Genomic DNA, 57,671 nt, shown 5'->3' on the forward strand with positions numbered 1-57,671 from the left:
TCCTTTATAAGGATTTAGCGTTTCCCTAATCCTGATTATTAGGGAAACGATCTCTTATATTTTACAGATGCATTCTTGCCATCGGAGCCACATCCTGACCAACAAAATCTCCTTTTAGATATTTATGGTAGCCAGCAATGGCAATCATGGCTGCATTATCTGTACAATATTCGAATTTAGGAATAAATACATTCCAACTGTATTTCTCTCCCATTTCAATCAATTCTTTCCTTAGACCTGAATTAGCTGAAACACCACCCGCAATTGCAATATCTTTCACACCGGTTTGCTTTGCAGCTTTCTTCAATTTATTCAATAAGATAGAGACAATACGAGATTGCACACTCGCACATAAATCCGCCATATTTTCAGTTAAGAACTCAGGATTTAGTTTTAGCTGATCCTGTACTAAATAAAGTATTGCTGTCTTTAACCCCGAAAAGCTAAAATTAAGTCCAGGAATTTGAGGTTCAGGTAATTTGTAAGCATTGGAATTCCCCTGACTTGCAAATTTATCGATAAGCGGTCCACCGGGATAAGGAAGATTCAAAATCTTAGCGGTTTTATCAAAGGCCTCCCCAGCAGCATCGTCCAAGGTCTCACCCAATAATTCCATTTCGAAATAATCTTTTACCAGCACAATCTGCGTATGCCCACCCGAAACGGTTAAACATAAAAAAGGGAAACTGGGCTTCGGATCTTCTATGAAATGTGCTAAAATATGCGCCTGCATATGATTTACATCGATTAACGGAATATTCTGAGCAAGTGCGAATGATTTTGCAAAAGAGGTACCTACCAAAAGTGCTCCTAATAATCCTGGTCCGCGCGTAAAACTCACTGCATCTATTTGATTTTTGCTTATTTTTGCTTGACGAATGGCTTCGTCCACCGTAGGAATAATATTTTGTTGGTGGGCACGTGAAGCTAACTCAGGGACAACTCCACCATATTTTGCGTGGATTGCCTGAGTAGCAATAACATTTGAATGAATTTCACCGTTAATACAAATAGAAGCGGAAGTTTCATCGCAAGAGGATTCAATCCCTAAAATAATAGCCATAGCTAGAGGTAATAAATTAGAATACAAAAGTATCAAAAAAATAATAAAAATAGTGTCAATTGTCCTAGGTAGTATATTCATTATACTGCTTGCATTGGCGTTATCTTTACAGCTAAAGCCTGTGCAAAATTTTGTTGCACAGAAAGCCATCACGTATCTATCCAATGAGCTGGGCACTAAAATCAACTTAAAAAGTATTTATTTTAAACCCTTTAAATCCATTGTTATGGAGGGATTTGAGGTTTATACACCTCAGGGTAAAGAAATCCTAAAGTCCGAAAAATTAGAAGCAAGTGTCAATCTGTCCCAATTAATAGAATTGAATAAGGTAGTCATTAACAAATTGACAATTGAAAATACAGAAAGTAATTTCGAACAATTTAAAGATAGCAGCAATATCACGTTTTTAATCCGATATTTCAATCCTCCAAAGAAAGAGAAGAAGAAAAGTTCAAAAAATATAATCTTTGACATTAAAGAACTTGTTGTCAGGAATAACTCCTTCAACTATATTAATCACAGACAAAAACACTATAGCAAAGTTGTTGATTTTGGCGATTTAGGTATATCGAAGCTAAATGCACATTTTAAAAATATAAAAATCGACTCCAACCGTATTTCAGCAGACATCAAAAGTTTCAATCTAAATGAGAAAAAAGGATTGGTTATTAAGGGGCTCCTTGCACATGCTTCAGTAAGTAACAAAAGCATTGAACTGAAAGATCTCATGCTTACAACCAACCGGTCCACAGTCAAAGATTATATAAAGTTAAGCTATAACAACTTCTCAGATTTTTCAGACTTTATCCATAAAGTCAATGTCGAAATACATGCACGTGACTCGCGCATACACTCCGAAGATATTGCCCTCTTTTCATCACCGATGCATCAGGTCAAGTTTGATGTAAAGATTAAGAAATCAAAGCTTAAAGGTACGGTCGCTGACATCAATGCCTCACAAGTAGATTTAATCATCGGAAAAAACACCAAATTAACCGGGGATCTGAAAATTATCGGTCTACCCGATATTAACAAAACTAATTTTATCGTTCCGAACGTTTTTATTTCCTCTGAACATAACGACCTCAAAAATATTATTGCTGAACTCAGCAATTTAAAAAAATTTAAACTTCCTGAGATTGTGACGCTCTTCAATAAATTTACGTTCAAAGGAAATCTAGTTGGGCAATACAATAAGTTTAAAACAAATGGCACCTTCACCACAGCCATTGGCGATGTCGCTGCTGATGGATCGTTGGATATACGCAAAGAAATAAAATATGCCGGTAAATTTCAATCTCCAAAATTTGATCTTGGTAAGGCTACTAAATTAAAGGATCTAGGCAGTTCTGGCTTCGATCTACAGGTCGATGGAACAGGCACTGATCCCAAGCGCCTAAAGCTCAATATTGCAGGCAACCTCACAAATTTTAATTTTAAACAATACACCTATCAGCAGATCCAAGTTAATGGAAATATAGACAAACAATTATTTCTTGGTTCGGGAGCAATACATGATCCAAATCTCAGATTAGAGTTCACAACAGATGTAGATTGGTCTGCTCGGCCCAACTATCACCTGGACGCTGATATACAACAGGCTAACTTAAAAAAGCTCAATTTCTTTCAGGGTGACTCGATCAATATTATTGACACCAAATTTCATACGAGCTTAATTGGCGATAATATCAATAACATTACAGGAGAATTTAAATCCGATAGTGTTAGTTTTACCTCCTCCAAAGGGAAATTTGCAATCAAAAACATCAATTTCCTAGCAGAAGGAGATCAGGAAGCGCGATCCTTAACACTGCAGTCTGCTATTGGTCATATAGACCTGAAAGGGAGAATAGATCTAAACACGATTGTCCCCTATTTTAAAGCACTTGCTATGCGCTATGCTCCTGCTATCGGATTTGAAAAGAACGATTTTAACCGGCAGGATTTTGACCTAAATATCAACATAAAATCGTTCCGCCCTATTGCGACATTCTTTAGAAAGGACATCTCCCTAGATAGTGGAGCAACATTGAACGCGAAATTTGCGAGCGAAAAGCAGACAGCAAATTTTAATTTTTATGCACCTGAATTTAAGTACAACGGCATACGTCTTACCCATTTGATTATTGACCAAAATGCCAATCTAAAAAATATGGAGCTGCAGACTTCGATCGATCAGATCAATTTTACAGATAGCACCTATATCAAAAATGTCAACATTTCAAATACCTTGGTCAACGACAGCTTACAGTTCAACATTAAAATGTCAGAATTGGAAGCTAGCAATAGTTTAGATCTCAATGGTGTTATCCGATTCGCCCATGCAAAGCCTGCTTTCATCAACTTTTATCCATCCAATATACTGATCAACAAAGAGCAATGGCTTGTCAACAATGATGCACAACTAAAAATTTCAAAGGGTAAATGGTACTTCGAGAGACTCACATTAAGTCATGCAGAACAGAAGGTCCATATTGATGGCATATTGTCAAATGACGTTTCAGATCAAATCAACTTAAGATTCCAGGATTTTAATCTTAGCTCACTAAATGGTATTACAAAACCACATGGCATCAATTTGTCTGGAAATTTAAATGGAAAAATCGAGGTTAACTCTGTCTTCAAATCTCCATTCATTGTTGCCAACATCAAGACATCGCCCATTCTTTACAACAATATCCCAATAGGAGCATTAGCGCTCAGCGCCAATTATGATCCTGAAAACCAATTGGTAAAACTCGACAGCAGAATAGAAGAGGGCGACAAATTGATGCAACTAACCGGCTCTTACAACCACCTAAGTGAAAGTAATAAACTCAACCTAAGGGCGACTTTGGTGAATACAGATGTATTTGTTTTCCAACCGTTTTTGCGAAGTTTAGTTTCAAATATAAAAGGTAAGGTCAATGCTGAGCTAGATATTGAAGGTGATATCCTACATCCTAAAATTAGTGGATCGGGAAAACTTGACAACGCCTCAATGGTAATCAATTACCTAAAAACACCCTATCGTCTTTCCGAAGAGATCAATGTGACCAACAACAGAATTTTCCTTACTGGTGTCAAAATATACGATCAAAAAAATAATGTCGCAACCATCGATGGTATTGTCGATCTCAATAAGTTAAGTGATCCAGATATTGATGTGACAGCCGAGGCAAAGAATTTTATGGTATTGAATACAACAACAAAAGACAATAGTACCTATTATGGCACTGCTTACGCTTCCGGGACTTTCCAGTTCAAGGGGCTGACATCAGCAATGAATATAAACATACGTGCTAAATCCGAGGAAAACACGGTCATCAATATACCTTTTAATAGTGCCAGCACGATTTCAGATAGTGATTTTATCTACTTTATTGAAAAAGATTCCACCAAAATCAAGAAAAACCAAAAGAAACGGGATTTCGATGGTCTGACAATGAATATGGATCTGCTGATCACACCTAATGCCGAAATTAACCTTTTTTCCAGCATGGGCGAACTCTCGGGCAAAGGAAATAGCAACCTGAATATGCGGATATCCTCACTTGGAGACTTTGAAATGTTCGGAGATTTCATTGTCAACAGTGGTAAGTTTAATTTCACCGCACAGGACTACATCAACAAAATATTTGACTTAAAGGAGGGCGGAACTATCCGATGGGCAGGAAATCCAGCGGAAGCCAATATCAATATTAATGCGATTTATCAACAAAGAACAAGTTTAGCTCCGCTATATAATGCCGCGGGAAGAGAAGAAAACCCTGAGCGTGTATTAGCGCAAGCAGACATGATTTTAAAAGGCCAATTGAGCCAGCCCGATATTACTTTTGACATCAATTTCCCACAAAACCCTGGCGTTAAGGATGAATTGCAAGGCTATTTTTCCGATGCCAATAATGTTAACCAACAGGCACTCAGTTTAATTGTCAGACGTAGCTTTACACCTGGCACACAAAGTGATTTTGGTAAAGAAGTAAATAACACATTACTATCTGCGGGTACTGAAATTGCATTCAATCAGATCAATAATATAATCGCGCAATCTCTCAACATCAATTTCTTTGATATCAATATCAAGTCATTGAATGATGCCTCTGCTTCCCTTCGTTTATTTAATGACAGACTGGTCCTCACTGGTGGAATTTCAGATCGTCGGAATCAGGCCTTAACAGATCTGAATGTATTCTCAGATCGTGTTTCAACTGATGCAGAAGCCTTATTCTACTTGCGTAAAGACGGGCGTCTTGTCCTCAGGGCGTCTAACCGTTTAAACACAAGAAATTTCCTTCTTAGCCCAAATGACGGGGAATATATCAGTGCCTTTGGTCTACTATATCGGCAGGAATTTAACACCTTTTCTGAGTTCCTGAAAAGACTATTTCCATTGGGAAAGAAGAACAACTTTTTTATTCCAACACAAACAGAGACAAAAAAAGCACAACCCAATTAACCATAGCCTATTGAAATAGGAATAAACTTCAAAGATACCCGGCCATTAACAAACAGTAGAATAAACCACTGGTTATAAAATGGTAAAGCTATAGCAGCGTACTTGCTATTATGATGGAATCTTTATAAAACAAATACAATAATTATATTGCTATCCTTTCGTCGAAGACATAAAAAAAGCCTTCCAAGAACTTGGAAGGCTTTTTTTATAGTCAAAATTGCTTACGCCAATTTTTCGAATTCTTTGTATTCGATATCGTTACTGTTCAATTTAACCAAACCTTTTAAATGATCAAATACTTTCAAAGCTTTAGCTTCTTCGAACAAACGGTTACCTTGCTCTCTGTCTTGTAACAACTGAATTGCAAATTGGTTCAATTGCTCGTCAGAAGGCTCCTCGTTGATATTGTACATTTTGATCTGTGCGTAGATACGTTCTTTCGCTAAATTGATTACTTCATCATATTTAACTTCAAGGCCGTTTTCAGTAACAACACGGTTTTCAATGATTGTCCATTTCAGGTTGTTTAAGAAATCAGCAAAACCTTCATTAAGTTCTTCGTCAGAAATGCTAGGATTAGTTGCTTTCAACCATCTTTTCAAAAACTCCTCAGGGAAAGTTACGTCAACCTTCTCCATACCAAAAGTATACATATCGTTACGTAATTTTTGATCCGAGTTTTGTTTGAATAAGTTTTCCACTTCTTCTTTTACTTTCTCAGTAAATTGAGCTTCTTCAGTTACTTCACCTTCAGCGAACAATTTATCGAAAAACTCTTGGTTAAGATCAGCTTCCTCTAAACGGTTGATGTTTTTAACAGTCAGCTCAAATTTAGTTACATCCAAAGCTGTTGCTTCTTCTTCCGTAATACCCAAGATACGTGCTAAATCTTCTGTTTTGAAAGCTTTCTTAACATCAATTTTTACTGTATCATCTTTTTTAAGACCTACTAAAGACTTTTTGATTTTAGCGTCTTCAACGATATCCGTACGGATTGACGTTGTTTTCTCCAGACCTTCCTCTTTATCTTGTTTTAAGGTAGCATATAATACATCACCTTCTTCAGATACCTCCGGGTTGGTCATCTTTCCATAGCTACGACGTAAGTTTTTGATACGATCCGCTAAAGTCTCTTCATCAGCTTTGATTTCGTAAGCAGTAAATTCAGTCTCAGCTGTAAAAGGCAAATCAAAAGCAGGAGCTAGACCGATCTCATATTTAAAATTGAAATTGTCTTTAAAGTCCCAGCTATATTGCGCATCATCTTCCAAAGGAAGTGGTTGACCTAAAACCTCTAATTTATTTTCTGAAATATAATTTGTGATTTTATCGTTCACCAATTTATTGATCTCATCAAATAAAATGGATTTACCATAGGTACGTCTGATATGTCCCACCGGAACTTGACCTGGACGGAAACCTGGTAATTTTGCCTTTTTAGCTTGCGCTTTAATCTCTTTGTCGACTTGAGGATTATAATCTTCAGGTGCTAATGCGACGTTGATTACCGCATTGATTGCATCTACATTCTCGTGTGAAATATTCATACTCTTTTTAGCTATATCGCATTCATAAAAAAATCCTCCCGAGGTTTTAAGTTCGGGAGGACATCAAGTGCGGAAGAAGGGACTCGAACCCCCACGCCTTGCGGCGCCAGATCCTAAGTCTGGTGCGGCTACCAATTACGCCACTTCCGCATTAGGATTTCTTTTGATGCCACAAAGATAGAAACCAAACCTATATCTTGCAAGTATTTTTCACTCTTTTTTTTATTTTTTTTCAATATTCATTCTACCTCTTGCATAATTCATTATTATTCATTTACTTTGAATATCAAAGTACTTTTATGGAACAGAAAGATTTATTTAAAGAGCTTGGAGAGATCAGATTATTGATGGAAAAATCCTCCAAATTTGTTTCAATAAGCGGCTTATCAGGTGTACTTATCGGATGCTATGCATTATTAGGAACTTCGCTGGGCTACTATATGACGACTAGCCCCGACACCGCTATCGAGTCACTCCATCTGGCTGTTCCCTCCCTATTTCTAATCGTTGCTATACTGATACTCACGCTCTCACTGCTGACAGGATGGATCATGGCTCGCAAGAAAGCAAAGAAAAATAAGCAGTCTATTTGGAACATTACCAGCAAATCTCTTTTATTTGCAGTTTCAATTCCTTTAATAGCTGGAGGTTTTTTGGCATTAGTCCTATTTTTTCAGGGTTACTATCCTTTGATCGCTGGGATGCTGCTGATTTTCTATGGGCTGGCTCTAGCTGCCGGTAGTATCTATACCTTCTCGGAGGTAAAATGGTTAGGCATACTGGAAATATGCTTAGGCTTAATGGCATTGTGTCTTCCAGACCACGGACTGATGTTATGGGGATTAGGATTTGGTGTGTTACATATCATCTATGGTTTTATCGTTTACAAAAAGTACGAATCGTGAAATTAGATCTTTCCTTATATGACAAAGTATTCGAGAATAGAGTCCGCTTACAAATTATGAGCGTGCTTGCAGTGAATGAAGAATATGATTTCAATTCCCTCAAAGAAGTATTGGAAGTAACAGATGGAAATCTAGCGTCCAATCTCAAAACTTTGGAAAAGGAAGAGTATATCGTCGTAGAAAAAAGTTTCGTCGACCGAAAACCCAACACCAAATACAAAAGAACATCTAAAGGACTAAAAGCATTTGAAAACCACCTAGTTGCACTAGAAAATTTAATAAAACAACAATATAAATAATTTTTTTATCCATTTACTTTGAAAACCAAAGTACTTTTAAAACAAGAAAAAAATGAAAGGAATTCGATTAAAACTCATGCTCCATCTCTACAACTGGTCTTCCAAATTGTATGCAGATATTTTCAAATGGAACAAGAAAGCATGGGGAATCACTAAGGAGGAATTTTTGACCTACCCCATCGGGAGTGTTGGCCATAGTTTAGGCCTGTTTTATGCGAATAAGGGGTTTGATGTCATGCCAAAATTGGAAAATCACGATGTGTTCCATATTATAACGGAAACAGGAACTGAAATCCAGGATGAAATAGCCATGCAGTACCTTTTGTTGGGCAACGGTAAAATCAGCCTCTATTTATTGGGCATGATTGCTATTGGCGGTATCCTTTTTCCAGAACATTTTAAATATTATAAGAAAACGTTCCAAAAAGGTCGATCCCTGCAAAAGTTTTATCATATAGAATTCAAAGAGATACTTCATTATCAGCTAACCGAACTCCAAATTGCATTATATAGTAAAAATATTCAACTAGACTTAAACAAATAAAATCATGGAAAACCATAATCTAACTAAAAGCGCATTTGCCACAGAGCAGCATTCGCTTTTTGACAAAATTAGCAACTCAACTGTCCTAAAATTATTTGTCATCCTATTTCTTTCACTGCTCCTGCTCATACCACTTGCAATGATTAGTGATTTGATCCAAGAGCGTAAAACTCGTGAACAAAGTGTATCTGATGGTATCGCACTCAATTGGGGGCAGGAACAAGTTATTTCCGGCCCAGTCATCGCAATTCCATACAACGAAATTGTTCAGAAGCAAGCTGAAAAAAGTAAAAGTCCAGCAACATTGGAATATAAACAGACAAAATGGATATTTATCCTGCCCCAAAGTTCCAATATCAGGACGGATATCAGTCCGCAGCATCTTTCCAGAGGAATATACAACACAGTCGTATATAATAGCCACATTTTGATAGAGGGCAGCTTTAATAAAATCGATCTAACAAAGTTGGAAATTCCAATCGAAAAGATTGACTGGAAAGGAAGTAGATTGGTGTTTGGTATACAAGATTTTAAGGGATTAGGCAAACGCCCTTCGCTCAAATGGAATGACCTGGAGTCAACATTCGATCCAGATTTTAACAATCTCAAACTATTTAATCAGAATTTGGTCTGCCCTATCGCCATCAATCCCCAAAGTGAGAGCCATTTCAAAATCACACTTGATTTAAAAGGCTCAAAATCCCTCAATTTTGTCCCATTGGGTGACCAAACAAATATTGCTGCAAAAGGAAATTGGGCTAACCCGAGTTTCACTGGAGCGTTCTTACCAAGCAAACGCTCCGTCAGTAACAGCAATTTTTCGGCATCCTGGGAGATCCCGTCGTTTAGTCGCAAATTGCCCCAGCAATGGTCAGGAGATATCTACCCGATCTATATTTTTGAAAAAAATAAGAGCATTGTGACCGATGAAGTTGAGGTCCCTCAGCCCACAGCAGCTACCGCCGCCGACACAAAAGTACCCAGTGACATGTTGCTCAATTCAGATATGATTACTATAAATTTTCTGCCAGACGTCAATAACTACCAAAAAACGACTCGGGTAGCCAAATATGGCATTTTGATCATCCTCTTGACCTTCACATCACTCCTATTCACCGAAATCATCAAGAAAAAAAGAATCCATATCATCCAGTATGTATTGATCGGAGCGGCCATGGTACTCTTTTATACCCTTCTATTAGCACTATCAGAACATATCGGTTTTAACCCCGCTTATCTAATTGCTTCAGTTGCCACAGTTGTTCTCATTGGAAGTTTTATTAAGGCGATTACAAAAGATTTTAAATCTGCGCTTTTGCTTGGATCTATTTTAGGCACATTCTATGTATTTATCTACGTGCTCATGCAACTTAGAGATTATTCACTTATCGCCGGAACGATCGGTATCTTTATTATTTTGGCAATCCTGATGCGCGTTTCCACAAAAATAAATTGGTATCAATTTGATAATAATCATGCTGATCAATAAACAACATCTCAAAATCTATTGGGTAATTATCAACATATTGCTCAAGAAATAAACTTATTCAAATAAATAGCCGTCTTTTTACCAAATAAGACGGCTATTTTTATCCTTTGCTTAGCTTTTAGTGGCAAAATATGTAACTTGCGAGGACATTTTTCAGCAATATATATGAAAAAACTTACAATAATTACATTAGCGATTATGGCATGCAACCTCAGCAATGCGCAAGAAAGCAAAGGTGGAAAATCCGGTTTAAAGACGGTTACTGAAACACCACAACCTATTAGCCCCAGCGCACTTTGGGATCTCGGACGTGTATCAGCTGAAGGACTTTCTTCAGATGGTAAGACATTGCTGTACGGTGTTTCCAATTACAACTTAGAAAGCAATACGAGTGAGAAGAATCTTTATACCATTTCATTGGCCAATGGTGCCGGTGGTCAATTTACGGATCAAAAAGGAGGCGAAGCTGTAATCCAGATCGAACAAAATGGCGATGTTATATATCTATCGAAAGGCCATTTGTGGAAAAAAAATCTGACAAAGGGGGAGGCAACTCAGCTGACATCTGGTGAAATGTCCCTTGAAAATGTTATATTTTCGCCAGATGGAAAGTATATTCTTTTTAGCCAAGCTGTATTAATCAAAAAATACCACAGTACTGATAAATATCCGGAACTGTCGAAATCAGATGCTTATATTTATGACAACTTGGATTACAGACATTGGGACACATTCAACGATGGAAAATTTAATCATCCCTTTGTTGCCAGCTATAGCAATGGAAAAATAGGAGAGCCTATTGATTTACTGAAGGATCAACCCTATTATAGTCCACAGGCTCCTTTCGGTGGCGCAGAAGATTTCATTTGGTCACCCGACAGCAAAGCCGTGTTATATGTTTGCAAGAAAAAATTCGGGACAGATTATGCCGTGAGTACCAACACAGATATTTATCGTTATGAATTGTCTTCTGGTACAACCACTAATCTAACGGAAGGCATGAACGGCTATGACATTGCACCAGCTTATTCTCCAGATGGTAAAAGTTTAACTTGGCTCAGTATGAAAACCGATGGTTATGAGTCTGACAAAAACGACATCATCCTATTTGATAAAACCAGTTCAATCCGATTAAATTTAACAGCACACTGGGATGGTACCGTCAACAGTTTTATCTGGAGCAATGATAATCGCAAAATATACTTTACCGCTGCCACTAAAGGTACTGTGCAGTTATTTGAATTAGAAGTCCCTTCGAATATAAAGTCGAAAAGCCTTCCAAAGATCCAACAAATTTCAACAGGAGACTTTGATATTACGGGGATTGTTGGTCAAACCGGAGATAAGCTGATTGTTACTTTGACCAAATTCACACGTGCGACCGAAGTCTTTAGCTTTGATCTCAAAAACAAATCTTTGACCGCAGTCACCAAGGTCAATGACGACAAGTATGCTGCAATTGCGGAAAACAAAATTGAAAGACGTATTACAAAAGCCTCCGACGGAGCTGATTTATTTTCATGGGTAATTTACCCCCCAAATTTTGATCCCGCAAAAAAATACCCCACTATACTCTACTGTGAAGGCGGTCCTCAATCTGCGCTCACGCAATTTTATTCTTTCCGTTGGAACCTGCAATTAATTGCCTCACAAGGATACATTGTTATCGCGCCAAATCGTAGAGGTATGCCAGGTTGGGGAGTAAAATGGAATGAAGCGATTTCCCAGGATTGGGGCGGACAGCCGATCAGAGACTATTTATCTGCTATAGATGACATATCAAAAGAAACATATGTAGATACAGCGCGTAGAGCAGCAATTGGCGCAAGTTATGGTGGTTATTCCGTTTACCAGTTAGCCGGAGTACATCAAAATCGCTTCAAAACATTCATTGCACATAACGGCTTATTCGATATGAGAAGTTGGTATGGCACGACGGAAGAACTGTTCTTTGCCAATCATGAATTGGGCGGTGCCTATTGGGATAGCAAAAACGAAAAATCCTATACGCAGTTTAATCCGATTGAAAAAGCAAACAACTGGCATACGCCTATTCTGATTTTTCAAGGCGGAAAAGATTACCGTGTTCCAATAGGACAGGGTTTAGCAGCCTTTCAACTTGCTCAGTTGAAAAAAATAAAGAGCAGACTTGTTTATCTCCCTGATGAAAACCATTGGGTACTATCAGGACACAATGCTCAGGTCTGGCAAAGAGAATTCTTTACATGGCTTAAGGAAACCTTATAAAAAAACACCGGCTATAAACATAGCCGGTGTTTTTTTTATAAAGCTGGATATCTGTCAAAAAATCTAGTTTTCACTTTTTTTTCCGAAAATAGAAAGCTTGATATATTTCCCCGGTTTCTCCTTAACATCCTTCATCAGATTATCCATTTCTTTAGACGCACTGTTCAGATTATGGTATAATTCTTCATCATTAAGCAATAAACCAATTGAACCTTTGCCACTATTGATCTTGTTTGTAATATGCTGGAAATCGGACATCGCGGTATTTACCTTGTTCATGGTTTGTTCAAAATCCAGTCTCGCCGCTTTATCCGTTATATTGTTCAGGTTAGCCATTATTGCATTGATTTTCTCACCATTTTGTGAAAAATTGGACGTGATCGATTCCAGATTGGCCATAATTCTATTTAGTCTTCCCTTTTCGGTTCCAACAAGTCCCTCTACATCTTTTGTAATTCCCTCCACATTTTTCAGAGACGTAGAAATACTATGAATACTATTCTTAAAATCGTCTTGGAATTGCTTATCTAACACGGCGTTAACTACTGACAATGTAGAATCCAATTTGATTGTAATTGTTTCAATGCGTTTCTGAATGGGCTCAACTTTATCCATGATATTCGGTTGAATGCCTGAATTTAGAAAATCACCATCTTTGGCCATTTCTGTACTATTTCCCATATCAAAAACAATTGCCTTGCCCCCCAGCAAATCTGTACTGGAAATACGGGCAATAGTGTTTTTAGGAATATTATAATGGGAATGGATCTTAAATTCTGTTTTTATTTTACCATCTGGCTGTAAGATCATCTTTGACACTCGTCCAATCTGATAACCATTAACTAAAACAGGCTTCGAAGGAGTCAATCCGTCCACTGTGGGATAAGTGGTATAAAATGTATTATCGCTACTGAAAACGTCGTTTCCCTTTAGAAAACTATACCCTATAAATAATAGCGCGATCGCAACTGTTGCTAATATGCCGACTTTGGTTTCATTTGATATTTTCACAAATCTTTCTTTTTGTAATGTGCATCATTAATATAACTTTAAAACAGCATAAAAGCAAATCTGTTTAGCGTTCAACAGAATTTTTATAGATTTTTAAAGCTGAAACCAGATTATTGACAATTTCTTGTTGCCCCTCATCTGATAGTAGGTAGCTTTCCTCTTCCCGATTACTGATAAATCCGATTTCTGTCAGAACAGCGGGCATCCCTGCCTCTGCTAATACTGCTAAACCTTTTTCCCAAAACCCGCGGCTATGTCTTCCAGCTTTCACATACTCCCCTTCGATCATCTGTGCCAAACGGATGCTTTTTTCACGGAATCTGTTTTTCATCAACGAAAAAATTATTGCACTTTCAGGGTCTTTAGGATCAAAACCCTGGTAATTTTCTTTGTAATTTGATTCGAGTAATAACGATGCATTCTCGCGCACAGCAGCATCCTGTTGCCCTAAACGATGTGAACCAGACACCAAGCTTTCTGTACCATGCGCACTAGAACCACCTGAATTACAGTGAATGGAAATAAATAAATCCGCTTTATTCGCATTCGCTAAACGAATACGTTTATACAATTCCACGAATTCGTCGGTAGTTCGTGTATAAATGATCTTGATTCCCGGAATATCTTTTTGAATTTGTCGCCCGAGCTTTAGCGCAACATCCAAAGCGACATTCTTCTCTAGGGATCGACGTCCCTGCGCACCGGTATCTCTCCCACCATGCCCTGCGTCTATAACAATAGTTTTAATCTGATAGTCGGGTGGTTGGGGTTGACCGTTGTTTAATTTGAAAGAATTCAATAAAAAAAATCCCAAAGTAGCAAACACGATGCTACACCATTTTCTAATTCTTAAATCTGATTTCATTGAATAATTATTTGCTCTACTATAAACGAAACAAAATGAGTCAATATTATTTCTTTAATAGATAACGATATTTAACATATTTTCTATTTGTTTTTTGACTAATTTTGTCCTTCGAAGTTTAACATTATTTCACAAAAATAACATTTGTCTTTAATTTTGAAGTCGTTAATCAACATTTTAACACTATTTATCATTCTTGCAATGGGCAATTCAGCATTCGCTCAGAGCAATATTCCATTAAAACAGAACGGACTTCAAAGTAAGGACCCGGTCTCGACGACCAGTAAACTGCAGGACACAACTAAAATTAAACCTGTCGATTCCACGAAATCCGGGCAGGATACCACCAAGAAAAAGGGCGGCGGATTGCAGGCTGAGGTCAGCATTATTGCAGTAGATTCGCAAAAATCAGAAGTGGCAAAGAATATTAGCCACTTGTACCGTGGCGCCAAAGTGAAGTATCAGAATTTTGAACTTTCAGCAGATTATATTCGCCTCGATCGCAATCAAAAAAAGATTTTCGCATCGGGGATCTATGATAAAAACGGCAAATATGTAGGTCGTCCTATCGTCATTATGGGAGATGGCGAATCTCCCAAAACGGTAGATTCCCTCTATTATGATTACGAAAAACAGGAAGGGAATACCTATGGCATTATGACGGAGGTCGATGGTGGATTTATCCAGGCCAATATCGTCCGAAAGAATATTTATGATGAGATGTCCATCTACAAAGGACTCTACAGTACCTGTAATTTACCTGAACCACATACCCATTTCGGTATACATATATCGAAAGGAATTGTGACCAAAAATCAAATTATCTCCGGTCCCGCATATCTAGTTGTAATGGGTGTGCCCATGCCCGTAGCCTTCCCATTTGCCTTCTTCCCAAAACCTGATAAAAGAGCCTCAGGCTTCCTCTTCCCTTCATTTGGGGAGGATTATACACGGGGCTTCTCCATGCGTGATATTGGTTGGTATCTCGCATTCAACGATTATTGGGACAGCGAAATTAGGGGATCACTGTTTTCAAAAGGTTCATGGGAAGTATCCATGAATACCCGTTATACTGTTAATTATAAATTTAACGGGGGATTTAATATCCGCTACGCTAACACCAAAACAGGGGTGGAAGGAACAAAAAATTACGGTTCCAATAAAGACTTTAACGTCACCTGGAACCATACTCAACGTCAGGAAGCGAATCCGGGAACATCTTTCTCCGCCAGTGTAAACTTCGGTACGGCCTCCTATTTCCGCAACACAGGTACCGGAAGTAATCAAACCACCTACGAAAATCTGGCCCAGAATAGGATGGGATCATCCATCAGTTACGGAAAAGTGTTTGCCGATGGAAAAGTTAACCTAACAGCAAGTTTGACCCACAGTCAAAATATGGCGGACAGAAGTATTCAATTAAGCTTACCCAATATCAGCTTAAACGTTTCTTCGTTCAACCCCTTTGACAGCAAAGATCGTGTCGGCGAACAGAAATGGTACCAACGTATTAATGTTGGCTACAGCTTTCAGGCGCAAAACACGGTCAATACCAAAGACAGCCTATTGTTTAGTTCGGGCGGTTTCAAAAGATTTCAGAATGGTTTCCAGCATAACATTCCGATCAGTTTATCGCTTAACGCTTTTAAATACTTCCAGTTCAACACCAGCGTGAACTATACCGAACGTTGGTACCTACAAAGCACCAGACAACGTATTGATAACACGCCTGCGGGTTATAAACAACGGCTTGATACCCTACAAGGATTTAACCGCGCTTACGATTACTCGATATCTACCGGTCTTTCAACCAAAATATATGGTAGCTATCCAAAGATCGGGAAAATTGAAGCAATCAGACATGTGGTCACACCGTCTATCAATTTTAACTATAGACCAGATTTCTCCGATCCACGTTACGGATTCTATCAGCATTACAACGACCAATATGGCAACCGGAATGTATATTCCATCTTTGCACAAGGCTTATATGGTTCGCCTTCTGCCGGAAAATCTGCAGGTATTGGTTTCTCAATTGATAATAATATTGAAGCAAAAGTAAAGAGCAAATCCGACACGACCGATGGTGGTGTCAAAAAGATCCCGATTCTCCAAGGCTTAACTTTTAGCGGAAATTACAATTTTGTTGCAGATTCATTAAAACTATCGCCGATAACTTTTTCGGGGCGTACAGCATTTTTCGATCAGAAGATGAACGTAAACTTCAACGGTACCTTTGATCCCTATGCTGTCGATAACAATGGTACCCGTATCAACCGCTATGCGATCAAAGATGGAAGTTTGGCCCGCCTGACGAATTTTGGTCTTTCCTTTGACTATAGTTTAAATCCAAAAGCGGCCAAATCCCGTAATAACAATATAGATTCCTTAAGAAAAGAAATGTCCGGTACTGGGATGACTCCAGCCCAGGCGCAGGCTTTGGCCCGGATCAGTTCCGACCCCAATGCTTTTGTGGACTTTAACATTCCCTGGAATCTGGCCGCTTCATTCAGTTTTAATATGTCCAAGTTCTTTAATTCCAGCACGCGACGTATGGACAATCAGATCACCAGTACACTGAATTTGCATGGGGACTTTAGCGTTACCCCTAAATGGAAAGTCACCTTTCAATCCGGTTACGATTTCAAGCAAAAAGAAGTTGTCATGACTTCCTTCAATATCTATAGAGATTTACACTGTTGGGATATGTCCTTTGGATGGATGCCATTTGGACGATATCGAAGCTATAATGTCACCATACGAGCGAAAGCATCGATCCTGCAAGACCTCAAATTGACAAAAAGAGCAAGTTCTGGAGGCAGTTATTTTTAAAATAACTGCTTTTTTTGTTCTTATTCCTATCGAACATCCCAAAATCCTTGCTGTTGCAATTCGAAAAGACCATCCTGAAATTCTTTTTATCAAAACAATTTTAGCGTACAGTAGATCCGTAATTTTACGTAAGTTTATACTATGAAAGCAGAAATTATTACGATCGGAGATGAGATTCTAATAGGCCAGATTATAGACACCAATTCCAGCTGGATTGCACAACAATTGAGGAAGTTCGAGGTGGAGATTGTCCAGATGACATCCATACCAGACACCGAAGAAGCTATTTTCAGCACCTTAAAAGATGCATCTACAAGAGCCGACTTAATTTTAGTTACGGGTGGACTTGGCCCGACCAAAGATGATATTACAAAAAAAACCGCCGCAAAATATTTCGGGACAACATTAATCCGCGATCAAAAAGTACTTCAGCACGTAACGAGTTTCTTTGAATCCCGTAATATGGAAATGTTGGAAATTAATAGGCAGCAAGCTGATGTTTTGGCAAATTGCGAAGTATTGTTCAACGACTATGGGACAGCCCCCGGCATGTTGGTTTCGCATGCACAGAAACAATATATTTTTATGCCCGGTGTCCCCTTTGAGATGAAACATCTGATGGAACAGCGTGTATTCCCTTTGATCAGCCAACAAAACAAAGATATATACATTCACCACGAAACGATACTTATCGGAGGCATTGGAGAATCTTATCTCGCCGAGGAAATAAAAGATATTGAAGAAGAACTCCCGCCAAACATTAAATTGGCCTACTTGCCTACTTTGGCTTTTATTCGCCTACGGCTCTCCGGAAAAAGTAAAAACAAATCGGATATCCTACAAGAAGTAAAACTCTTTAAGAGCAAACTTCTGAATCGACTAAAAAATCATGCCGTTGCGGATTACGATACAACTATTGAAGCCTATTTGATCAAGCAGTTTACGCAACAGCAACTGACACTGACGACAGCAGAAAGTTGTACGGGCGGTAGCTTGGCAGCCTCACTAACTGCAAACCCCGGAAGCAGCGAAATCTTCGTCGGCGGAACTATCCCCTACTCCAATAGACTAAAACAACAGTTACTGGGAGTAAATGAAACAACCTTGGAGCAATTTGGTGCGGTCAGTGAGCAGACAGCTATAGAAATGGCAACAGGTGCAAAAACCAAATTTAACACAGATTATGCCATTTCAACGACCGGAATAGCTGGTCCTGGAGGCGGTTCTGCTGAAAAACCTGTCGGAACGGTCTGGGTTGCGGTAGCTGGAAAAAAAGAAGTGATTACAAAGAAATTTCAATTCAGCAACGATAGACTCATAAACATCGAACGTACACGCATGAATGCACTTTTCCTACTCTGGAAACTACTGGTAAAAGAAGAAGGTCGAGAACTTGAATAATATAAAATAATATTCTAACAAAGTCCTTTTTTAAGGAATAATATTTCAAATTGTTGAAAGTAAACCACAATTTAATTAACTTCGTTTTTCTATAACGAGATTGCTAAAAAATATGGCTTTATATAAACTCTTACTTCCAAAAATGGGAGAAAGTGTATCGGAGGCAACGATTACCAAATGGTTGAAACAACCTGGCGACCAGATTGACGAAGATGACACTTTATTGGAAATCGCAACGGATAAAGTTGATTCAGAAGTACCTTCTCCTGTGAAAGGAATATTGAAGGAGCAACTTTATGCCGCAGATCAAATCGTTCAGGTCGGTGATGTTGTTGCCATTATAGAAATAGAAGGAGGTGCCGAGACAAGCGAACCTGCTGCTCAACCGGAAGAAAGCCCCGCTGATCAATCTACAATTCCAAGCGAAACTATCGAATTGGATATACCGGGTATAGCACAATTGAATAGTCCGACCGAAGAAACGACCAATGCTCATTACGAACACAGCAGTCGTTTTTATTCGCCCTTGGTAAAAAATATCGCCCGTCATGAAGGATTATCTCAGGAAGAGCTTGACCGTATTCAAGGTACCGGAGCTGAAGGGCGAGTTACAAAAGAGGATATTCTGCTGTACGTAGCCAACAGGGGGTCTCAACAAAACACAGATCATGTGCAACCAGCCAGTGCTCCTATCATCAAAAACGAACCGACTCCAGCCGTGCCAGCGCCAACTGTCCATACTGTTGTAAACGGAAATGACGAAATTATTGAAATGGATCGGATGCGACGCTTGATCTCCGACCACATGGTCAAGAGCGTTCAAGTATCGCCACACGTTTGCTCATTTGTGGAAGCCGATGTTACGAACCTCGTTCTGTGGCGTAATAAGGTAAAAGACGCTTATAAAAAACGTGAGGGAGAAAACATAACGTTCACACCGTTATTTATAGAAGCAATTACCAAGGCATTAAAAGATTTCCCTCTGGTGAATATATCGATAGACGGTTATAATATCATCAAAAAGAAAAATATCAATATCGGTATGGCCGCAGCACTGCCAAATGGCAATCTCATTGTACCTGTGATAAAGAATGCGGACCAGTTGAGTCTGGTAGGACTTAGTAAATCGGTGAACGACCTTGCGCAGCGTTCCCGTGCCAATAAATTAAAACCCGACGACACGCAAGACGGGACATTCACATTTACCAACATCGGCGCTTTTGGTAATATTATGGGAACACCGATTATCAATCAGCCACAGGCCGCGATATTAGCAGTCGGTACCATAACCAAGAAACCAGCGGTAATTGAAACGGAATACGGTGATATGATCGGAATCCGCCATATGATGTATCTGTCCCTATCCTACGATCACCGTGCCATAGATGGCGCCCTGGGTGGCACATTCCTGAAACGGGTGGCGGACTATCTGGAAAACTGGGATAGCAACAGAGAAATTTAACTGCAACAGTTTAGCGATAAAAAAATGGCTGTCCAAAAGGACAGCCATTTTTTTATTTAACATACGCTATATCCGCAGGGTAATGTATTTTCAGCGATACAAAATCCTTGTGTCAATACTATCTTCACAATGCTCTACGCTACAATATACTATTTTCAAACTGGAGCTTCTTTTTCCTGATCACTAATTTGAACCGTAAATAGAGCAACAGCGATGAAGTCAATAGGCCCAAGGTCAAACCATACCAGATGCCCTCAATTCCCCAATCAAAAAGTATCCCCATCACATAACCACTCGGTAGTCCGATAACCCAATAGGCAATAAAAGTGATGATCGTCGGAATATTGACATCGCCCATACCTCTCAAAACTCCCAGTCCCACAACCTGTGTACCATCAAATAATTGAAAAAGTCCTGCAATAATCAGTAGCTGAGCTGCAATGACAACCACAGCCTTATCAGAAGTAAAAATATAAGGTAGATAATTATTGAAGATCGCAAACAAAGAAGCAGTAATCAGCATAAAAACCAAAACCAACTGATAAGAGGTGATGGCGAAGCGCTCTAGGCGGAACAGATTTCTGTTCCCGTAGCTATTGCCTACTTTGATCGTTGCTGCTGCTGCAATACCACTGGCCATCATATAGGTCATTGCTGCGAGCTGAATCGCTACCTGATGCGAAGCCTGCGCAGTAGCACTAATTGTTCCTGCCAGTAAAGATGCACCGGCAAAGGCACCAATTTCAAAAACGTATTGCATCGCAACGGGTGCACCGATCTTCAAGATCTTTCCTAACCTTACCCGATCTATTACCGTAATTTTAAAATGCTGAATGTAGCTCTTAAACTTTTGCGAGCGTAGCACATAAGTCATCATGACAGACATCATCAAAATACGATCAATCAGGGTACTATATCCGACCCCTCTTACACCCATCGGTGTAATACCGAACATACCTTTAACAAAGATAATAGCAAGTATAATATTGAGTACGTTTCCCCATATCGTTACGTTCATCGCCTGTTTGGTAAAGCCCAAACCTTCGGCAAACTGCTTAAATGTACTGAAGACCATCAACGGCAACATTGAAAGGCTTAAAATCAGCAAATAAGGTTTCGCCTCCTTTACAACCGCCGGATCCTGATTCAAATGATCAATTGCCAGCATGGATCCGAAATAAACCAGACAGAACAACAATATGCCCGTAATGATATTCAACCAAAAACTATTGGATAATAATACCGCACACTCCTCTTTATTATCACGGCCATTTTCCTGTGCGATCAAGGGGGTGATGCCATAGGCAATCCCCAGTCCGACGACCATAACGATCATAAATACAGCATTCACCAGGGATACTGCTGCCAATGGAATTGTCCCGGCAAAATGTCCTACAATAACGCTATCTGCTGTATGTACCAATGTATGCCCCAATTGTGAAATGACAACCGGACCAGCCAATACCATCGTACTTCTATAATACGGCTTGAATGTTTTAAATTTTCCCAACATAATCAATTCCTCAAAAAATAGGCACAAAAATACAAAGATATTTCCGACCTATCGTGATATTAAAAAATATTTAGCAAAAATATAACAAAATTTACCTGTCAATTACAGGCCCTTTGTTAAGTAATTTTTATGTTTCAAATACCTTAAAATTATCTTAAATTTACTTGTTGGTCTAAGAACTATAGAAATATAAATGTAACTTAGCATCTAGTTAGTAATCAAAAGAAGAGGAAAAGAGTATGTACAGTCCAGTAATAACATTTCTAAACATCGGAACACAGGAGATGATTTTAATCGTGTTTGCGATCTTGTTACTTTTTGGTGGCAAGAAGCTTCCTGAATTGGCCAGAGGTTTAGGTAGAGGGATACGAGAATTTAAAGATGCATCCGAAGGCATCAAGCGTGAGATTTCGGATCAGATCAATAATTTTGAAAAAGACATAGATATTAAGGCAGAAGCCAAAGCGGAAACCATTCCAAATGAAGTAAAAGTCGCAGAAGAACAGGCCAAAGCTGAGCAAGAATCCCAGTCCGCAGAAACGGCTGAAAGCTCAGAAGCTGAATCGACGAAGAAAAAATATGAATTTACCACTCCCGCCGGAGTTGTAGAACACAATCCACATAAGCAATTAGATTACGGAGAGGAACCTTCTCATATCACCTACGGATACAATGACCACTTTGCTGAGAACAAAAACAACGAAGGTGAAGAAAAGAAACCTACAGAACAGGAGGAAAATACAAACAAACCTGCGTAATTCCATTGTATTAATTTATAATCAGATATTTCATAGAGCTGTTGAATAACCATTCAACAGCTTTCCTTTTTAAGTAAAACCCACAATGAGCTTATTATCACACGAAATTACCATTGCTAACGAGCTATCCATAAGCGAAAAACAAGTTCGCACCACAATCCAACTGTTGGAAGAAGGTGCTACGGTTCCATTTATCTCCCGTTACCGGAAAGAAATGACCGGTAGCCTTGACGAAGTACAGATTACAAACATCAGAGACCGTTCCCAACAACTCAAGGATCTGGATAAACGTAAAGAAGCTGTTTTAAAATCCATCAATGATCAGGGGAAACTAACACCTGAACTTGAACAACAGATAATGTCAGCCGAGACGATGGCAAATCTGGAAGATATCTACCTTCCGTACAAACCAAAACGTAAAACAAGAGCTAGTGTTGCCCGTGAAAAAGGCCTTCAACCCTTGGCCGACCTTCTTTTGGCACAGGATAAAACAGATTTTCTCGACCTTGCAAGTTCATTAATAGACGCCGAAAAAGGTGTCAACAATAGTGAAGAAGCCTTAGCTGGGGCAAGGGACATCATTGCTGAAATTATTGCCGAAGATGCGACAGTACGATCCAAATCAAGAGCCATATTTCTGGAAAAGGCAGAATTTGTATCGAGAGTGGTACCAGGAAAAGAAGAAGCGGCGATTAAATACAAAGATTATTACGAATGGTCAGAGCCGTTAAAAGACGCTCCTTCACACCGCGTTTTAGCTATGCGCCGCGGTGAAAAAGAAGAATTACTCTACTTGGATATCGATATCAACGAAGACAATATCCTTCCAACCATTGAATCACTCTACATCAAAGCTTCCAACGATGCCGCAGCACAGGTGAAATTGGCGTTGACAGATAGCTACAAGCGATTATTGAAACCTTCTATGGAAACAGAAATCCGCGTGTTGACCCGTCAAAAAGCGGATGAGGAGGCTATCAAAGTTTTTGCGGACAATGTTCGTCAGTTACTTTTAGCCGCTCCATTGGGACAAAAGAGATTACTTGCGATAGACCCGGGATTCCGAACCGGATGTAAAACCGTGGTATTGGATGAGCAGGGCCAGCTGAAAGAAAATACGGCTATTTTCCCACATAATGGTGCAAATGGACTTGCCGAAGCACAAAAAACGATTACATATTTAGTCTCAAAACATGATATTCAGGCCATTGCGATCGGTAATGGAACTGCAGGACGTGAAACCGAAGATTTTGTGAGAAAACTGGGCCTAAGCAATGTTACCATTGTCATGGTAAACGAAAGCGGCGCTTCTATCTATTCTGCATCTGAAACTGCGCGCGAAGAGTTTCCAGATCACGATATCACTGTACGAGGTGCAGTATCGATCGGAAGAAGATTAATGGATCCATTAGCCGAGCTGGTTAAAATTGATCCCAAATCAATTGGTGTCGGTCAGTACCAACATGATGTAGACCAAAATAAGCTACAGACATCCTTGGACGATACCGTCATCAGTTGTGTCAATGCGGTAGGTGTGGAACTAAATACTGCTTCAAAACAGATTTTATCATACGTCTCTGGCTTAGGCCCAGCTCTGGCCCAGCAGATTATTAAATATAGAAACGAAAACGGACCATTTTCTTCGCGCCGTGAATTGAAAAAAGTACCTCGCCTTGGAGATAAAGCCTTTGAGCAGGCTGCAGGTTTCCTTCGGATACGAAATGCCGCCAACCCATTGGATTCTTCCGCTGTGCACCCTGAACGGTATGCATTGGTCGAGCAAATGGCAAAAGATTTGGGTAAAAAAGTAGAGGACTTGCTCAAAGATGCTGAATTAAGAAAATCCATTCCGTTGAAAAACTATATCACTGCGGAAGTGGGACTTCCCACATTAAATGATATTCTTAATGAACTGGCCAAACCCGGTCTTGATCCAAGGGAAAAGTTTGAAGCTTTTTCCTTCACTGAAGGTGTCAATAGCATTAGCGATTTACGTATAGGCATGAAACTTCCTGGTATCGTAACCAATATTACCAACTTCGGCGCTTTTGTGGATATTGGTGTACATCAAGATGGCTTAGTACACCTGAGCCAACTATCCAACCGTTATATCTCCGACCCACATGAGGTAGTCAAAGTGCAGCAGCATGTGACAGTAACGGTGACCGAAGTGGATGAGAAACGCAACCGCATTGCCCTATCGATGAAAACAGACGAAAAACCTGTTCTCCCCAAGAATAAACGAAATGAGAGCAAACGGCAAGCGGAACCAGAAACAGACATGGCGAGTAAACTGGCCGCGTTGGCAAGTAAATTCAAATAAATCCTACGATTAAATAAAGGCTGATTTTCGGTCTGACCCCAATAAGTTGGGCTAATTTACGCAGTGTTTTTGATATAATGAGCTCGGTATTCCACCGGGCTCATTCCATTTAAGTCAATCCGTATGCATTGGTTATTATAATACTTAATATAGAATGTCCAACAGTTTTATTTCGTATCTTTAAAAGACACATGTTTTGATTTGTTATGAGAAACTGCATTTTACTATTGTGCTTATCACTTGTAGCGGTACATTTCCAAGCTAAGGCACAACTTGCTGATGGTGCGTATATTTCCACGGCAGGTACCAACAAAAACTTAATTTTGATCAAAGATCATTACCTCTCCTTCATCGACTATGATGACAGCAAAAAGCAATTCGGTTATACCTGGGGTGGTCCCATACAACAACAAGGCAATAATACCAGCATTACGATCGAATATGACACAAAAGATTCGACCCATATTGGGAAGAAAGCCAATCTTTACTTTAAAATACAAAATGACGTGATCCAAATAAAGACACCGGACTCCGAGCGAATTTTCAAAAGGCAGAAAGCCATCGCCCAAGATTTAGATGCTTTATGGAGAATTACCGGCAGGCAGCAAGAAGCCAAGATGCATGAGATTCCAAAAGCGGACCGCAAAACAATAAAGATCCTGGTTGATGGCTACTTCCAATGGATCGCTATTAATCCAGCTCAAAAAGGATTTTACGGAACGGGGGGTGGACACTATGTTTACAAAAACAATCGTTACACCGAGAAAATACTATTCTTTTCAAGAGACAATAATAAGGTCGGTCAAGAACTTAATTTTAACGGGAAGCTCGAAGGTAATAAATGGCATCATAGCGGAAAGAGCTCAAAAGGAGATGATATCTATGAAATCTGGAGTAAAGAATTAGCAAATTAACAAGATGACAATAGAAGAGTTTCAATTATTGGACAGTCCTGTTCATGACTGGTCTGCCCTCCAAAAATCATTATGGTATGACAAAAAAGGAGATTGGCAAACAGCACACGATCTCATTGATCAGCTGGACGATAGGAAAGCCGCCCATGTACATGCGTACCTTCACCGCAAAGAGGGAGATCTCTGGAATGCCCGCTATTGGTACAATCGGGCGCATCAGCCTGTTTATGCAGGTGATCTGGATGCTGAATGGGAAGAATTGTTTCGACTATATTTCTAGCCAATCTACACATCCTTGTTTTTATTGAACAAGGATGTATTTCTTATTATTGCACTTGCCGCCCCTTATAACCAACTTCTCTAAAATGTCTCTATTCTGTTTTGACATGAATTTCGTTTGTATCTCGATCACAGCGCTAAATCCGGATAATTTATTAATTATCCCAAACAATAAATTTTAGTCAAAACATATAGCCAAAACAAAAACGATAGGTCATTTCTGTAACAAAAATAACACAAAAGAAAAATAACCCAAGATCTACAAGCAAAATGGCATGGATATTGAACATAATTTCCTATACTTTAAAAAGTATACTTTTCATAAATTTAGGTTAATAATTGGTTAGGTTAAACACCTGAAGTTCCCCGCTTCAGGTGTTTTTTTGATATATAGCCTCTATTGCATCCCCCTCATTTCTGCGTCCATTCTAGACAGAAAATTTATTCCATCATAAACTTATATCCAAGTTGGTCAGTTGAAGATAAAATTCATTGTATACACCTGTTTATTATATATTTAAGCATCAACATCGGTGTAGAATCAATACGCTGCAAAAATCGTTTTCGGGCAACAATAGCTATTGGAGCTTTACCGGCACAAACACAATTTTTCGATAATTCTCCTTTTCGAATAAGACACCGATTTTATTTTTAGTCAAAAGCACTAAATCAGAGTAGGCTGCATAGTCACCTTTTACACCTTCGGGAGCTTTGGCAACAACTCGATTGAAATACCAGGTTTTCCCCTGATCCTTACTCAACCTGAGCGTCAGATTATCTCTTCTGTCCGATGTGGCAGCATTGCAAACAGCTAATTGGTATCCGCCTTTCCCCTGCCAAGAAAGCACAGATCCCTGATTGACAGGGTCGGGCAGGTTTTTATCGTAATAGGTCGTATCCCAAGTTACTCCGCCGTCGTTCGAATACGATATGATCCGTTCTTTCACATTGCCTTGTTGATTGCGAGAATTCATATACAACCCAGTTTCAGAGATCTGAGCTGCCATCGTTTCGTTTGATCCCTCAAATTTCACACTCTTCCCTATCTTGAATGTTTTGCCGTGGTCGTCCGAGTAGTAAGAATGGGCAAAATAATCTTTACCATGCTCTTTTGGATTCCCTTCGGAATGATTCGCCGGAATATAGATCCGTCCTTTATATTTACCGGAATCAAACTGCAATGCATGCCCTGGTGTATTTGCATAGGCGCGCCAGTCCTCATGAAAAACATATTGTGCATTCACGGAAGGCTGATTGGGCCGATGGGTTTGCAGTGTAATGTTTTGTGGATCGGACCAGGTTTTACCACCATCCGTCGAACTGATTGACCAGCACTCGCGTAAACCATTCCCTTTACGCACCTCTGCTTCGTGATTATTACCGGTATTGTAAAAAAGTAACAGTCGTCCTTTTGGATATGCCGGATCTAACAAGTCGACCAGGGGTGCAGGATTTCCGACCTGCAAATTATCATTGTCAACAGCGACATGCAATGGGCCCCAGGTTTTACCATTGTCCGGACTGATTTTATAAACGATATCTACATTCCCAAAGTCTCCCGCATGATCCACCCTTCCCTCGGCAAAGGCGAATAATCGGCCTTGTTTATCTTTGACAATAGCCGGTATCCGATAGCTTTTATAACCATCTTCACCAGCAACAAATACATTGACTTCCTGCGCGCGGCTGATTCCAAACAATAGGACTAATGCGGCTGTAATACCTAATTTCCTCATATCTATTTTATGTTAATTATTATTCAATCTAAAATTTCCGAAAGGGATATCTACCTATCACTCATTATCAATAGGAAGACAGGTAAACATCCATTTCAGTGGATTTTGCCAATCTGTCCCCTTTAATTCTCCAACAGGAAGTTTTACGACAATGGTATTCCACCCCTGCCGTAACTTGACTTTTCTAGGAACACGATAACTATATCCTTCATCCACCAACGGGATTTCGAGATTCCCCTTTTGACCTGCATGTTGCCATTTAGGCGGAACCACCTCCGTTTCATTTATCCAAAGTTTGCTTTTCCTTTCATCCCAGGTCTCCAAATGAGGAGAATCGCTTGCATAGGAACGTGAGAGATCATTGAAGCCAATCCAGAAGTTTTTGTATTCTGGCTGATCACTCCAGATCTTGCTTACTGCATATATGGTGGTATTTTTAAGCGGACGATCAATTGCTCCACGAACCACGTCCGCCCACCAATGTCGCAATACAATCGTTCCCCCATAAAACACACCAATCTGCTTAGAGGCTTGAAACTGCCCCTCCCGCTCCTTATTTATAGACATATCCAGATTTCCCTTATTCTCAAAAGGCCCATACAATATCCATGTTTGCTTACTCTGCCGATAATAGGGGAAAATAAAATTTTTAAAGTACAAACGCTTATGTTGAAGCAAACGCTCCTCAAATTCAGCAAATTCGGCAAGTCCCCGGGCATCGGTTCTGATATTACTACGCCATTCAAATTCTCCGCCACCTCTCCAACTGCGTTCCGCAAAAACAAGCAAGGCGGGATAAATAGCATTTTGGTGAAACACATCACGTTCATTACTTACAGCCCGATCTGGCCATGAACATAACGTCGCTCCAAGCAACTTCTTGTTTTCGCTCGGCTGTCCGCCCAATTGTCTATAAAACAGTGCTGTTACCGTCTCCAATGGATCCATGTGATTGAGATACAAATGCTTCGAATCAATAACCTCAAAAGGATAATCGTTTGTAATCGACTGAGGTCCACCCATCCAAAGCTGACGTATTGTCTGTGGCTGTAGATTACCACCTGGATCCCAACCGATAGTCTTCATTCCAAGCTGTTCTATCCATCTGGTCATTTCCGGCAAAAATCGCTGATTATGAATCTTCACTTCATCGCCACCGATATGCAGATAAGGTAATCCTGGATAGGTCGTCTCAAATTCCCCGACGAGCTCTTTGATTATTGCAGTACCACTATCGCTTTGCATATCTGTTTTGAAATAACGACGAAAAGCCGCCGAGTGTCCCGGCATATCTATCTCAGGTACGAGTTGGATATGCCGATCATGACAATACTGAATCAGCTCCTTCATCTCTTCGACAGTATAATATTTCCCCTTCCAGCGCTCCATATTCGATGAATCCGTTAAACCTGGATATTTTTTACTGATCAGTCGCCAAGCAATATCTTCGGTAAAATGGAAATGAAAAACATTCAATTTATACTTAGCCATGATATCAATCTGTTCCTTCAGTATGGCTAGACTTTGATAGTTGCGCCCCACGTCCACCAAGTATCCCCGCCAACGGAAAGAAGGATAATCGGTAATCGAACAATAGGGAAACTTGCCATTGCTACCGCCCAGTTGACGCAAGGTTTGTAAAGCATAAAAAATACCGGCATTGCTTTTGGCCTCAACCTGTATTCCTTTCGGATCAACAACAATTCGGTAAGCTTCCAGAGATTCCGAAGGCAAACGCAATTCCATCCCACAACGAATGGATAAAGTAGCTTGCCTTGTATTGTCAAAATCAACCTTTTGTATGTTACTATTTGCTAATAATACGATCAGCGCCTGTTTATTAGCGTTGGATATTTCCCCTTTTACCTGTATATTGACTCCCTGCTCAAGATGGTAGTGACCTGTTTTCCAGTCTACAGACTGGGGCATGGGCAGCAAGGGGCTTCCTGTGCCAGCAAAACAAAAGAAGGGGTTGATAATTAAGCACAAAAAAACAATCAGCTTAACAAAACAGCTATTTGTATCGCAATACCTTCGCATAACAATTTATAACTTAATCGAACTAAATTCCTTCAAAACTTGCATACAATACCACTCCTGACGCGGGAGATGAAAAGGCCCTTTAAATAAATTTCCCTTTGCGGTTTGGGCTATGGTTCCATCCCGGTGAAGATACCCAAACCATTCACCATTCGTTTTATCATGAAAATGATCATAAGCGTACTGATTGATTTGTTGATGCCAATGCTTATATTTCGGGTCACCCGTCATAACATAAGCAAGTAATGTGGCTATAATCGTTTCATTCTGCGGCCACCAAAATTTCATATCCTGCCAGTATTCTTGAACAGGCTTATTATAAACATCCTTGAAATAGAGTATCCCGCCATATTCTTTGTCCCAACCGCGTTCCCACATATAATCCAACATACGACAGCCAAGGCCAACCAAATCCGGATCCCCATTCCGATATCTTGCTTCATGCAAAATAAACCAAGCGCCCTCAATAGCATGCCCCGGATTGAGTGTACGTCCATCGATATGGTCGATAATTTCGCCCTGCAGCCCCACCTGTTCCATGACACATCGAATATCATCTTTTACAAAATATCTTTCGATTTCCGCTATACAGGAACTGATGACTTGGTCACAACGTGGGTCACCAATAGTTTCGCGGATCTGCTGTGCCGTGTTGATCATAATCATCGGTACGCCTATTCCCTTCATTGGTCTTGTTCGTTCATATTTGGGCTCGATCAATTTTACACCATTTGCATAGTCTATGCATATGCCGAATAGACGTCGAGCTTCTGCGGCAATATCCGGATCCCCGGCTGCTTTTGCATAGGCAGCAAATGCTATGGCAGCAAATGTCTCGGAGAAAAAATAGCGACGCATACGAATTGGATTTCCCTGACGGTCTACATGAAAATACATTTTGCCATTTGCATCAAAACAATATTTCTTCAGAAATTCATAGCCAATGCGAGCGGCTTCCAACCATTCTTCTTTTTCTTCAACCGTATTGTAAAGGGTCGCGAGCAACCAACATGCCCGGCCCTGTATCCATACAGCTTTATCTGTATCAATCAAAGTACCGTCCTGATCCCGCATAAATAGATAGCCACCACACTCATGGTCAATTGATCGAGGAAACCAAAATGGCAGGGTATCCTTTAAAAGCTTATTGTTATAAAAGACTTCCAATTCTTTCAAATAAGCAGCGTCTAGTATTTTTGTTGTATCTTTTATATTTATCTGTTTCATCTTTTCCAGTTTTTACATCAATTCGTTTAGGTTTACTTTATGCTCAAATCAAAGGTGGACACTGGTGTACCAATTTCATTCTGAAGATTTGCCCGGCTGAAAGGTTCGTATCCATACAGCAGTCTGATCAGATCTACCGTTGGTTTTCGGATCTCGACGACATTGCCCGATACGATACTAGCGTTAGCTTCGAATATTCTGCCCCTATTGTCCATCAATTGAAAACCTTTTAGAGGGCCGTTGCCCTTTACTTTTAATCGGGCAGAATGATCGAATGTCAATAACAGCTTATCCGCTTGGACCTTGCATCTTACGGGCTCCGGATGATTCGCATTCAACGATGCTCCATATACATATTTACTCACCAAGTTGGCCAGACGCTGGCCTACCAATAACTTTTCGTGCGGATGTACATCCAAAGAATCACCGAGATCAAATGTTACTGCCATATGGGTATCTTCAATCTGTTTCTCCAATAAGCGTTGCGAGTTTCTAAAGTCACCCCATGAAGGTCTATCCAAACTCGTCAGCTGAACAAAATAGAACGGCAGATGCTGATTGAAATTTTTTCGCCAGGAAGACACCAATGTTTTGAAAAGGCGCTCATGAAGTTCTATGTTATGGGTATTGCTTTCACCTTGGTACCAAAGTATCGCTTTCAAACCTGTATCCAGCCATTTATTGACTCCTGCTTCAAAATTGTAGGCCGGCTGATAAGGGTGGCGTTGGTTCCTTATTGTTGAATGAAGCAAATTTTGACTGGCGCGCTCCCGACAAAAGTCCTGCAGAAAATCTGATTTCCGCCAATTGTGGATATAAGAGGCCAGCAGATCGTCGTTTTCTAAAGACTTGCGGTCAATCCATGATTCCGTATTAGATCCACCCACGGATAAATCAATAATACCAATAGGAATATGTTGTTCTCTAGCGATTTGTTCAGCGAAAGAATAGGCTACAGCGGAAAACCCTGCCGCTTCATCTGATGTAGCCACATTCCAAGCACCGTCAAAATACAGTAAGTCGTTGACTTTTTTTAAGGTAGCGGTATCCCACGCAACCGCGTTGGTTTCAGCTAAATTGCGGCATTTAAAAAGGCGTAGATTCTTTAAGCCAGCTGCATCTTTGATTAACTGTTCACCTTTTGTGGCTCTACGAAGTTCAAAAGCCATGTTCGATTGTCCAGAAGCAAGATATACATCGCCAAAGAGGATATTTTTTAATTCTATTTTTTTATTACCCGAGTGTATCAGGATATCGTAAGGCCCCCCGGCCATCATCTTGGGAAGTTTGACTGCCCACGAGCCATCAAGACGCACGATGGTCTTAAAAGTCATTTTATTAAATACAATTTTTACCTCAGCAGCAGCAGTCCCCTTACCATGGATACTATTTTCCCAGTCACGTTGGAGTACCATATCCGACCCGAGCGTTTCAGCCACTTGCAAGTCCTGTTTAAGGGGGCTTAATACATTAGCTACCTGTCTTGCGATTATTGCTGCCCCTTGTCGATTTGGATGCAAATAATCATCAAACAAATCAATTCGAGTATGAAGCGGCGTATGGAGATCAATCAATCCCACCTGATTACTCGCCGCTATCTGTGGTAAAAGTGCCTGAATTTGATCATACCACTCACGTGTCCCGGATAGGAAACGCGGATGGCCACTAAAAATCGGTGTCAACCGACATATATAAATCTGCATCTCTGGGTTTACAGCCCGTATGGAGTCAATCAATGCTGCATAATCCGATGAAAATGAATTTCTATAATTCGGCCAATTTCTTGGATCTGTATCATTGAGTCCCAGATGGATAATGGTAACATCGGGTTTAAAAGCCAATGCCTTTCGGTATTCAGGCGTTTTATCATACGGTCTATGCCCTTTACGCAATAGTGTAGCCCCCGAATGACCAAAATTACGCACCTCAAACTCCTGTCCCAGCAGGGCTTGGAGTTGAACGGGATAAGAATCCTGTGCCGGATGAACGAGACCATAGCCAAAGGTTATGGAGTTACCGATACAAGCGACCTTAATAGGTACTTGTCCCAGAGCGCTTGAAAAAGGAACAATCAAACTTAAAAAAAACATCAGCTTTTTCAGCATGCGATTGGCGATCGACCCAATTATAGATTTCATCTTCATTGCCTGATATATTAAGGAAATCATTATTCCTCCGTCTCTTTCGGTTTCAGCAATAGCAGCTGCAATAAAAGAGCGATTAATACTGCTCCGCCTAGCACCGCGAAGCCCAGTCCAAAGTGCCCTTCATCTTTAAACTTGCCCAACCATTGGGTTATCGCCGCACCGGCAAATACACCTACCATATTCATGAACCCATAAGCTGTTGCACGCAAGTTGTTCGGCACGATCTGACAAAGAATAGGCATATTGTTTGCATCGAATATCCCGAAACCAATTCCAAAACAAATTGCGGCCCCCAATACGGCGGGCAGTGTCTGCCCGACACCCAAAAGCACCAAAGCGGGAATGGTTAACCCAAGACCAATAGCGCTGGTATAGATGCGGCCCCGAATATGCTTTTGCACCCATCGGTCACTCACTATTCCGCCTACAATTACGCCGATAAAGGATGATATCGCAATCGTAATCGTCGATAAAGGGCCTGCACTGGCCATTGGTATGTCCAGGCTGTCCGCAAATAAAGTCGGTAGCCAATTTTTTATGGCCCATCCCGGCAAACTTGGCGCGGCGAAATAAAACAAGAGAATCCAAAATGCCACATTGGAGAAAATCAGTAATAGGCTTTTACGCAGAGACAATTGGCCTTTCAAATTTACCTCTTCCGCAGCGGGTTCATTCCTTTTCTCCAAGAGTAACAGCGCGAGAACCAAGGCATAGCAAATTCCTACAATTCCAAACCAATGAAAGGCGGTATGCCATCCCTTCGTCGCAGCCAATGTTGCCCCAAAGCCCCCCAATGCCTGACCAGTATATAATCCTGTCATGTGCAGACCAATAGCAAGTGAGCGATTTTTCCCCGTATGATAATCTGCGATCAACGAAAGCGCAGTAGGAATATATAAGGCTTCACTAAATCCCATAATAGCCCTTAATACCAATAACGTAGAATAGTCATTTGCCATCCCCATTCCATAAGTTACTGCAGACCAGACAAACAGACTTCCTACGATCAGCCATTTTCTATTGCTACGATCAGCGACGATACCCGCTACAGGGCTCATTATGCCGTAGATATAAAGAAAAACTGCCATTAGCACACCAAAAGTTTCGGCACTTTGCAATACAGGGATATCAATTTGCATGGCGTCGCGCATGGTCGACAGCATTTGACGGTCCATGTAATTCAATAAGGCTACCCCCCAAAGTAGGGCTACTACCAGCCAGGGATAAAAAGATTTATGTTGTAAGGAAGATATCATATTGGTCTATATTCTGTTTTTTATCCTATTTCTCGAAAAAATTAGCCAGTAAAATCTTTGGGGATCGAACACCAGCTTTAACTTCACCACTCGGTAAGACAATCATATCATCCCATACAACAGCTGTTGTTGTCACCGGAGCACTGGAAGGAAGCTCCCCGGTCTTCTTCCATTTTTCATAGCTCAGATCATAACGCCAGATCTCCCGTCCAAATCCGGGGTGATTTCGCTGCAGTTGATTTTTAGCCTGGGTCAACCGCTTTGCTTCCTGTCGATCAGATGCGTGCTTGGCTTCAAAGATTAAAGTCTCAACACGATGAAAAGTAGTTCCACGGTCTGCGCTTAGCAGCCATAATCCATCGTCCGGCAAAATACAGGCAACAGCAGCTGCGGCCTTAAAAGGGATCTCTGTTAGCTTTTCCCAGTGCCTCCCACCATCCGAAGATTTCAGTACCTCTTGATACAATGTAGAGACAGCATCCTTGTTAGCCTTCCTTCCTCCTACGGCGATTAGATTATTGGATTTGTCCGTAAGCAATTGTAAATGTGAGACTGCGTAAGGTAGTGATCCGACCCGTATCCATCCTTGGGCAAGATTCTCCAGATCAAGTTGCAATACCTGGTCTGAAACACCGTCTTGACATTCACCGCCCACAACAAAGAGTTTATTCCCGATGTGTGTCGCCCCCATATTGGATAATTGAAACGGAAGATCTGGATACCTCAAAGCTGTTATTTTCTTGGTATAACTATCGTATTGAATCATGCGACAAGCACTTGTCTTCCCTTCTTCCGCTTCACCACCAATAACAAACAGCCCGTTAGGCAAGCTCAAATTTCCACCATACGCAACAGCCTCCGCAATCGTATCTCGTGCCACCAGATGAAGTGCCTCGCCATCTCTTGAATAAACAAACACCTCCTTTTGGATCTTTTTCACACCGCCTTCCCAAGGCGGTAAATCCGGAAAATTAGCTCCTCCGCCAATGAGTAAATAACCGTTAGTGAGACCGACAATTGGACCAGCAACCCCAATGGAAGGCTTCCCATTTTGCATCATCGGCAATTCAATAGAATTATGCCATTCCAAACGGCCTACCTGTCCATTAACACTACTTGCAAACAGTATTCCCACGAAGATTCCCATCCAATTTTGTTTCGTCATAATTATTCATTCTCGAATATCTCGTTAGCTATTCCTTGTAATTTCATCATGGGAAACCTATATTCCCATGATGAAATTCTTATTTGTATTAATGCACACAAAACTCCTGAAAACCAACCTTGTCCACATCCGTTTTAAAAACTTCAAATTGTTCGGCAGACATATTTTTTACGGGCAAGCGAAATTCGCCACAATTTAAACCGATTAATTTCATATATGCCTTTCCTACCGAAATACCGCCATACTTACCTAACAATCTGATCATATCAATTGATTGCTGCTGTAAGGAATTGGCCTTTTCAAAATCCCCTTCATTATACGCTTCGATCAAGTCCAGGTATAAAGGAGCTGCATAATTATAAGTACTCCCTACAGCGCCAGTATTACCCAATACCAAGGCGGACAGCATATTTTCATCTCTCCCCCAAAGCATATCGTATTTTCGATTAGCGTAATTCATACAGCTCAGAAAGTCCATGAAATCTTCATGTGTATATTTAATTCCCCTGAAATTGGGTATTACGCCATCCACTTTTTTCAATAGGTCGATCATTTGAAAATTTCCACCTGTCAATACGGGAATATGATAATAATAGAAAGCTGTATTGGGTGCCGCACGGGCGATTTCTATACAGCACTTTGCCAACTGATCTACATTTGCAGGTTTAAAATATGACGGTGAAGTAAAAGACACGACATCTACGCCTGCCTGCTCCGCAAGTTTTGCCAATTGTTGACATTCTTTGATGTTTGTTCCCCCTAAGAGCATCATTAATGTAAATGCCGGGTCTTTCTTTGTCAGTTTGGCCCAAGCCGTCATCACCGCGACTTTTTCATCAAATGTCAGCGATACGCCCTCTCCGGTCGAGCCACAAATAAAGGCACCCGACACCCTATTTCTCTTTAGCATTTCATAATAGGATGGAATCAACTCGAGATTCAGTTCACCGTTTTCGTCAAAAGGAGTAAATGGCGCCGCAATTAATCCCGATATTTTTTGATTTAGCATATGATAATTTATGTGAATAGTTGAAAAATACCTTCTTTCAATTTACCTGTTTAAAATTGAGATAGGCCATTATTGGTTTAAGTTCCTTTATATCCAGGGTTTTGCTGATCATTTAATTGGGGATCTTCTGTCAAAGTCTGTAAATCGATCGGCCACAAAATTTTATGTTTTTGTGCATCATTGTTATCCAAAACTCCGACCAAATTCAGATTTTTACGAAACACCAGTGGCAAGCCATTTCCATCCTGCATTCTCCTTAAATCAAACCATCGCTTACCTTCGGACACAAACTCCTTTGTACGCTCGTAGAGAATCGCGATCTCGTTAGCTTCAAAGCTTCCATTGTGAAACAATGGAGCTTGCCCACCATACGCACGGTTTCGAACAGCCATAATTTCGGCGGTAGGATCCTCACCCAATTTATTCTTGATCTCTGCCAATAATAAATACGCTTCTGCCGCACGATAAATAGGATAGTCATCCGAATAGTTACGTACCCCATCAATTAAGGTACCCAGGAACTTTCTAAAGACAACAGCGGATGTGTTTCCCTTATTAAAGTTTAAAAAACTAGCATTGGCTCTGGTATCCCCTTTTTCAAATAATCGGTACAAATCCATTTTATACTCGTAGCGGATTAATCCCGTAGATCCCGTTTGCAGTGGATCTTTAGGAATCACTTGGCCATTATCGTCCATGTACCCGGTAATATCATCACTGGCGGCATAAATAAAGTTATTAAAAAAGGAAGTAGCCTCACCATTTAAATAGCGGATGACAAAAATCATTTCCGCATTCCCCTTCATCGTTGGCATGCTGGCGGACTTAAACTGCTCAGCAAAATTATTGACCAGATTATATTTAGGAATTACTTCTTCTACGGCAGCTTTCGCCAACTGCAAATCTGCGTTGGTATTTTTGGGAGATTGTTCATCTATGTTCACTTTTGCAGACCACAGATAAACCTCCGTTTTTAACATTTTTGTTGCGGCCAAAGACCATTGCGCTTTCTGATTTTTTGTCTCATAATTTCCCGAAAATGATTTCTCAGATTTATCTATCTCTGATTTGATAAAATCAAAAGTCTCTTTTTCGGTATCAGTTCTCGCTTTATAGGCCTGGTCGGCGGAAGTTGGCGTATTTACCGCAGCTTGAGGTTCCGTCACTAATGGTACCCGTCCAAAGGTTCTGAACAGATAAAAATAGTAAAATGCCCGCAGCCCATAAGCCTGCCCCAAGTAATACCCTTTTTGAGCATCGGTCAAATAATCCGCTTTCTCAACCTGGTAGATAAAATTGTTGACCTGGAATATGGTGCCGTACAAGCCCGCCCATCCGGTTATGCCTGGTGCGCTTTCCCGAATATCTTGTGTAATTATCCCCGCAGAGTTCAGGGATGCGGTTCCGGTAAAACTGGTACCATCCCGTAATGTTCCAGCCCGCAGTTCGCCCAGGCTCCATAAGTTCTGCTGTTGGCTACGTAATTGACTATGTAGCCCCAACATCGCTCCAGCAACCTGGTCATTATTTTTCCAGAAACTTCCACTTGCAAAATAGTCTTCCGGCGTAATTTCCAGATCAATTTCTTTGCAAGATGTAAAAACCGCAATGATTACACAGCAATAAACAAATATCTTTTTCATAATTTAACGATTAAAAGGTTAATTGAAGGTTAAAAATAAACGTCTTAGGGAGAGGATATCCACCACTGTTTTGCTCTACTCTACCGCTTTCAGCTGAGAACAAAGTATTCTTTGTCCAATAATGAAGATTTTGACCTGTCAGTGAAATGCGCATGCCCTCCATTTTGATTCTTTGGGCAATGCTATTTGGCAGTTTATATCCCAAAGAAATTTCACGTAGTGCCAGATAATCCCCCTTATTGTAAAACATACTGCTCTCACGGCTGGTGTTGTTCTTAAATAGCTGATCTGCCCAATAGTAGGTTGGATATTTAGCATTTGGGTTTTCCGCAGTCCAGGTATCGAAAACTGCATCGGTTGTATTAAAGGTACCTTGCATCATGCCCAAAAACCAGGCTCTAGGCCCATCATAAGCGACAAAACCCAATGCATAATCCAGTCTTGTATATAGGCTAAAGTCCTTATAGTTTAATGTTGTTCCAAAACCACCCGTCCAACGTGGAACAGTATTTCCCATATATACACGGTCATACGAATTGATTATTCCATCGCCATTGACATCTTTCCACATGACATCGCCCAAAGCGAGCGGATAATACAATTTCTTCTGATCCTCTGGTAGCCCATTAAAGGCATCCGGGTGAACCAGTGTTCTCGCTCCGATCAAATCTTTCAATTGACCAGCATACCGGTCTAAATCTGCTTGGGTCCGGATGATTCCAACGGCTTCGTAAGCATAAGCAACGTTCGGATCTTGACCTTCCTGGGTTCCACCTACCCAAATCAATTCCTTTGAACCGGGATCGTAAACCTGGATTCCTCCCTGACGATTATTAGCCACACCATTGTAAGGAAGTTTTAGTACTTTATTTTTATTATACGCAGTATTCCAGTTAAAGCTCAAATTCCAATCTTTGTTGCGTAGTATTTGGTAATTTAAATCCACCTCAACACCTTGGTTGGACATATCTCCATTATTGGTCCGAATTGTCCGGAAACCTGCCGATTGCGGCAGGGTCAATGTCGCAATTTTATCCTTTGTTGTTCTATGGTAATAGGCTAAGCTCAGATCCAAGCGGTTAAACAATCTGGTCTCCAAACCAATCTCTTTCGTCTTCAAGCTTTCCCATTTCAGATTAGGAATGGACAAAGATGTCATTGTATAACCTACTGCACCATCGTATTTTGAACTTCCATAAGCGCCTTGTAAAATATACGAATCTCTTGTAGTCTGGCCTTTGAATACAGCATCGACATTCCCATTTTCACCATAGCTCGCTTTTAATTTCAACGTATTGACGGAGTTGCCCGAACCTATATAATCTTTAAGAAATTCTTCATTATGCAAATTCCAGCCGACAGAAATTCCCGGAAATGTTCCCCAACGGTTTTTCAAAAGGGTGGAATATCCATCGCGGCGAGCGGTTAATGTCATCAGGTATTTTTGTTGATAATCGTAATTGACACGGCCAAAAAAAGAGGTGATACGCTGACGATCATGATAAGAATCAATGCTTCGCTTATTCGCGTCCGGACTGGTCAATCCCAAATCCATAAAATCATCTGTGGGTGCGCCAGTCCCCGAAGCGGAGAAACTTGTGCGATAGGAATCAAAAAATTCAGAACCCAACATCGCGTTGATATGGTGGTCTTCACCAATGCTTGTATTGTAGTTCAATACGGCATTGTAGGTTTGATTAAAGTTTTTGTAATAAGATGCGCCCGAATTACGGGTTCTAACGTAATTCCCAGGGCTTGCCAGATAATCGCGGTTAAACGACTCATTTGTTTCTTGGTTAAAAAACCAGTTGCCGCTGACCCTTAAGCTCAGATTATCCAAAAAATCTATTGTGAAAGCCTGTCCCAGGGTTAGTTTTTGATTGATATTCTTGCGAATAAATTTGTCATCATTGACGAGCGGATTACCATCCTGCCAATCACGTCCCACCAGCAGGTCCCCAGTCATATTAGTACCGCGCATCGTTGGTGGCGCCCCCAAGGCTCTCGTCATATAATTTCCTTCGCCATTGATTGCATCTCGCCATTTGGTATAGGAGAAATTCACATTCGAATTAGATTGCAACCAAGGTTTAATTTTGTAGTCGCCATTTAAAACAAAGGTGGTCCTGTCATAAAAAGTATTGATGGGCAATCCTTTCTCATTATATTTTCCTACACTGGCATAGTAACTTCCCTTTTGTGTTCCCCCCTGTAAAGCAACATTGTAATCCTGCGTTAGACTATTATTCCGTAATGCATAATCTTCATAATCAAAATCTTTAAAAATCAATTCTTTACCTGTTATGGGATCATTCATTGTCTGCCATCCCTGCTGCAGCAATTCACGATTACTATCATCCAGATACATGGTGCTCCACACAGCGTTACTGCTGACATTACCATCAAGATAATTTCCCTGGTCATCCTTAAATTTGTTGCCTGTTCCAAAAGGCCCCACAGCTGACAACTGATTCAACTGATTTGGCTGGTAGATTCCAGAAGTTTGCACCCCTTTTCTTGACCAGTATAAATAATCTTTGGCGTTTAGGAAATTAAAAGGATTATTCAATTTATTGATACCGATTTTCGACTGAACAACGATATTGGACACGCCTTCTTTTCCACGTTTTGTTGTGATAAGAATTACACCATTAGAAGCTCTTGCGCCATAGATGGCAGTAGCCGAGGCATCTTTGAGCACATCTATTGATTCTATGTCATTTTGGTTGATATCATTAAATCCATCCCTGATGATACCATCGACGATAACCAAAGGAGTACCGCTACCATCATAATCAGTCCCACCACGTAAGACAATCTTAGGAACAGCCCCGGGTCTTCCGGAAGTTTGTTGCACCCTGATACCAGGTACGGTACCTGCTAAAGCAGCGGCAGGATTGGAACGAACGCCAGTCTCTAGCACCTTCTTATCGAGCCTACTTACGGAACCGGTCAAATTGGATTTTTTTATTTTACCATAGCCCACCACGACGACTTCGTCCATCTGCTCTGTACTGGGTTCTAATTTTATGTCCAATAAATTTGTCTGTCCGACTTTCACTTCAAAAGGCTTGTATCCTGTTGATGTAATGACCAGAACCGTGTTCGGACTTGTACTCACAGTGAACGTTCCATCGGCATTTGTTTGTAAGGATTGACCTGATCCTTTGACTCTTACGGTGACTTGCCCCAAAAGTTCCCCAGTCTTTGCATCGGTAATTCTCCCCTTTACCGCGTGGTCTTGGGCTTGTGCCAGAAGCAGATTACCTGTCAATATAGACAAGGCTAAAAGAGATCGTAATTTTAGGTTTGAATACATATTGGTTTTGTATTAAGTATTACATATATACAAATATATAGATTAAAAAATATTAAAAACAAATTTTTATAAACTTATGTATAACATATTATTAACTTTTATTAATTATCTTTGTCTAAAGGCGTCCAATGCGCCATGGGAATATATATGGAATCAAACTCTTCGTTAATAGAACATCTTAATACCCTCGATACCTCTTCATTGGTAGACCGTGCAGAAAAAGAAATCATCAATCTGTTTGTCAATCAAGGGCTGAAGGTTGGGGATGCATTACCCAAAGAAATAGAATTAGCAGAAACACTTGGTGTAAGCCGTACGGTTGTTCGTGAGGCGATGTTGAGATTACGCATGGTGGGCTTAGTTGAATCAAAGAAACATCGAGGCGCAGTACTTACAAGCCCTGATCTTATAAAACCTTTGCGGAAATCACTCTACCCGACAATTATGGAAAATAAGACCTTACAAGATCTTTTTGAGATGCGTATGGTATTGGAAGTCGGTATGGCAGATATATTATTTGAACATATAGAGGAAAAAGATATCGAAGAACTGGAAGCTATTGTCGCAAAAGAGCCTGTTAATTCAGACAATACAATTTTTGATATTGAAACAGAAGTTGCCTTCCATGGAAAACTTTACGAAATAACTGGTAATACTATTCTCAAAGATTTCCAAAACATGTTATTACCTGTTTTTCAATATGTACACATTAGTGGCTTATTAACCAGTCCTAGCGAATCAAAAAGTTTTATCTCCCATCGTGGATTAGTAGATATATTAAAAGTTGGCAACGCTGAGGTCTTTCGCAATGCGATGCGTAAGCATCTGGATAATCACTATCAAAGACTTTTTTTATATAAGAAATCTGTTGGATAACTACACTTATTTTTATCTTTTGGAAATAAGGGTAAAATGTCAACAAACTTTTTCATGTGCTATAACTTTCCCTTTAAACTATTTTATGTAACACATAATAATCATTAACTTTATAATTTAACCCTAACCTTAATAGATCTGTTAGTGAAACTGAAGACACTCTTATTCGCATTAATTACGCTGTCATTATATAAATATTCTTCAGCGCAGAAAAGGCCCAACATCATCATTATTATATCTGATGACCACGCCTATCAGACCATTAGCGCCTATGGATCAACTTATGCCAAAACGCCGCACATTGACCGTATTGCGACTGAAGGGGCAATTTTCAACCATGCCTATGTGAACAACTCCATTTGTGGTCCTGCCAGAGCCACACTGTTGACGGGCAAGTATAGCCACAAGAATGGATTTAAGGACAATGAAACTTCCGAATTTGACTTCAATCAAGATTTATTTGTCAAACAGTTACAACAAGTGGGTTATCAAACAGCCTGGGTCGGCAAGATTCATTTGGGAGAAAAGCTTCAAGGGTTCAATTATTATGATATTCTCGTGGGGCAAGGCACCTACTTCAATCCAGATTTCATCAGCAAACAAGGGCGCAAGCGCACGGAAGGGTATGTTTCGGATATTGTGACGGAAAAATCGATCAATTGGCTGGATACGCTAGATTCCAGTAAACCCTTCTGCCTGGTCATCGGCCATAAAGCTACTCATCGTACATGGATGCCCGACCCCAAGGATTTTGGCGCCTATGATTCGATGAATTTTACTATTCCATCAACATTTTACGATAATTATCAAAGCAGACAAGCTGCCGCTTTACAGGAAATGTCCATTGACAAAGATATGAAGATGGCCTATGACCTCAAAATGTTCAACTCATTGGAAGATATGATGAACGATGGAAATTTCAAACGAATGAACCAAGAGCAAAAAGATCGCTATATTGCCTATTATCGACCAATCTACGAACAGCTCAGAAACAGTAAATTGACTGGAAAACAGCTTGCGGAGTGGAAGTTTAGACGCTATATGATCGATTATCTCAATACCGCACAGTCAATGGATCGCAACATAGGCAAAGTATTGGACTATCTGGATCAGAAATCACTCATCCAAAATACCATCGTGATCTATCTTTCGGATCAGGGCTTCTATATGGGCGAACATGGTTGGTTTGATAAGCGCTGGATGTATGAAGAGTCTTTCCGGACCCCCATGTTAATGCGTTATCCTCCGTTGATTAAACCCGCAACAACAATCGGGGCAAAGTTGGTGAACGCTGATATAGCGCCCACTCTCCTCGAGTTGGCAAAGATCAAAAAGCCTAGTGATATGCAGGGAAAATCATTCGTTCATGTACTAAAAAACACAAAAGAAGAACATCGCAAGGATCTATATTATCATTATTTTGAAAATGGAGAACATGCGGTGAGCCCCCATTTCGGTGTCAAAGATGATCGCTACAAGCTGATCCGATATTATAAACGTGTCGAAAGCTGGGAACTCTTCGACCTCCAAAAAGATCCGAATGAACTTCAAAATGTTTATAAAGATCCCACCTATCAACGTATAGTTACCCGAATGAAACAGAAACTTATGAAACAAATCCGGCAATTTGATGATAAAGAAGCTGAAACAATTTATAAGGTAGACATTGACTGATAAAAGAAACACAGGGTATCCATAAACGAGATACCCTGTGTTATTTCAAGCCTTCATACTTATTAATCCACAAGGAAATTCCCTCTTCCGCTGTATTGTTCGTTGATTATTCCTAGTCTCGACCTTATAAAATAAACAGTTGTGCAGCAACAAGAAAGTACGGCATATGCATCAACTTATATACCCATAGTGATACTTCATGAATACTTAATCTATACTGTATCTATACGACAACGGTGCCTTGTAAGTATTCAATAGGAGTAATTCCATCAAGCCAATGAATTTACTTTGCTGTAAACCTATTTAGTCTCTATTCCATTGCATTTACTATAACCATCTCACTGGCCAAGATGTTTATTCTGAGCATTCTGACCAAAGAATTACAAAAAAATAAAAAATAAAGTATAGTTATCAGGTGGATTTTATATATTTGCATTAACATTTTTTAACACATGAAAATCAGTGCAATACATATACCTGTAAAACGAATGCTTCTAGGAGATGTTTTTCAGATAAATCCAAACAATCTCCTATAACCACAAACACAAAGATCCACTCATTATTATTACCAAATTAATATGGCAAAAAACAACATAGATTTTGTCGTACTGGCAGCGCTTTGCTTAAGCACGGGCACGCTCTACGCACAATCCACCATAAAAGGAAAAGTAGTCGACAACAACAACGCCCCCATCCAGGGTGCAACGATTACAGAGATAACAAGTAAAAAACAGGTACAAACGGATGTAAATGGCCTATTTGAATTGCCATCAAATGGTAATTCTATCAGTATCCAAGTTCAATATATTGGTTTTGATTCCAAAACTGTCCAAACCAATCCCAGCGGACTTACCACAATTCAACTTTCTCCTACGAGTTCCCAATTGGATGAAGTTGTTGTAACCGCCCTGGGTATTTCGCGCGAAAAGAAATCTTTAGGATATGCAGTCCAAGAAGTCAAATCTGTTGAACTTCAAACACGTCCTACGAATGCCCTTAGTGCACTTTCTGGAAAAGTAGCAGGTCTTCAAGTGACTACTTCAGGAGGAAATATGGGCGGATCCAACCATGTTTTGCTTCGGGGTATCAATTCAATTGCGGGAAATAACCAACCGTTGTATGTTGTTGATGGTACTCCAATTGATAACACCGATTTAAACTCGTCATCTACCATAAACGGAAGCGCAGGCAAAGACGTCGGTAATATGATACAAGATATCAATCCTGACGATATCGATAACATCTCCGTATTAAAAGGTCCGTCGGCTGCTGCCTTGTATGGTTCGAGAGCCGCTAATGGTGTTATATTAATTACCACAAAGCGTGCATCAAAGGGGGAAAAGATAGATATTTCTTTAAACACTGGTGTTGATTTTGAGAATATTGTCCGACTTCCAAAAAGACAACATTTATACGGTCAGGGTTACTCTACTGCTTTCCAAACGCAAAATATCAATGGTACAGAGTACAAAATCGTAGATTATGCTGCAGATGAAAGCTGGGGGCCAAAATTGGATGGAACACCTGTCCTCCAGTGGTATAATCTCAATCCCGAAGACGCGGCAAATTACCTCAAACCTTCACCTTGGCTTTATCCCAAAAATGATGTCAGTTATTTCTTTCGGACTGGCGTAGCCAATACCAATAATTTTGCTATCGCCGGCAATAGTGGAAATACAAATTACCGATTTTCCTACACGAACAAAAATGTAAAAGGAACAACTCCGAATTCTAGTTTAGGTCGTAATACGTTTAACTTTTCCGGAGGAACACAACTGGGCAAATTGAAAATCAATTCTAATTTCAACTATATCCGTAACGCATCCGTAGGCCGTCCATGGACAGGTGCATCCAATAGAAATATTATTCTCGAGGCGTTTCAATGGGGAGCAGTACAAGTGGATTATAAGATATTGGAAAATTACAAACGCGAGGATGGAACTCCATTAGCATGGAACCGTACTGGATGGCAAAATACACCTACAGCAGAAGCAACGCGCTTTATCGATAACCCCTATTGGTCTGCTTACGAGTCTTATATGGAAGATAATAGAGACCGCTTTTATGGAAATATTGGCTTACAATATGACTTGAATAGCTGGCTTTCTTTAGGAGCTAAAGTACATGGCGACATTTATTCGTTCCAATCTCAGGACCGTATCGCTGTATATTCTCGCAGCACTTCACAATATGAAGAGACAAGCAATAAACTGAACGAATATAATTATGAATTTTTAGCTACAGCAAAAAAAAGCTGGGATAAATTCTCACTTATTGGAAATATCGGAGCCAATCTTCGTGACCAGCAGCGCAAGCAAGATTATGCTATTACACAAGGAGGTCTAATTATTCCAAATTATTACAATCTAAAAAATGCCAATGCAGTCAAAATTGACAACTTTAAATATCACAGACGCATTGCATCTGTTTATGGAAGCTTTTCTTTAGGATATAATGATTTGCTTTACTTAGATGGAACAGTGCGTAATGACTGGTCTTCAACATTACCAACAGATAACAACTCTTTTATATATCCTTCCCTAACAGGTAGTTTTGTCTTTAGTCAATTAGAAGCATTCAAACAATTAGATTGGCTAAGTTTCGGAAAAATACGCTTAGGATGGGCCCAAGTCGGGAATGACACAGATCCTTATCAACTGTATAAGGTCTATGAACCCGAGCAATCGTATGAAGGGCAAGCTTCATATGGCCTCCCGAGTATTAAACCAAATGCTAATTTAAAACCTGAAATCACCAGTTCTTGGGAAACAGGTCTGAACGTGCAATTGTTCAAAAATCGCTTAGGATTTGATATAACCTACTACAACAATAATTCTAGAAATCAAATCCTTCCTGTTCCTGTTTCCTCGTCTTTTGGATACGCAAGCAAAGTATTCAATGCTGGAAAAATTAATAACAAAGGTCTCGAAATTGTTCTTAATGGTACGCCTATCAAAAATGAAAACTTTACTTGGGACGCTACAATAAACTGGGCCAAAAACAAAAACAAAGTGATCAAATTAGACGATCAGGTAAATACATTGAGTCTAAGTAATTCGTTAGTTGAATTAGTCGCACGTGAAGGCGAGTCCTATGGACAATTTTTAGGCTATGACTTTGTATATGCGGCAGATGGACAACGCGTTGTTCAGGCGGATGGAACTTACATGAAAACCTCCCAATTGGTACCCCTGGGATCTATTCTTCCTGATTTCACCTTTGGTTTTCAAAATAGCTTCCGCTACAAGAACTTTAGCTTGGGATTTTTGGTCTCAGGTCGTGTCGGTGGCAACTTCTTCTCCCAAACTTATAAAGTCGGCATGTATTCTGGTATTCTGGACAAAACCGCGGCCAATAATATTCGTGAAACCGGAGTTGTCCTTGACGGGGTCAAAGGAGATGTCACCTTTCATAGTGACGGAACTTACGAAGTGAAAAATACTGTACAAAATACAACAAATATCACTGCACAGCAATGGGCGCGAAATGAATACAATGGTCCGACTGCATTTTCCATTTTTGATGCCACTTATGTTAAACTGAGAGAAGTAACACTGGGCTATAATTTCAAATTAGTCAATACCAAGGTCATTAAAAATATTGGTGTTAATGTTTATGGCCGTAACCTTTGGAATATCTATACCAAGAGTAAATACATTGATCCTGAATTCACCTCCAGTGGCGGTAACGTACAGGGTATCGAAGGCGGTGCTATTCCATTACCTGTTACCTATGGTTTTAATGTGAATCTTAAATTTTAAAAAAATGAAAATATTAAATATACTATATACAACAGTAATCGGTATTTCCCTTGTTGCATCTTCTTGTTCCAAGTCCAAGTTTGCTGATATTAATACCGACCCTAATCGCCCTGCCACCGTTACAACACCGACAATCTTGGTAACTGCCGAAAAGCAATTGCTTAATGCCTTACGAAGCGAAGAGGTCAGTTTACGTGGAGCGCAATTATTTTCACAATATTTTGCCCAAAATATTTACACTGATCAATCACGTTATCAAATACCGACGAGTTATTCCGACAACTACTGGACGGCAACTTACAAAGCATTGAACAACTTAAATGATATTATCAAACTCAATACAAATGAAAGCACCAAAGCGATCGCAGCAGCAGGAACAGCTGGCACCAACGCTAATCAGATTGCGATTGCAAGAATTCTTAAATCTTATGCTTTTCAATCATTAACCGATGTTTTTGGTAATATTCCCTATGAGTCTTACGGAAATAAAGATGCTGATTTTGAAGCCCTGCAACAGGACCCAGACAACTTAACGCCTAAATATGCAAGTCAGGAAAAAATCTATAAAGATATTCTAAACGAACTGCAACAAGCGGCTGATACCCTAACGAAATATACAACAGCAACCACATTTGGCGCCGCTGATATTATCTATAAGGGATCCAATGCCAGCTGGGCAAAATTTGCCAATTCACTACGGTTACGGATAGCCAATCGCATTAAGGCAAAAGATGCTGCATTGGCAGCAACGCATATTGCCGATGCGATAAAGAAAGGCGTATTTACCGCTAACAGCGATAATGCTGTATTTAAATATTCTAAAACTCCACCCAATGAAGCACCACTATTCCGGGCCACAGTGACAGCCAACCGAAAAGATTTCGCCGTTTCAAATGTACTTATAGAAGCCCTGCAGGGTACACGTGGCCCCTTTAAAATTGCAGATCCTCGCTTGTCTAAATTCGCAAAACCTACATCCTCAGGAAATGCCTATTTCGGCCAGCCGTATGGGCTTCCTTTAGCCGCCGGAAATCTATTCCCTGTGGATAAAATATCTTTACCAAGTGACGCCATCAACGCGGCTGACTATGGCGAAGTTCTTCTGGAATACGCTGAAGTAGCATTCCTCTTGGCAGAAAATAACAATTGGGATCAAACTAATTATGAGAAAGGAACTCGCGCTTCGCTAGAAAAGTGGGGGGTATCGCAAGAAGATATTAATAGCTATATTAGCAAACTTCCGCCAGCCAGCAAAGAAAATATACTGTCTCAGAAATATCTAGCACTTTTCAATCAGAGTATCGAAGCCTGGTCTGAGATTAGAAGAACCGGCTATCCATTATTTCTTATCAAAAAAGGAGATATTACCTGGAGCGGAACTATAGACGGCAAACCGGTCACCTATACCTTTAATCCCGAAGTTGGTGATGCGATACCAAGTCGTTTGTTGTATCCATTGAAAGAGCAAAGTACCAATAAAGCAAATTATCAAGCAGCCCTTGCACAACAAGGAGATGATGTGATCAACACCAAAGTATGGTGGAATAAATAAAAAAGTATTTTCTACCCCTTTGAACACCTGAAGTTTAAGATTTCAGGTGTTTTTTTTTTCAATTATTTCCTAACTTCGTAGAAGACCATTAAGAAAGAATGCCATGGATGATCAAACATTAGATAAAATCGACCAACTGAGTGAAGAAGGAAATGCCTATTGTGATGAAGAGAATTTTCCTGAAGCGATCAGAGTATGGACAGAAGCGCTCAATCTCGTCCCTGCTCCACAAAACGTCCACCCCGAAAGCCTCTGGCTAGAAGCATCGATAGGTGATGCATATTTCTTGCAGGACGATTTTGAAAATGCCCTTCTACACTTTGAAAATGCCAAAGGCAATATCATCGAAAATGCCTATGAAAATCCTTTTATCATGCTACGATTAGGACAGTGTTACCTGGAAACAGCTAATACCGAATCTGCACAAGAATACCTTCTTCGCGCCTATATGATGGAAGGAAAGGAAATTTTTGAAGAGGAATCACCAAAATATTTTAATTTTCTGGCTGATAACGTCGAATTGGATTAATCAATGGCATCTGCCACCTCCATTGGTAAATCAGATTCAAGAATAGATGCACCCTGGGCGAATATCGCCCTATATTTTTTCCGACGCTCATCCTTTTCTGGGAGCTTATCGTAAGTAGACGCCGAGGAGATCATGCACATGACTCCCTTTGCATTAAAAAAGTGGTACATTTCCGTATTCGACTCTTTCAGCTCAGGCCCTATGTAGACAATCATTCGGTCATAAGGCAATCCCGAATCTTTAAATTTAGCTAAGGCAGACTGATCTTTGATATGCATGGACATATACTGATCCGGATGTTGAGCCAAATAGTAGGCTGCCTGCTCAACGTTATGTACAGTTACCCAAACCCAACTATACGCATTATGCTTTCGCAATATAGCTGCGGTTGCCGACAGCGGTAGATCTTTCTTATCAAGATTTAAAATGGTTTTCCCTTTCGCCCATTCAATAACTTCATCTAGGGTATTTATAGGATATTTAGTAATATTTCCTGCATGGTCTTTCAGACGAAGTTTACGCAATTCAGTCCAGGTATAATCCGATACCCGACCGATCCCGTTGGTCACCCGCTCCAAGTTTGCATCATGCAGCAATACCGCAACACTATCTTTCGTATAGCGAGGATCTATTTCAAAAATTGCTGGAGTTTTACGTAACACGGCTTCAAATGCCGCTATCGAATTTTCAGGAAGACCATCTTCTATCGTCCCGCGGTGACCGCTTATAATTTTCTTTCCTTCAGCATACTTAAAGTATGCACGCATCGCTTCTGCGGATTCAAAATTCAGCCAGTGTTTACTTTGGGCAAAAGCACGGCTATCTAAGAAACCGAAAAAAAATAATATTAGAAATACAGAAATCGTTTTCAACCGTAAACCATTGTGATCTGAAGCAGTCATCTACCTATTTAATTATGGAAATATCAATTGCTAAAATAGCTATCCTATATCAATAAATCGTAAACAAAATATGTATTTTTCTATTCTTGCCATTGGTATAAAAAACATCAGTTCAACATATTCTTAAAATTGTTAGCCATCAACAAAGACACTCCGCAAGGCTTTTCGCCTTGTCAATATGGATTTTGCGAGAGTAATCAAAATAGATCAAAAAAATTGGATAAAAAAGCGCTCTTTTTTAAGCCGAAAAAGTATAAATATTCTATATTTGCATCAATTTATATTTGATCTAAATAAACTACCATGAAAGAAAGAACACGCTATATGATGTTCGCAGCAGCAACCCTCGTCCTCCCCGGGACGCAGTTACATGCACAAGAATTCACTCTCCTTGTAAAAAATACAGAAAATAAACCCGTCGCTCAGGCTAATATCAAACTCAATGGAAAAAACATCGGATACTCTGATCAGCGCGGGCTATTTCAGCTCAGTAAAGTACCAACGGACACGCCGCTTCAATTTCGTGTTTCCTATACCGGTTTTTCTCCTCTTGAAAAAACAGTGCGTTTAGATACACTCAGCGGCCCGCTCTTATTTCAGTTAAACGCAACACAGACTTTAGACGAAATTATTGTCACCGCCGGTCGTAAGGCCGAAAGTATATCGACAGTCCCCTCTTCTGTATCGATCTTAACTACAAAGGAGATCGAGGCACAGAGTCAGATCAGTACCAATCTTTCCACAATACTTGGCAATACAATTCCCGGGCTGGGGACAGCTACCAATAAAGCGACTAATTCGGGTCAGACCTTACGGGGACGATCAGTACTGGTTTTAATAGACGGTATTCCACAATCCACACCATTAATGAACGGCCAACGCGATCTGCGCACCATTGATCCAAGTGTCATTGAACGGGTAGAAGTTATCAAAGGAGCTACCTCCATCTATGGAAATGGCTCCGCGGGTGGGATTATCAACTACATCACACGCAATCCGGCAAAAGATTCAGCCCCCATGCAAGGAATTACCAGCCTGCGGACAACCTTCAATCCAATCAACAGTGCCGGAACACTGGGTTATCGTGCTGCCCAAACATTGTACGGCCGAAAAAACAGCTGGGACTACACCCTTAGTGGATCAGTAGACTATGTAGGGCTCCAACGCGATGGCGATGGGGTAGCACTCGGCCAGGCCGATGGTCTTTCAAATACCTATCAATACAATGCATTCCTCAAGCTCGGTTATACGATTGATAGCAGTTCCAATCTATCCGCTGTATATAACTTTTATCGCAGCAACCAGCACAACCGGTATATCAACCAAACGGGTATCTATGGACAATCCCCCACTATCGGGGTAAAAGGGGATGACCCCGGCAAACCTGCCGGCACACCGTACAACCACAATGCGATGCTGACGTATACCAAAAATAATCTATTTGCCTCCACCTCCCTCGTTGCTTCGGCCTATTACAATACCTTTCGATCCATGAATCGTTATGTCGAAAAAGCATCGGCATGGTATGGTCCTGGTCAAACACAGATCAACTCCGAGAAAAAAGGATTACGTATCAACCTCAATACGCCTTTTCAAGTATTTGGTTCCAATGCAGATGTCACTTATGGACTTGATCTCCTGAATGATGTCACGGATCAAAACCTGACGGACGGCAGGGTGTATATCCCTTATATGAATATGCTCAATGTAGCGCCTTACGCACAAGTAAAGATTGATTTCCTCGAAAATTTAATTTTCAAAGGTGGCGTCCGTTATGAAAATGCAACCGTCAAAATCAAAGATTTCAACACCATTGCTACAGGGCCGAATAATGAAGGTAGTATTGCTGTCAAAGGCGGTGAAATACCGTATAAAGGAGCCACGTTCAATGCCGGCCTTCGCTACAATAAATATGCATTCTTCAATCCCTTTATAAGCTTTTCACAGGGTTTTGCAATCAACGAACTCGGACGTATCGTGCGCAGGGCGACCGACAACGACTTGGACAGTCTGAAAACGGATCCCATCATTACCAATAATTATGAAATCGGGTTTTCCAGCAACTACAGTATTTTCCAACTATCTGCTTCCTATTACTATAGTACCTCAAAAATGGGCGTGGAACTGGTAGACATTGGTGGTTATCTGATGCCACAACGACTTCCCGAAGATGTCTATGGATATGAAGTGGCCTTAAGCGCAAATATCAGCCCTCAACTCACAATAGGTGGGACATATGCCTATGTTGAGGGAAAATCGAAGAAAGAAGACGGCACAAAGTCCTACCTTAATGGATCACGCATTGCTCCGATTAAAGCAACGGGATACATCTATTATACACCAATAAAGCCATTGACCTTTCAATTGTTTTGGGTGCATACCGGCTCCCGCGACCGTTTTATGCCAAACGAAAAAGGTATTTACAAAAACAGTGAGGGGCCGGTTAAATCTGTCGATTTATTCAATCTAAACGGTAATTACCAAATCAATAGACAATGGTCATTGGGACTGGGTATCGAAAACCTGTTCAATAAAAATTATTACCCTGTCGTCAGTCAGTACCGCGCGCTAAATGAGGATTACGTCAAAGGCCAGGGAATGATGGCTTCCTTTAATATCAATTATAAATTTTAAATGCTCAAATCTAGCATACTTTGGCTGCATAAATGGCTCGGGATAATCACTGGCATTATAGTATTTATTTTAAGTATAACAGGATGTATATACACCTTCCAGGATGAGCTCAAACTATGGGCTTATCCTGAAAAGTATTTCACAGCCCCTGTTCATAGCGCCTCGCCCCCACTTCCTTTAAGTACCTTACTGAACAATGCACAGCAAAGTCTGGAGGAGGGACAGAAAATCTCCCGTATAGACCTCTATCCGGCAAAAGATCGTACCTGGGTATTTCGTGCCATGAAAACAGATGAAACAGCCTTCGGCCATTGGAATTACTTTCGCTATTATAAAAGGGTATTTATTAATCCCTATACAGGAAAGATACAACAGGTTGAAAATACAAAGACAGAGTTTTTCCAACTGGTCTTACAACTCCATCTTAACTTGTTGCTGGGAAAAAAATACGGACATGCCTTGGTAAGTTGGTCTACAGCGCTATTTATGGTCATTCTATTGAGCGGGATCGTATTGTGGTGGCCGAAAAAATGGAAAGGCAAACATTTGCGCAGGAGCTTTTGGCTGGATACGAAAGTGAAATGGAAGCGACTAAACCACGATCTGCACAATGTCATTGGCTTCTATAGTCTATTGTTTGGACTAGCCTTTGCTGTGACGGGCCTGGCCTTTGCATTCCCTACTTTTAAAAAGTCCTATGTCGCTACATTTAATCTTTTTCAACAGGAAGCGACATCTACAAAGCTACCTGTCCCGACACCGATCCCTTTGACTTATGAAAAATTTCAGGACAATGCACTGCACTATAGCCTCAAAAATTATCCGCAGGCCGAAATGCTTTCCATCCGACTGAAAAAAGAGACCGAACCAGAAATAGATATCCAGATCAGAAGGTACGAAAAACGGAGCGGTATCTTTGACTGGCTATATTTTGACCGAAAACAAGCTAATTTAAAACAGATCAAAACCGGTGACGACTTGCGATTCGGAGATAAACTTGGATCGCTCAATTATGATATCCATACAGGTAGTATTGGCGGCATGGGAACAAAGATTATCGCTTTTATCGCCAGTCTTTTTTGTGCTTCCCTGCCAATTACAGGGTATATTATCTGGTTGAACAAAAGCAAGAAGACAAAGAAAAAGAAGGGTTATCAACATAATGTTAATAAGTACTGTTAATAACAGGACATTTCCTTTTAAACAGTTTATCAACACAGTTATCAACATAATGTGGAAAAGTACAACATTCATGCCCACTGCATAAAAACCAATGACCTGCCTAAAATTTAGTCTCATAATTCTAATTCGTTTTTACACAGAAAAAGAAAGCCAGTACATAAACGTACTGGCTTTCTTTGAGCAATAAAAACCAAAAGAATAAGACTAGAGATTCGGATTTCTTACAGTCTCTTCGTAAGGGATAGAAAATAAGTAATATGAGCTGTTTTGAACAAAAGCCGATCCATCAGGAAATTTAATAACACGATGACCTTGAGCATTGACCAGTTTAGGTTTACCGTCAGCACCGACAATCTCTACTTGGATAGGTTTTCCATCGGCGTCAACATACGACTTCCGAGCCACCTTACCCTGCGTACGAAGAATATCGGATAATGCAAATCCTTCTCCCCATAGTTCCTTGCGTCTTTCAATAAGAATTTCTGCAATTAATTGATCAACATCATTTCCAGTAAATAATTTTGCATTTCTAGCTGTACGCAATTTATTCAATAGCGCTATTGCCCTATCTTTTTCTCCGGCCCTCGCATAACCTTCCGCTTCAATCAATACCATCTCCGAAGCGCGCATATATACAATATCACCGATCAAATTAGATTTAAATTTAAACTTTTTATACCGCAGAAAACCTTCTCTACCCGGCAGATTATCCCATTCAAATAGTGAATATCTCACATCGTTGCTATCAAACAAATTTTTAAAATACGGATCAGCCATAAAACTATAGTAATAAGATCCTGCTGAAGACACATCCAGGTAGTGGAAGGTGTAACTTGCGACGCTCTGCTCATTCGTTTGCTTATGTCCCCAAATCCACTCTCTATTTGCCAAGTCATTAAATCCCGCTTGATATTCGGATGCGTTCATTAACTCATAATCTTTAGCAGCCTTTTCTGCATATGCCGCGGCTAATTTCCACTCGCCTGTTTGTAGATAAGTCCGCGCCAGCAAACCATTGACGACATTAATGTTTATATCGAATTTCTCACCTATACCCGCTGATGCTAACAACTTTTCACTCGCATTCAGGTCACTCACGATAAGCTTATAAACCTCCTCTTGTGTTGCCCGGGGTTTTCCCTGAGTTGCAATGGTACTGGGTTCGGTATAAATAGGCACTGATTTAGCCGCTTTATCCTTTAAATAACTAAATTGATAATAGGTCGCCAAATTCAGATAAGCAAATGCACGTAATGCATGTGCTCTTCCTTTTAAAACCCCTTTAGCTTCCATTGATCCGGCCGCACCATCGACCTTCGCAATGACATTATTCATATTATCAATCACTTTATACAACATAATCCAAAAGGAATTGACACGGTTCGAACGATTATTTGTTAACTCGGTAAATGCATAAGCATCCCGATAACCATATTTTGTCGTCACGGCAACATCACTTCCCATAGCGTCACTTGTACGCATGATTGAAGTATAGCCCGGATTCGCATAGGTAAAATAGGTATCATTCAAATATTTCCAAGTACCGTTAATAACGGTTGCGACATTATCCGTATTTTTAAAGACCTCTTCTTCTGATACAGAGGTAGTCGGGCTGGTCTCCAGAATATCCTTACACGATGTATTCGCCAAGGATAAGGCTATAAGTATAGATGTAATTTTTAGTTTCATGATTTTCATTTAATTTTTCAGCTTAACAACACATCATTAAAAAACAAACTGAACCCCACCAGAAATTGTCCGCATCGCTGGATAGCGGAAATAAGTAGCGCCATTCACCGTTTGTTCAGGATCCATTCCTTGATGCCCATAAAATGTCAGTAGGTTTTCTGCAGTCGCAAAAACGCGGACCTTTTCTATCCCAATTCTTTTAATTAGCGCTGCCGGGAGACTATACCCCAGACTGACGTTTTTAAGACGCGCATAGGTACCACTGTATAAAAAACGTGTCGATGAGGAAGTCCAGTTCAGATTATCCGTCGTCAATTTTGGTACATCAGTTTGCGTATTCTCCGGTGTCCAACGTTCAAGTATTTCCTTTGACCAAGCACGTCCCGGGTTACTTCCGTTGTGCATAATCTGAATATAATCATTATCCAATATTTGACCGCCAAGGCTGAAACTCAACAAGGCTGATAGATCAAAATTTTTATAGGTAAAGCTGTTCTGAATCCCGCCGACCAGATCTGGAAGCGAGCTACCTGCTATAAAATTGCCTGCTTTTCCATATTCCGAAGTCTTTTCGCCTGTTTTATTACCATCCTTGTCTGCAGTATACCATTGCGGCAAACCATTTTCTGGATTTACACCAGCCCATTCGGGCAAATAGAAATCATAAATGCTTCCACCTACACGCAAAAGCTTATTGCCAGTAGGAATGGGCCTATTATTATTTGGCAGTGCTGTAATCTTATTTTTGTAATGTGAAAGATTAAGATCCAAATTCCATCTAAAATTGTCATTCTGAACAGGAATGGTATGAATATCCACATCGATACCCATATTTTTCAAAGCGCCAATATTAGCGTCATAACCGGTATACCCTGTTGAATATGCCATTGGCATTGTGAATAGGAGGTCTTTACTCCGTCGGTTAAAATACTCAACAGTTAACGATACCCGATTGTCAAATGCAGATAGGTCAACACCTACATTGAGATTGAGGTTCGATTCCCACTTTAAATCGGGAGTAGCCAATCTCCCCGTATAGGTTCCCCCTCTGCCCAAACTGTTAGCAATAGTATATAGCCCTTTGTAGGCATAATACGTTCCGAGGTTATCATTTCCCTGTCCGCCATAACTCGCTCGCACAGTCAACTGATTAATTGTCGTATTATCTCTCAAAAAGTTCTCCTGCTTTAATTTCCAGGAACCACCCAAGGACCAGAAAGTACCCCAACGGGTATCAGGCGCAAATCGGGAAGATCCGTCTGTTCTTAGCGATCCTGACAGGTAATACTTATTATCATAGTTATATTCCACCCTACCCAAAAAACTCAATAATCTATAATCAACACTGGATCCTGTAAAATCATTTAATTGCGAAGCAGCCACGGGCTCAAAGAGATCAGGCATAACAAAGCGTTCTCTACTCCCACTGATATTGCTGCT

General features: G+C 40.3%; 39 protein-coding genes and 1 tRNA gene (2 of these 40 cut by a window edge). 21 read left to right on the forward strand and 19 right to left on the reverse strand.

Annotation, left to right across the window (positions count from 1 at the left end; all coding sequences use genetic code 11):
• Positions 1 to 10, forward strand: the end of a protein-coding gene (locus ACK8HY_RS10570) for a hypothetical protein (protein ID WP_416133610.1). Its footprint begins 812 nt before the window's first position; the window shows 10 of its 822 coding nt (coding positions 813-822); its start codon lies beyond the left edge, outside the window; the stop codon is at positions 8 to 10.
• A 51-nt stretch (positions 11 to 61) separates the two neighbouring features.
• Here the strand turns inward: ACK8HY_RS10570 and tsaD are convergent, their stop codons facing one another.
• The gene (tsaD, locus tag ACK8HY_RS10575; protein WP_416133611.1) at positions 62 to 1,063 is read right to left on the reverse strand and encodes a tRNA (adenosine(37)-N6)-threonylcarbamoyltransferase complex transferase subunit TsaD; all 1,002 of its coding nucleotides are present in this window, start codon (positions 1,061 to 1,063) and stop codon (positions 62 to 64) included.
• A 52-nt stretch (positions 1,064 to 1,115) separates the two neighbouring features.
• On the opposite strand from tsaD, the gene ACK8HY_RS10580 reads away from it, so the two are divergent.
• Entirely contained in the window at positions 1,116 to 5,501 is a 4,386-nt protein-coding gene (locus ACK8HY_RS10580) for a translocation/assembly module TamB domain-containing protein (protein WP_416133612.1), read from the forward strand.
• A gap of 221 nt (positions 5,502 to 5,722) precedes the next feature.
• Here the strand turns inward: ACK8HY_RS10580 and ACK8HY_RS10585 are convergent, their stop codons facing one another.
• Both ACK8HY_RS10585 and ACK8HY_RS10590 read right to left on the reverse strand, forming a co-directional pair.
• Positions 5,723 to 7,048, reverse strand: a complete 1,326-nt coding sequence (locus tag ACK8HY_RS10585; RefSeq protein WP_077438754.1) for a trigger factor — start codon at positions 7,046 to 7,048, stop codon at positions 5,723 to 5,725.
• 68 nt (positions 7,049 to 7,116) lie between these two features.
• Positions 7,117 to 7,198, reverse strand: a tRNA-Leu gene (locus tag ACK8HY_RS10590).
• Between the two features lie 149 nt (positions 7,199 to 7,347).
• Here ACK8HY_RS10590 and ACK8HY_RS10595 point away from each other — a divergent pair.
• The 5 genes from ACK8HY_RS10595 to ACK8HY_RS10615 all read left to right on the forward strand — a co-directional run bounded on the left by ACK8HY_RS10595 (position 7,348) and on the right by ACK8HY_RS10615 (position 12,532).
• Positions 7,348 to 7,953 carry a hypothetical protein gene (locus ACK8HY_RS10595; RefSeq protein ID WP_077438753.1) on the forward strand — a complete coding sequence of 202 codons (606 nt, stop codon included), beginning with the start codon at positions 7,348 to 7,350 and terminating at the stop codon, positions 7,951 to 7,953.
• Entirely contained in the window at positions 7,950 to 8,252 is a 303-nt protein-coding gene (locus tag ACK8HY_RS10600; RefSeq protein WP_077438752.1) for a winged helix-turn-helix domain-containing protein, read from the forward strand. Before ACK8HY_RS10595 ends, ACK8HY_RS10600 begins: the two co-directional genes overlap by 4 nt.
• 52 nt (positions 8,253 to 8,304) lie before the next feature.
• The gene (locus ACK8HY_RS10605) at positions 8,305 to 8,796 is read left to right on the forward strand and encodes a Coq4 family protein (RefSeq protein ID WP_077438751.1); all 492 of its coding nucleotides are present in this window, start codon (positions 8,305 to 8,307) and stop codon (positions 8,794 to 8,796) included.
• 4 nt (positions 8,797 to 8,800) lie between these two features.
• The gene (gene creD / locus ACK8HY_RS10610) at positions 8,801 to 10,285 is read left to right on the forward strand and encodes a cell envelope integrity protein CreD (RefSeq protein WP_416133613.1); all 1,485 of its coding nucleotides are present in this window, start codon (positions 8,801 to 8,803) and stop codon (positions 10,283 to 10,285) included.
• Between the two features lie 165 nt (positions 10,286 to 10,450).
• Positions 10,451 to 12,532: a S9 family peptidase gene (locus ACK8HY_RS10615; RefSeq protein WP_175992134.1), complete on the forward strand. Its 2,082-nt coding sequence runs from the start codon at positions 10,451 to 10,453 to the stop codon at positions 12,530 to 12,532.
• 63 nt (positions 12,533 to 12,595) lie between these two features.
• On the opposite strand, the gene ACK8HY_RS10620 is transcribed toward ACK8HY_RS10615, so the two are convergent.
• Positions 12,596 to 13,543: an MlaD family protein gene (locus ACK8HY_RS10620; RefSeq protein WP_077438748.1), complete on the reverse strand. Its 948-nt coding sequence runs from the start codon at positions 13,541 to 13,543 to the stop codon at positions 12,596 to 12,598.
• 64 nt (positions 13,544 to 13,607) lie between these two features.
• On the reverse strand, positions 13,608 to 14,408 hold the full coding sequence (locus ACK8HY_RS10625; protein WP_077438747.1) for an N-acetylmuramoyl-L-alanine amidase family protein: 801 nt from the start codon (positions 14,406 to 14,408) through the stop codon (positions 13,608 to 13,610).
• Between the two features lie 201 nt (positions 14,409 to 14,609).
• Between ACK8HY_RS10625 and ACK8HY_RS10630 the strand changes: the two genes are divergently transcribed.
• The 3 genes from ACK8HY_RS10630 (at position 14,610) to ACK8HY_RS10640 (ending at position 20,103) form a co-directional block, all read left to right on the forward strand.
• On the forward strand, positions 14,610 to 17,240 hold the full coding sequence (locus ACK8HY_RS10630; protein ID WP_077438746.1) for a putative LPS assembly protein LptD: 2,631 nt from the start codon (positions 14,610 to 14,612) through the stop codon (positions 17,238 to 17,240).
• Between the two features lie 141 nt (positions 17,241 to 17,381).
• Positions 17,382 to 18,641 (forward strand): competence/damage-inducible protein A, encoded by a 1,260-nt coding sequence (locus tag ACK8HY_RS10635; RefSeq protein WP_416133614.1) that lies wholly within the window; start codon positions 17,382 to 17,384, stop codon positions 18,639 to 18,641.
• A gap of 112 nt (positions 18,642 to 18,753) precedes the next feature.
• Positions 18,754 to 20,103 carry a dihydrolipoamide acetyltransferase family protein gene (locus ACK8HY_RS10640; RefSeq protein ID WP_416133615.1) on the forward strand — a complete coding sequence of 450 codons (1,350 nt, stop codon included), beginning with the start codon at positions 18,754 to 18,756 and terminating at the stop codon, positions 20,101 to 20,103.
• A gap of 139 nt (positions 20,104 to 20,242) precedes the next feature.
• Here the strand turns inward: ACK8HY_RS10640 and ACK8HY_RS10645 are convergent, their stop codons facing one another.
• Complete coding sequence (locus ACK8HY_RS10645; protein ID WP_077438743.1) at positions 20,243 to 21,616, reverse strand: MATE family efflux transporter; 1,374 nt, start codon at positions 21,614 to 21,616, stop codon at positions 20,243 to 20,245.
• 239 nt (positions 21,617 to 21,855) lie between these two features.
• On the opposite strand from ACK8HY_RS10645, the gene tatA reads away from it, so the two are divergent.
• Entirely contained in the window at positions 21,856 to 22,374 is a 519-nt protein-coding gene (gene tatA / locus ACK8HY_RS10650; protein ID WP_416133616.1) for a twin-arginine translocase TatA/TatE family subunit, read from the forward strand.
• A gap of 85 nt (positions 22,375 to 22,459) precedes the next feature.
• Positions 22,460 to 24,697: a Tex family protein gene (locus tag ACK8HY_RS10655; protein WP_416133617.1), complete on the forward strand. Its 2,238-nt coding sequence runs from the start codon at positions 22,460 to 22,462 to the stop codon at positions 24,695 to 24,697.
• Positions 24,698 to 24,753: 56 nt separating this feature from the next.
• On the opposite strand, the gene ACK8HY_RS10660 is transcribed toward ACK8HY_RS10655, so the two are convergent.
• Entirely contained in the window at positions 24,754 to 24,846 is a 93-nt protein-coding gene (locus ACK8HY_RS10660) for an IS3 family transposase (RefSeq protein ID WP_077438787.1), read from the reverse strand.
• Between the two features lie 57 nt (positions 24,847 to 24,903).
• On the opposite strand from ACK8HY_RS10660, the gene ACK8HY_RS10665 reads away from it, so the two are divergent.
• Together ACK8HY_RS10665 and ACK8HY_RS10670 are read left to right on the forward strand one after the other, a co-directional pair.
• Entirely contained in the window at positions 24,904 to 25,611 is a 708-nt protein-coding gene (locus ACK8HY_RS10665; protein WP_416133618.1) for a hypothetical protein, read from the forward strand.
• Between the two features lie 4 nt (positions 25,612 to 25,615).
• Positions 25,616 to 25,891, forward strand: a complete 276-nt coding sequence (locus tag ACK8HY_RS10670) for a hypothetical protein (RefSeq protein ID WP_416133619.1) — start codon at positions 25,616 to 25,618, stop codon at positions 25,889 to 25,891.
• A 577-nt stretch (positions 25,892 to 26,468) separates the two neighbouring features.
• Here the strand turns inward: ACK8HY_RS10670 and ACK8HY_RS10675 are convergent.
• From ACK8HY_RS10675 to ACK8HY_RS10715, 9 genes are all read right to left on the reverse strand, one after another.
• Entirely contained in the window at positions 26,469 to 27,626 is a 1,158-nt protein-coding gene (locus ACK8HY_RS10675; protein WP_077438738.1) for a sialidase family protein, read from the reverse strand.
• Positions 27,627 to 27,683: 57 nt separating this feature from the next.
• On the reverse strand, positions 27,684 to 29,615 hold the full coding sequence (locus ACK8HY_RS10680) for a family 20 glycosylhydrolase (RefSeq protein WP_416133620.1): 1,932 nt from the start codon (positions 29,613 to 29,615) through the stop codon (positions 27,684 to 27,686).
• 57 nt (positions 29,616 to 29,672) lie between these two features.
• The gene (locus tag ACK8HY_RS10685; protein WP_416133621.1) at positions 29,673 to 30,893 is read right to left on the reverse strand and encodes an AGE family epimerase/isomerase; all 1,221 of its coding nucleotides are present in this window, start codon (positions 30,891 to 30,893) and stop codon (positions 29,673 to 29,675) included.
• A 32-nt stretch (positions 30,894 to 30,925) separates the two neighbouring features.
• Positions 30,926 to 33,031: a GDSL-type esterase/lipase family protein gene (locus ACK8HY_RS10690; protein WP_416133622.1), complete on the reverse strand. Its 2,106-nt coding sequence runs from the start codon at positions 33,029 to 33,031 to the stop codon at positions 30,926 to 30,928.
• 29 nt (positions 33,032 to 33,060) lie between these two features.
• Positions 33,061 to 34,296 (reverse strand): MFS transporter, encoded by a 1,236-nt coding sequence (locus tag ACK8HY_RS10695; RefSeq protein ID WP_416133623.1) that lies wholly within the window; start codon positions 34,294 to 34,296, stop codon positions 33,061 to 33,063.
• Between the two features lie 25 nt (positions 34,297 to 34,321).
• Positions 34,322 to 35,461 (reverse strand): hypothetical protein, encoded by a 1,140-nt coding sequence (locus ACK8HY_RS10700; RefSeq protein WP_416133624.1) that lies wholly within the window; start codon positions 35,459 to 35,461, stop codon positions 34,322 to 34,324.
• Between the two features lie 88 nt (positions 35,462 to 35,549).
• Positions 35,550 to 36,470: a dihydrodipicolinate synthase family protein gene (locus ACK8HY_RS10705; protein ID WP_077438732.1), complete on the reverse strand. Its 921-nt coding sequence runs from the start codon at positions 36,468 to 36,470 to the stop codon at positions 35,550 to 35,552.
• A gap of 77 nt (positions 36,471 to 36,547) precedes the next feature.
• Positions 36,548 to 38,113, reverse strand: coding sequence for a RagB/SusD family nutrient uptake outer membrane protein (locus ACK8HY_RS10710; protein ID WP_416133625.1), 1,566 nt, complete (start codon positions 38,111 to 38,113; stop codon positions 36,548 to 36,550).
• Between the two features lie 10 nt (positions 38,114 to 38,123).
• The gene (locus tag ACK8HY_RS10715; protein WP_416133626.1) at positions 38,124 to 41,432 is read right to left on the reverse strand and encodes a SusC/RagA family TonB-linked outer membrane protein; all 3,309 of its coding nucleotides are present in this window, start codon (positions 41,430 to 41,432) and stop codon (positions 38,124 to 38,126) included.
• Between the two features lie 147 nt (positions 41,433 to 41,579).
• Here ACK8HY_RS10715 and ACK8HY_RS10720 point away from each other — a divergent pair, with 147 nt between their 5' ends.
• The 5 genes from ACK8HY_RS10720 to ACK8HY_RS10740 all read left to right on the forward strand — a co-directional run bounded on the left by ACK8HY_RS10720 (position 41,580) and on the right by ACK8HY_RS10740 (position 49,824).
• Complete coding sequence (locus ACK8HY_RS10720) at positions 41,580 to 42,308, forward strand: FadR/GntR family transcriptional regulator (RefSeq protein ID WP_077438786.1); 729 nt, start codon at positions 41,580 to 41,582, stop codon at positions 42,306 to 42,308.
• A 144-nt stretch (positions 42,309 to 42,452) separates the two neighbouring features.
• Positions 42,453 to 43,982 (forward strand): sulfatase, encoded by a 1,530-nt coding sequence (locus ACK8HY_RS10725; RefSeq protein WP_416133627.1) that lies wholly within the window; start codon positions 42,453 to 42,455, stop codon positions 43,980 to 43,982.
• Positions 43,983 to 44,560: 578 nt separating this feature from the next.
• Positions 44,561 to 47,743, forward strand: coding sequence for a SusC/RagA family TonB-linked outer membrane protein (locus ACK8HY_RS10730; RefSeq protein ID WP_416133628.1), 3,183 nt, complete (start codon positions 44,561 to 44,563; stop codon positions 47,741 to 47,743).
• Between the two features lie 4 nt (positions 47,744 to 47,747).
• Positions 47,748 to 49,295: a SusD/RagB family nutrient-binding outer membrane lipoprotein gene (locus ACK8HY_RS10735; protein WP_416133629.1), complete on the forward strand. Its 1,548-nt coding sequence runs from the start codon at positions 47,748 to 47,750 to the stop codon at positions 49,293 to 49,295.
• Positions 49,296 to 49,398: 103 nt separating this feature from the next.
• On the forward strand, positions 49,399 to 49,824 hold the full coding sequence (locus tag ACK8HY_RS10740) for a tetratricopeptide repeat protein (RefSeq protein ID WP_077438726.1): 426 nt from the start codon (positions 49,399 to 49,401) through the stop codon (positions 49,822 to 49,824).
• On the opposite strand, the gene ACK8HY_RS10745 is transcribed toward ACK8HY_RS10740, so the two are convergent.
• Entirely contained in the window at positions 49,821 to 50,726 is a 906-nt protein-coding gene (locus ACK8HY_RS10745) for a glycerophosphodiester phosphodiesterase family protein (RefSeq protein WP_416133630.1), read from the reverse strand. The genes ACK8HY_RS10740 and ACK8HY_RS10745 overlap by 4 nt on opposite strands.
• Positions 50,727 to 51,029: 303 nt before the next feature.
• On the opposite strand from ACK8HY_RS10745, the gene ACK8HY_RS10750 reads away from it, so the two are divergent.
• Together ACK8HY_RS10750 and ACK8HY_RS10755 are read left to right on the forward strand one after the other, a co-directional pair.
• A complete protein-coding gene (locus ACK8HY_RS10750) occupies positions 51,030 to 53,360 on the forward strand; it encodes a TonB-dependent receptor (RefSeq protein ID WP_416133631.1) in 2,331 nt (776 codons plus the stop codon).
• Positions 53,361 to 54,542: a PepSY-associated TM helix domain-containing protein gene (locus ACK8HY_RS10755; RefSeq protein ID WP_416133632.1), complete on the forward strand. Its 1,182-nt coding sequence runs from the start codon at positions 53,361 to 53,363 to the stop codon at positions 54,540 to 54,542. It begins immediately after the preceding gene.
• A 204-nt stretch (positions 54,543 to 54,746) separates the two neighbouring features.
• On the opposite strand, the gene ACK8HY_RS10760 is transcribed toward ACK8HY_RS10755, so the two are convergent.
• Complete coding sequence (locus ACK8HY_RS10760; protein ID WP_416133633.1) at positions 54,747 to 56,231, reverse strand: RagB/SusD family nutrient uptake outer membrane protein; 1,485 nt, start codon at positions 56,229 to 56,231, stop codon at positions 54,747 to 54,749.
• A gap of 36 nt (positions 56,232 to 56,267) precedes the next feature.
• A protein-coding gene (locus ACK8HY_RS10765; protein ID WP_416133634.1) for a SusC/RagA family TonB-linked outer membrane protein crosses the window boundary here: on the reverse strand, positions 56,268 to 57,671 show its final stretch. The gene runs 1,707 nt beyond the window's last position; the window shows 1,404 of its 3,111 coding nt (coding positions 1,708-3,111); its start codon lies off the right edge, out of view; the stop codon is at positions 56,268 to 56,270.

The sequence above is a fragment of the Sphingobacterium sp. NGMCC 1.201703 genome (assembly GCF_047784615.1).
GTDB lineage: Bacteria > Bacteroidota > Bacteroidia > Sphingobacteriales > Sphingobacteriaceae > Sphingobacterium.

Bases quoted from the DNA above. Each gene is read 5' to 3' on its own strand.
- ACK8HY_RS10690 (WP_416133622.1), bottom strand. From the start codon at position 33,031: ATGAAATCTATAATTGGGTCGATCGCCAATCGCATGCTGAAAAAGCTG.
- ACK8HY_RS10630 (WP_077438746.1), top strand. From the start codon at position 14,610: ATGGGCAATTCAGCATTCGCTCAGAGCAATATTCCATTAAAACAGAAC.
- ACK8HY_RS10585 (WP_077438754.1), bottom strand. From the start codon at position 7,048: ATGAATATTTCACACGAGAATGTAGATGCAATCAATGCGGTAATCAAC.
- ACK8HY_RS10755 (WP_416133632.1), top strand. From the start codon at position 53,361: ATGCTCAAATCTAGCATACTTTGGCTGCATAAATGGCTCGGGATAATC.
- ACK8HY_RS10640 (WP_416133615.1), top strand. From the start codon at position 18,754: ATGGCTTTATATAAACTCTTACTTCCAAAAATGGGAGAAAGTGTATCG.
- ACK8HY_RS10710 (WP_416133625.1), bottom strand. From the start codon at position 38,113: ATGAAAAAGATATTTGTTTATTGCTGTGTAATCATTGCGGTTTTTACA.
- ACK8HY_RS10670 (WP_416133619.1), top strand. From the start codon at position 25,616: ATGACAATAGAAGAGTTTCAATTATTGGACAGTCCTGTTCATGACTGG.
- ACK8HY_RS10740 (WP_077438726.1), top strand. From the start codon at position 49,399: ATGGATGATCAAACATTAGATAAAATCGACCAACTGAGTGAAGAAGGA.
- ACK8HY_RS10730 (WP_416133628.1), top strand. From the start codon at position 44,561: ATGGCAAAAAACAACATAGATTTTGTCGTACTGGCAGCGCTTTGCTTA.
- tsaD (WP_416133611.1), bottom strand. From the start codon at position 1,063: ATGGCTATTATTTTAGGGATTGAATCCTCTTGCGATGAAACTTCCGCT.
- ACK8HY_RS10750 (WP_416133631.1), top strand. From the start codon at position 51,030: ATGAAAGAAAGAACACGCTATATGATGTTCGCAGCAGCAACCCTCGTC.
- ACK8HY_RS10675 (WP_077438738.1), bottom strand. From the start codon at position 27,626: ATGAGGAAATTAGGTATTACAGCCGCATTAGTCCTATTGTTTGGAATC.
- ACK8HY_RS10655 (WP_416133617.1), top strand. From the start codon at position 22,460: ATGAGCTTATTATCACACGAAATTACCATTGCTAACGAGCTATCCATA.
- ACK8HY_RS10720 (WP_077438786.1), top strand. From the start codon at position 41,580: ATGGAATCAAACTCTTCGTTAATAGAACATCTTAATACCCTCGATACC.
- ACK8HY_RS10615 (WP_175992134.1), top strand. From the start codon at position 10,451: ATGAAAAAACTTACAATAATTACATTAGCGATTATGGCATGCAACCTC.
- ACK8HY_RS10595 (WP_077438753.1), top strand. From the start codon at position 7,348: ATGGAACAGAAAGATTTATTTAAAGAGCTTGGAGAGATCAGATTATTG.
- creD (WP_416133613.1), top strand. From the start codon at position 8,801: ATGGAAAACCATAATCTAACTAAAAGCGCATTTGCCACAGAGCAGCAT.
- ACK8HY_RS10635 (WP_416133614.1), top strand. From the start codon at position 17,382: ATGAAAGCAGAAATTATTACGATCGGAGATGAGATTCTAATAGGCCAG.
- ACK8HY_RS10625 (WP_077438747.1), bottom strand. From the start codon at position 14,408: ATGAAATCAGATTTAAGAATTAGAAAATGGTGTAGCATCGTGTTTGCT.
- ACK8HY_RS10700 (WP_416133624.1), bottom strand. From the start codon at position 35,461: ATGACGAAACAAAATTGGATGGGAATCTTCGTGGGAATACTGTTTGCA.
- ACK8HY_RS10760 (WP_416133633.1), bottom strand. From the start codon at position 56,231: ATGAAACTAAAAATTACATCTATACTTATAGCCTTATCCTTGGCGAAT.
- ACK8HY_RS10665 (WP_416133618.1), top strand. From the start codon at position 24,904: ATGAGAAACTGCATTTTACTATTGTGCTTATCACTTGTAGCGGTACAT.
- ACK8HY_RS10735 (WP_416133629.1), top strand. From the start codon at position 47,748: ATGAAAATATTAAATATACTATATACAACAGTAATCGGTATTTCCCTT.
- ACK8HY_RS10605 (WP_077438751.1), top strand. From the start codon at position 8,305: ATGAAAGGAATTCGATTAAAACTCATGCTCCATCTCTACAACTGGTCT.
- ACK8HY_RS10685 (WP_416133621.1), bottom strand. From the start codon at position 30,893: ATGAAACAGATAAATATAAAAGATACAACAAAAATACTAGACGCTGCT.
- ACK8HY_RS10715 (WP_416133626.1), bottom strand. From the start codon at position 41,432: ATGTATTCAAACCTAAAATTACGATCTCTTTTAGCCTTGTCTATATTG.
- tatA (WP_416133616.1), top strand. From the start codon at position 21,856: ATGTACAGTCCAGTAATAACATTTCTAAACATCGGAACACAGGAGATG.
- ACK8HY_RS10695 (WP_416133623.1), bottom strand. From the start codon at position 34,296: ATGATATCTTCCTTACAACATAAATCTTTTTATCCCTGGCTGGTAGTA.
- ACK8HY_RS10645 (WP_077438743.1), bottom strand. From the start codon at position 21,616: ATGTTGGGAAAATTTAAAACATTCAAGCCGTATTATAGAAGTACGATG.
- ACK8HY_RS10745 (WP_416133630.1), bottom strand. From the start codon at position 50,726: ATGACTGCTTCAGATCACAATGGTTTACGGTTGAAAACGATTTCTGTA.
- ACK8HY_RS10705 (WP_077438732.1), bottom strand. From the start codon at position 36,470: ATGCTAAATCAAAAAATATCGGGATTAATTGCGGCGCCATTTACTCCT.